Consider the following 57671-nt stretch of genomic DNA (forward strand, 5'->3'; position numbering starts at 1 on the left):
AGCAAAATCAGAGTTTCCCTAAGCGCAAGAGTGGCCGAAATTGATATCAGCCCGATTTCCGTTAGCACCCACAAAATATGGACGTCGTACTTAGTTGCCATGAGAGCCAAGGCAAGGCAGACGCAAATATTGGACATGTACGTGGCATTTACTCCTGGAAGCCTCGAATACCTTATGAGAGATAGGACCGACATTGTAAGTCCCAATAAGTAGCTGGCTGCCACGGCCGAACCAATCGCCAGCAGGCTCATATCTCTCCCGAATATTATTAGAACGCCTACCAGAAAAATGGTGGAAACCAAGGTATTGCGCAGCACCGCGGCGGCCCGACCTCTAAGAAGGAGAAACGAATCGAAATGAAATGTACGAACGCGATTTGCCACGATGCCAATTCCGACAGCGGTTAGAAGCATCGCGAATTCCTCTAGGTCGCCTCTTATGTTTAGATGACTGATCCAATAGCGCATGCTACCCGCCAGTAGAGCGAGCAGCCAGAGACTGGGAACAGTTAGAAGAAGTATATTTTCCTGAGCCGCAATTCCTAGTTCCTTGACGCGCCCCTCGTCCCAATACTTTCTCATCATAGGGAAGGCCGCAGTATTTACGACCTGCATGTATGCGACGATAGACCGCTGAACGATGTCGTATAGTGCCGAGTAGATCCCGAGCATGTGGTCCCCGTGCCATCTGCCGATAAATATCCTGACTCCTGAAAAGGCTATTTGTCCCACTCCTCCAGACCACGCCAGCGCAAAAGAGTAGGACAGCACGTGTTTCATCGCGGGCGTCTCCCTCGCAGGGAGAGCGTTCCTAATCCACAACGGCAGAGTCACTAACAAGCCCGAGATCGCATATCCGAGAAATACGGCCTTAATCCCCCCTCCAAAGTAGACCACGGCTGCACAACTGAACAATTGAGCTATCGAGCTTAGGTTAGATACCCTTCCATAGCGAACACGATCCTGATTAGCGCGAGACATTTCCAGAGTACATTCTTTCGTGGCGTCTGAGGCGCAAACTAATGCAACTAGTACATATGTGCTGCTATCGGTAGCAAGGGTTAGAGCGCCCGCTATAGCTATGCAGAGCAGCGATACTGCCGTTTGGATTCTAGCTAGAACTGTCAGATACCGCTTTCCAATTTCTTCTGCGCCAAACCTGGCGACTGCCTTAGGAATCCACTGGAAGGCGATAACATTAACTACGGCTGCAAGTGCGACCACGTATGCGTACTGGCCATAACCTGTCGCACCAAACGCTTTCGTCAGTATCGCGATCTGAGCGAAGCCACATACGGCAGGGATCACGCGATACATCGCGTAGGCCAAAGAGGTTTTCAGAATCATTCGAGCGGAGACGAAGTTCTGGGGTAGTAGGATAGATACCATTCCACGAAATTTGCTACTCCTTCCTCTACTGAGGTTTTTGGACTGTAGCCAATAGCGCCGATTAGTTCTGAGACATCGGCCTCCGTGTCTGGCACATCCCCAGCTTGCAGCGGCAACATTTCTTTATTCGCCTTTCGGCCCAAACATTGTTCCAGCACCTCAATGTATTTCATTAGCGGCACCGCCTGCTCGTTGCCGATGTTGTAGATCCGGTACGGCGCCACACCGCTGCTCGCCGGATCAGGCGCATAGCCATCCCAGTCCGCATTCTTGCCCGGTACTTCGCCCAGAGTACGAATCACACCTTCGACGATGTCATCGACGTAGGTAAAGCTCCGCTTGTGCTGGCCGTGATTGAATACCTTGATCGGCTCATCGGCCAGGATGGCCTTGGTAAACAAGAACAACGCCATGTCCGGTCGACCCCATGGACCATAGACGGTAAAGAAGCGCAGACCTGTCGCCGGGATCCCATACAGATGTGCATAGCTATGGGCCATCTGTTCATTGGCTTTCTTGGTGGCTGCGTACAGCGTCAACGGATGTTCGGTCGGCTGGTGCTCGGAAAAGGGCATTGCTAGATCAGCGCCATATACGGAACTGGTCGAAGCGAACACCAGATGCTCCACGCCGTGATGACGACACCCTTCCAGAATGTGCAGGAAGCCGGTGACGTTGCTATCAACATAGATGTGCGGGTTTTCGGCGGCATAACGCACGCCTGCCTGTGCCGCCAGGTTGATCACGCGCTGCGGCCTGTGTGTGGCGAAAACACTTTCCACCAGCGCCCGATCAGCCAAATCACCATGCACGTGCGTGTAATTCGGATGATCTATGAAGCGCGCGAGACGCGCCCTCTTCAGATTCACGTCGTAATAGTCGTTGAGACTGTCCAGTCCGACGATTTCGTCGCCCCGCTCAAGCAGTTTCAACGCGACGTGCGAACCGATAAAACCGGCGGTACCGGTGACGAGGACTTTCATTGATTTGATACCTTGGATGAGGCAACGGCGGTGATCGAACGACCACGACCAATACCGTAATAAGAAATACCCGCTCGCTCTACTTCAGTCGGCTCATAAAGATTGCGGCCATCGAATATGACTTTACCGCTCAATGCCAATTTCAAGTCGGTGAAATCCGGACTACGGAATTGCTTCCACTCCGTAACGACTATCAATGCGTCAGCGCCCTGTAGCGCTTCAAACGCAGAGTCGCACAAGACTAATTCGCGGCGTTCGCCGAAGATGCGTTCGGCTTCGTGGCGGGCTTCGGGGTCATAGGCCCTGACCTCGACACCCGCTCCCCACAGTTGTTGTAGCAATGTCCGACTGGGAGCCGCTCGCATATCGTCGGTGTCGGGCTTGAATGCCAAGCCCCACATCGCAAACGTCTTTCCACTCAAGTCAGCACCGTAATGACGTTGGATCAGCTCGAACAAATGGCCCTTCTGCGACTCATTGACAGCTTCCACTGCATTGAGAAGACGTGCTTCGTAGTCGTACTGCCGTGCCGTGTGGGCCAATGCTTGTACGTCCTTGGGAAAACATGAGCCACCATAGCCCGCACCCGGATAGATGAAATGCCAACCGATGCGTGGATCGGAACCGATGCCCTTGCGGACATGCTCGATGTCCGCGCCAACGCGCTCGGCGATGTTTGCGAGCTCGTTCATGAAACTGATCTTGGTCGCCAGCATCGCGTTGGCTGCGTATTTGGTCAGCTCGGCCGAGCGCACGTCCATCGCCACAACCCGGTCGTGGTTCCGATTGAATGGTGCGTACAACCGCTTCAGCTGCTCGACAGCGCCATCGCTATTTGCACCAATCACGATGCGATCGGGACGCATGCAATCGTTGACTGCATCGCCTTCCTTCAGAAATTCTGGGTTGGATACCACCTCGAATTTGATATCGAGCGCACGAATAGCCAACTCAGCGGCGATGGTTGCACGCACTTTGTCCGCTGTACCAACGGGCACCGTCGACTTGTTGACGATTACCGTGGATTGAGTTAGGTGCCGGCCAATCGTATTGGCAACGGCCAATACGTATTGAAGATCAGCACTTCCGTCCTCATCAGGCGGTGTTCCCACGGCGATGAAGATGGTTTCACCGTGTTCAATGGCCGTGGCTCCGTCGGTGGAAAAACGCAGGCGTCCGGCCGAATGATTGTCCCTGACCATGGACTCGAGGCCCGGCTCGTAGATCGGGATGATGCCAATGTTTAGCCCTTCTACCTTGGACACATCAATATCGACGCAAATCACATCATGGCCCACCTCGGCTAAACAGGTACCGGTGACAAGGCCAACGTAACCCGTTCCAAAAATTGTCACTTTCATCTGCTGTCAGAGCCTTCCGTCAACCGCGTCACGGGGCAGTACGTATTTCACGTCATAGATGATGGATTGTGGCTTGCCATAAGCCCTCACTCCGACGGCACCCATTTCGCGGAACTGGTCGTGGCCCACCGCTACGATCACGGCGTCGTAGTCCCCCTGGTCCGGCTGAATCGGGATCACACCGTACTCATGCTGGGCTTCGATTGCATCGACCCACGGATCACAGATATCAACTTGGGCGTTATAACCCTGTAGGGCCTCCATGATATCGACCACTCGCGTGTTGCGAAGATCCGGGCAGTTTTCCTTGAAGGCCAGGCCGAGCACCAAGATGCGTGCGCACACCGGGTTGATGCCTTTGCGCACCATCAGCCGGATAACCTCGCCGGCGATATACGAGCCCATGCTGTCGTTGGTTCGGCGCCCGGCCAGAATCACGTCCGGGTGATGACCCACTTCTTGCGCCTTGTGCGTGAGGTAGTACGGGTCTACGCTAATGCAATGGCCCCCAACCAGGCCCGGACGGAATGGCAGGAAGTTCCACTTGGTTCCAGCGGCTTCGAGCACTTCCAGCGTATCGATACCGAGCTTGTTGAACAGGATGGCGAGGTCGTTGACCAGGGCAATGTTGAGGTCACGCTGAGTGTTCTCGATGACCTTGGCGGCCTCGGCCACTTTCAGCGAGCTGGCCTTGTGCGTGCCGGCGGTGATAATCGAACCGTAGAGACGATCGACGAAGTCCGCCACTTCCGGTGTAGAGCCAGAGGTCACTTTCAAGATGGTGGTGACGCGATGCTGCTTGTCACCAGGGTTGATGCGCTCAGGACTGTAGCCGGCGAAGAAGTCTTTGTTGTAGACCAAACCGGAAACCCGCTCCAGGATAGGCACGCAGACCTCCTCAGTGCAGCCCGGGTAGACCGTGGATTCGTACACCACGATATCGCCCTGCTGGATGACCTTGCCCAAGGCTTCGCTGGCTTTTACCAGCGGCGTGAGATCGGGCCGCTTGGCGGAGTCGATCGGCGTGGGTACGGTAACGATGTAGACGTTGCACGACTCGATATCAGAGAGGTTCGCACTGAAGCCTAGACGCGGAGCTGCGGCCAGCTCCGCTGCATCGACTTCCAGCGTGTGGTCATGGCCGGAACGCAGCTGGTCGATGCGCGCGATATTGATATCGAAACCTATGGTGTCGTAGTGCTTGCCGAACTCCACAGCGAGCGGCAGGCCGACATAGCCCAGGCCGATGATGGCGATCTTCGTGTTGTCCAGTGAGTGCATGGGGCTTCCGTGGGGCGATTTGAATGGGGTTTGTCTGGTGTGGCGGGACGAACTAAGGGGAGCGGATGGGGCTGGCTCGACCGCTGATTGTGGGGTTTTCTTGTTGCAGGGGTGATGCGGGTTTGGAGCAGGAGCTTAGGGCAAGAGCTACCCCTCCTCGGTCCTCCCCTGCGGAGCAGGGGAGGAGGAAGAGCGCAGGGCGCTATTTGGCGGCTTTGTATTCGTAGTAGCCGTAGGAGTAGTAGCCGGCGGCGCGGCGTTCGACGGCGTTGAAGATGGCGCCCTTGATCTCCACACCGTTCTGCTGGAAGCGCTGCTTGGCCAGGGCGATTTCGCGCGCCTGGTTCAGGCCGAAGCGCACCACCAGCAGGCTGGTGCCGGCGTGGTGGCCGATCACCGCGGCGTCGGTCACCGCCAGGATCGGCGGGGTGTCGACGATGATCAGGTCGTAGATCGGCATCAGCTTGTTGAGCAACGCGGTGAAGTTGGCGTGCATCAGCAGTTCGGACGGGTTCGGCGGGACCTTGCCGCGAGCGATGAAGTGCAGGCTGTCGACGCCTTGGACGGGGCGGATCGCGGCGGGGAGTTCGAGTTGTCCGGTGATCAGCTCGGACAGGCCGTTTTCCGGCTTGCCACCCATCACCTTGTGCTGGCCGCCCTTGCGCATGTCGGCGTCGATCAGCAGCACGCGCTGGCCTGACTGGGCGATCACCGCGGCCAGGTTGGCCGAGACGAAGGTCTTGCCGGCGTTGGGGCTGGAGCCGGAGATCATCAGCAGGTTGTTCTTCGCCTCCAGCCGGGCGAAATGCAGGCTGGTGCGCAGGCTGCGCAACGCTTCGGTGGCAAGGTCCGCCGGCGCACTCACAGCCAGCAGGTGCTGCCTGCCGTTGGCGCCGTGGTGGTGCACATCCTTCACCGAGATGGCGATTTCCTGCTCGCTCAGCGGGATCGAGGCGTAGACCGGCAAACCCAGTTGCTCGATGGCTGCGGGATCTTCCACGCCGCGGTTGAGCATCTGGCGCAGGAAGATGAAGGCCACGGCGAGGAAGCCGCCGAGGAAGGTGCCGCCCAGCACGATGATGGCTTTCTTCGGCTTCACCGGGTGGCTGGTGTCCACCGCCGCCTTGTCGATGATGCGCACGTTGCCGACGGTGCCGGCGCGGGCGATGTCCAGTTGCTGGGCCTGATTAAGCAGACTGGTGTAGGTCTCGTTGCTGACCTGCACGTCGCGGGTCAGCCGCAGCAGTTCCTGCTGGGTGTCGGGCAGTTCGCCGACCTGCTTCTCCATCGCGTCCTTCTGCGCCTGCAGCTGGCCGATCTGCTGCATCAGGGCCTTGTAGGCGGGGTGCTCGGGAGTAAAGCGGCGCTCGATGTCGGCCTGCTGCATGCGCAGCTGCTGGATGCTGGTTTCGATGGCGACGGTCTGGTCCAGCAGGCCCTTGGTCTGCATGGTGATGTCGACCGAGTGCGCCTGGGTCTGGAACGCGTTGAGCGCGGCGGTGGCCTTTTCCAGGTCGCGGCGCACGTTGGGCAGCTGTTCCTTGACGAACTTCAGGCTGTTGGCCGCCTCGGCGGAGTTGCGGTCCACGTTCTGCTTGACGTAGATCTCGCTAACCTGGTCCAGCAGGTTGGCGGCCAGCACCGGATCGGCGTTGTTGTAGGTCAGCGCCAGGATGCCGGAGTCCTTGCCCTGCTCGCTGGCGTTGACATCCTGCTGCAGCTTGGTGATCACGGCCAGATCGCGCTGGCGCACCACGTCGAAGCGGGTACCGGGGTTGGCGGCCAGCGCCTTCACCTGGATGGTGACCCCGTGGCCGCTGGCCGGCTGGCCGACCTGGCCGTTGAGCAAGACGTTGCCGTCGTCATCGCCCAGGCTGAAGGCGCCGCTGTTGCCTGCGACCAGGGTGAGCGTCTTGCCTTGCAGGCGGGCGGGCACGTCGAGCTGGAAGATGTCCAGCGCGGCGCCGCCCCAGTCGTAGCTGTTCATGCCGAACTTGGGTGCGGCCACGGCTCCGGGCTTGTCCGGCGAATAGCGACGGGCGATGAAGTTGCCGAACAGCGGAAAGCGGTGCGGCGTGACGCTGATCGCCAGGTGCAGGTTGTCGGCGGCCCCGCCGATCACCGTGCGCGAGGTGATCAGCGCGATCTCGGTGGTGGCTTCGGAGCTGGAGGCGCCCAGCGTCTGGGTGAGGTCGCTGAGGCCCGGCAGGCTGGGCACCTTCTGCTCCACTTGCACGATCGCATTGGCCTGGTAGATCGGCGTGGCCAGCAGCGCGTAGGCCACGCTGACCACGAAGAACACGCCGGTGACGATGAGGATCAGCCACTTGTGGTCGATCAGGGTGCCGAGCAGTTCGCCCAGATCGATTTCGTCGTCGCTGGACGACGGGGTTTGCGTAGCAGCCATGCAGGGGCTTTCCTATCTATATATATGGTGGGTTACAGGTAGCGCAGCCAGCTATCAACACCTTGTGTGATCAAACCGTATACATGATCGAACGCAGGGCGCTGCTGGCGGTACGGGTCGGGGATGTCCCGCGCCTGCACCCATTTGTCGAGTACAAAAATCTTGCCGCTGGCCTCGGGAGCCAGCCGCACCATGGCGTCGACATGGCTTTTCTCCATGCCCAGCACCAGATCGGCTTCGCGCAGCATGGCGGGCGTCAGCTGGCGCGCGCGATGGGCCGCGCCGTCGATACCGTGTTCTGCCATGACCTGCATCGCCGTCGCATCCATCGGGTAGCTCGTCATGGCATGCAGGCCGGCACTGCTCACCTGGATGTCACGCGCTGCCAGCCGCTCGCGCAACAGGTATTCGGCGGTCGGGCTGCGGCAGATGTTGCCAATACAGACGGTCAATATCCGTTTGAACAACTCGATGACTCCTCGATTACCCGGCAAGGTCGCCCGTCGTGCCGGCGCCCCGCGCTCCTCTGGATTGTTGAACACTCCCCCCTGGAGCTGCTGATTGGGCATTGCGCAACGTTCCGTGGACATCTCCACAACCGCGACGTATGCACGTTCCCTGACCAGCCCGGCATGATAACCGAAGCCCGGCCAGCTTGGCGGCCTCAGCCTGACTGGTTCATGTATGTACCCCTGCGAAATTGTGGTTATACTCGCCGAGCACGGAATTCACGTCCGCTTGACGCCATATCTCCCGGGGAAATATTCATGAAGAAGATGATCGTTGCGCTTCTGGCGACGGGCCTGATGGGTTCCGCGCTGGCCCAGTCGGCTGATCAGCAGCAGCCCGCCACCCCGCCGCCGGCACCCGCGGTTGCCGGCGCGAAGACCGCCACGACGCAGTCGCTGGGTGAGATGACCCCGTTCTATGTGATCGGTGGCGTGGTTGTCGCAGGCGCCATCGTGGCTGCCTCCAGTGGCGGCAACGACCACAAGACCAGCACACCGCCGCCGACCGGCACCACCGGTACGAACTGAGCGAACGCACCACCTCATTGAAGCCGCGCCCGTTCTGGCGCGGCTTTTTTGTGCGCGCGCCGCGAGGCCTGGGACGCAAGCTTGGGGTTCACTCTTCCCCATACATCTTTCCTTAACCTTGCTTTGGTATGGTTCGGTGACAGGCGGGATCCCGGTGCCGTGGGATAGCCCATGAAAATCATGCTTGCAAGTCTTTTGGCCGCTGGCCTGTTCGTTACGGGAATGGCCCAGGCCGCAGAACCGACGCCGTCAGGCGCCCAGAACCAGAGCCCCTCGCAGACCCCGGCCGTCGCCGGCGCAGCCGCCGCCGGTTCCGCCTCCACCGGCGGCATCACGACGGGCCAGGCCATCGCCGCGGGCATTGCCGTGACTGCCGTGGTCGCCGTCGCCGCAGGAGCGGGCAATGACGACAGCCATGGACATGTTCCCGGCACCGGAGGCACGGGGACGACCGGCACCACGGGAACGACCGGCACCACCGGCACGCATTGACACGTATTTAAGTCGGGCGGCCCTTCCCTCGACTTGTCCACTCCTCCTGCGAGCGGCTTTTCTCCCTCCCCTGCCTCGGCAGGGGAGGGCGGGGTGGGGGTGCTCCTGCTCTGCGTTGCTGCCCCTGTCGGCCTTCACCTTCACTACACCAGCCTCCGCGTACATGGTTCCTTCACGACCGCTGGTTATACTGACGGCGCTGTTTTTTCCCGAACACCGGTCACAAGGAGCAACACATGAAAATGATTCTTCCCGCACTTCTGACCGCTGGACTGATGGCTTCCGGCTTGGCCATGGCGGCGCAGCCGCAATCGGACAACGCCCAGAACCCGCCGGCCCAGCCAACGGTGGCAGGCGCCAACGCCGCCAGTGTCGCCTCCACGGGAGGCATTACCGCTGGCCAGGTGATCGCGGTGACCATCGCGGTGGTGGCAACCGTCGGCGTGGTGGCTGGCGTGGCTCGCGACGACTCGCATCCGGTGCCTGGTACCACCGGTACCCACTGATATCCTGTGACTGATCTCGAACAAACGTGCCGACTTCGTTCGGCACGTTTGTCGTGTCTGTCGTTCCCTCCGTCGCCTTGAGCCCCCTCCATCGTGAAAACATCACCTGCCCTTCTCCTCGTTGCCTGTGTCGCCCTGCTGAACGGCTGTGCGCTTGCGCCGGGCCAGCACATGTCGACCAGCGAACTCTCCCGCGGCGACACGGTCGACAACAGCCAGGTCGAACTGGTCCCGATCACGCCGAAGCTGATCGCCATGGATCGCGCCAGCGCCCAGGCCACGGCCGTGCCTCCAGCCTTGCTGGCGTACCAGCCGGAGTCGTACCGGATCGGTGCGGGCGACAGCCTGTTCATCACGGTGTGGGAACACCCGGAACTGACCTCACCAGCCGGCCCGCAGCAGGCCACGGTGGCGAATGGCCGTCTGGTGCGCTCGGATGGCACCTTGTTCTACCCCTATGTCGGCACATTGAAGGTGACCGGCATGACAATCGAGGAATTGCGCGAGGCCATCAGCAAGAAGCTGGCCGCTTATGTGGAGAAGCCGCAGGTTGACGTCAGCGTCGTCGGTTATGGCAGCCAGCGCGTGCTGTTGCAGGGTGCGTTCGTGAAGACCGATCCGCAGCCGATCACGGCGGTGCCGTTGACCCTGGCGCAGGTGCTGGGCACGGCCACCATCAATACCGATCAGGCCAACCTTTCCGGCCTGGTGCTGACCCGCGATGGCCAGGATTACCACCTGGATCTGGACGCACTGAACAGCGGCGGCAAGCTGGCGCAGGACATCTACCTGAAACCGGGCGACCGCCTGTTCCTGCCGTACAACGATCGCCAGGAAGCGTACGTGGTGGGTGAAGTGGTCAAGCCGATGGCGATCAACTTCAAGACGTCCGACCTGAGCCTGACCCAGGCACTGGGACGCGCGGGCGGGCTCAACCCGCTCAGCGCCAAGGGCAAGGCGGTGTACGTGATCCGTGGCGTCAAGGATCTGGAGCAGGCGCCGTCGAAGGTGTTCAGCCTGGACGCGCGCTCGCCGGCGGCCTTCGCGCTGGCCGACCAGTTCATGGTGAAGCCTGGCGACGTGGTGTTCGTGGGACCGGCCGGCGTGACCCGCTGGAACCGCTTCTTCAGCCAGTTGCTGCCGTTCTCGGGCCTGATCAATTCGGCGGCCAACGCGAACAAGGATTTCTGAGCGCGGCCGGTTGCGGGATTGCGTAGGGGGGCAATGCCCGCCGTCTTTTCGATACATTGCGATGGGCGGGTGCGGCGGGCAGTACCCGCCCTACGAAGCCATGCCACCCGATCAGGATGAGGACTTTGGCTTGCCACCAGACCAGTTGACGAACAGCGAACGCACCGGCGTGTCGACAGCACATGCCGCTGCCGCGCGTACGTTGCCCGCGTGGTTTTTGCTGCTGGCCTGCCCGCTGCTGCTCGGCCTGCACGGCTGCAGCGAGTTGTCACGATCCTCGATCAAGGCCATGCGGCTTGCCGTGAAGGGCCGGCCGCAGGTGCAGCCGACCGCGGCCGAGGTGGCGGCCAAGCCGTATTTCCAGCTGCAGGCCACCAGTCCGGAAGGCAGCGCGGTGCTGATCCTGGGCAACGTCGACGGCGGACGCCAGGCGTGGTACGGCAATCATGGCGTGGTTGTCTTCATCGAGCACGGCCGTGTGGTGCAGACCACCGGACTGGGACAGGACCTCGACGGCGTGCAGTTGCCTGCCGACGATCCGTTCGCGCGCGGTCTGCAGACGCTCACCGCGCCGGTCAGTTATCGCATGGGCAAGGACTGGTCGCCGGGCTATCGCTACGGCGTGCCGGTCGACGCCACGCTGACACCGGCGGGTCGCGAGCAGATCACGATTCTCGATCAGACCCACGACGTGCTGCGGGTGGACGAGCAGCTCGACGTGCCGTCGCTGCATTACCGCGTCACCAACCACTACTGGGTGGACCCACGCGACGGTTTCATCTGGAAGAGTGACCAGCAGGTGGCGCCCGGCCTGAGTCTGCAACTGGTGCAATTGCGCCCCTACCGAGAGCCGCAGCCATGAACCGCGCATGCTTCGTGCTGCTGATGCTGGCCTGGTCGACGGCGGCCGCCGCCGTGCAGGTCCAGGTGAGCGGCGCCGTGGCGCATTCGGGTCACACGGAACTGAACGACCCTGCCCGCCTCAGCGATGCCGCGATCGCCGCGCAGCCGCTGCCGCAGGCCTACATGAAAGGCGCGGCCTGGTTGCGGCCAGGCTTGCTGGTCACCCAGCAGCGCATGAAAGCCGGCGTGCTGTTCGACCTGGCCAGCCTGCAACAGCGGGCGCTGGCAGGCGACGACCAGGCACTGGCCGCGAGCAGCGCGGCGCTGCGCAGCTGGATCAGCTCGCTGCCGGTGACCGGACGTGAGTCGCCGGCGCTGCTCGATCCACGCGCGGTGGAAGTGAATGCACCGGAAAATCACCTGCTGGCCGCTGGCGACGAATTGTTCTATCCGCTGCGTCCCGAGGGCATCCGCGTGGTCGGCGCCGTGCAGCAACCCTGCACCCTGCCGCTGGTGCCATTGCAGGATGCGCGGCTTTACGTGGACGCGTGTGCGCTCGGCGACGCCGCGGATCGCGACAACATCTACGTGATCGAGCCGGACGGCCACGTGTTCGTGCAGGGCGTGGCCCTGTGGAATCGCAGCGAGGCGCAGGCATTGGCGCCAGGCGCGGTGATCTACGTGCCGCTGCGTGAAAGCGCCGCCCGCAAGGTGGACGCCACGATGAACCGCGACATCGCCGCTTTCCTGGCGACGCAGGTGTTGCCGGGGCCGGGGAAGCCGTGATGAACGTGGTTCGCGAAGAGCACCCACCCCGTAGGGCGGCACGGCCCGCCGCCTCCTGCATCCACTTCGCAGCAAAAGGGGCGGGCCATGCCCGCCCTACGAAAAGCCGCCCCACGATAAGCCGGCACAGGAATCCGCAGGTTTGAACAGCTCCGAATCCCTCCGCCGTCAATGCACCTGCCTGCTGCCGCTGGCCGGCTGGTTGCTGACCTGTTCGGTGCACGCACAGAATGCCCCGACGCAAAGTGACTTCGGCGGCGCCGGCTTGCTGCAGACGCCTACCGCGCGCATGGCCGATGAGGGCGAAGTGGGTTTCACCGCCAGCCGCACCTCGCCGTATACGCGCTACAACTTCACCCTGCAGCCGCTGCCGTGGCTGGAAGGCAGTTTTCGCTACATCAACATCGCCAACCGTCTATACGGGCCGTCAAGCCTGAGCGGCGACCAGAGTCTCAAGGACAAGTCGATCGACGCCAAGGTCCGACTGTGGCGCGAAAGCCATTACCTGCCGGCCGTGTCCGTAGGCATTCGCGACCTCGGCGGCACCGGGCTGTTCTCCAGCGAATACGTGGTGGCCAGCAAGCGCTTCGGACCGATCGACGCCAGCCTGGGCATGGCCTGGGGCTACATGGGCAATCGCGGCGACATCGGCAATCCGTTCTCGATCCTCAGCGACAAGTTCGATACGCGACCCGGACGCGGCAACAATCCCGGCGGCCAGTTCAACAGCCACAATTATTTCCGCGGGCGCACAGCGCTGTTCGGCGGCATCAGCTACCAGACGCCATGGCAGCCGCTGATCCTGAAGCTCGAGTACGAAGGTAACGACTACAAGCACGAACCATCCAGCAACAACCAGCCGCAACGCACGCCGATCAATATCGGCGCGGTCTACCGGTTGAACCGCAATGTCGACTTCAGCCTGGCGCTGGAGCGCGGGCGCGTGGCGATGTTCGGTTTCACCCTGCACACCAACCTCGCCCAGAGCAGCGGCCCCACCAAGCTGCTCGATCCGCCTTTACCCGATCGCGCCGACAAGCCGCCCACGCAGACCCCGCAGCAGGTCGACTGGACGGCCGTGAGCAAGCAGCTGCGCGACAACGCCGGCATCGAGGTGTCGAAGATCAGCCGGCGTGGCCGCGAAGTGGTGGTGACCGGCGAACAGCAGCGCTACTTCTATCCGGCCAAGGCGCTGGGTCGCACCGCTCGCGTGCTGGACAACCAGTTGGCGCCGGGCACCGACTGGTACACCGTGGTGTCCACCCGCGAAGGCCTGCCGATCGTGGCAACCAGCGTGCATCGGCAGCGCTTCGACGAACTGCTCAACTACGACATCGACCTGCGCGACTTCCGCCGCAGCGTCGAGCAGAACCCGCCGCTGCCGCAGCGCGAGGACGTGCTGTACCGTGCCGAGCCGAAGAAGTTCAGCGGCAACCTCGCGGTGGGTTACGCGCAGTCGCTGGGCGGCCCCGACGCCTTCATCCTGTACCAGGTGTACGCGAACTACGACGCGAACTTCCACTTCACCCCGAACCTGTGGTGGAGCGGCAACTTCAGCGCGAACCTGCTGAACAACTACGACCACTTCAAGTACGACGCACCCAGCAACCTGCCCCGCGTGCGCACCTACGTGCGCGAGTACCTGACCAGCTCGCGGCTGACCATGCCGGTGTTCCAGCTGACCGCCAGCCGTCGCCTGGGCACCGATCTGTATGGCCTTCTATACGGCGGCATGCTGGAAAGCATGTACGGCGGCGTGGGCGGCGAAGTGCTGTACCGCCCTATGGGCGAGCGCTGGGCGATCGGCGTCGATGCGAACTGGGTGAAGCAGCGCGGCTTCGACCAGGACTTCTCGTTCCGGCGCTACCACGTCGCCACCGGCCACGTGACCGGCTACTTCGACCTGGGCTACAAGGATGTCACCCTGGCGCTCAGCTACGGCCGCTACCTGGCCGGTGACCGGGGCGCCACCATCGACGTGTCGCGCCAGTTCCACAACGGCGTGCGCATGGGTGCCTACGCCACGTTCACCAATGTCTCGGCGAAGCAGTTCGGCGAAGGCAGTTTCGACAAGGGCATCTACCTGTCGATCCCGTTCGACCTGATGCTGCCCAGCTCGCACACCAGCAGCGCCAACATCCTGTGGCAGCCCCTGCTGCGCGACGGCGGCGCCCGCCTGGCCAAGCGCTACAACCTCTACGACCTGACCAGCGACCGCGACAGCGACCCCCTGCAGGACAACCTGCAGAAGATCACCGAGTAACCCCACCCCAGCCCTCCCCCGCATGCAGGGGAGAGGCGAAGCGGCGCGGCTCCCTCCCCTGCTCGCAGGGGAGGGCTGGGGTGGGGTCGCTCTTGATCTTGCTTCCTCGCCACCCGGAGCTACCCCCTCCCAACCTCCCCCTGCAAGCAGGGGGAGGAGCCAAAGCCGCCGCGCTACGCCAGCCTCACCTCGCCCTCGTCCACCTGCACCGCCACCGTGCGCAGGTGCTCGCCCCGGCAAGGCCCGGCGATGCACAAGCCATCGCCCTGGTTGAAGGTGGCGCCGTGCACGGCGCAGATCAGGGTGTCGTTCTTCAGCAGGAATTTGCCGGGAGCGTAGTCGAGGCGGCGGCCGGCGTGGGGGCAGACATTGAGATAGCCGTGCACCTGCTCGCCACGGCGCAGCAGGATCAGGCTTTCCTCGCCGTCGACCAGGCTGGCGTCCACCGCGGTGGCGCCGCCGTCGGGGATGTCGTCGAGCCGGCACAGTGCCGGGGGTTGCGACAATTCGGCGGGGGTGGGTATATCCATCGGCACTTGCCTCGGGGGGCGGTTGGCCCCATGGTGGTCGCGTAAGTCGTTGATTTTACCACACGGATTTTTAACACATGCACTTCTCCCTGCCTCCCCTTCGTCGTCCTCGCCATCCGCTGGCGCGCGCCCTCTCGCTGGTATTGGGCGTGGCCGTGCTGGGTGTGCTGCTGGTGTTCGGGCTGGTGGTGGCTGGCGTGCTGCTGGTTGGCGGCATCGTGCTGCTGGCCGTGCGCCAGTGGAAGCAGGGACGTTCGCCGGTGCAGCGGAAGGCGACCGGCAATGGCCAGCCGGCCGTGCTGGAAGGCGAATTCGTGGTGATCCGCCAGGGTCGCCCCGTCGCGCATTGAGAGGTCGTGGGTTTTTCAACCTCGCGCAGACTCTGAGTCGTCCGGCAGGGGCGCACGCCGCCGCAGGGATGGATAATGCGCCGTCCCCACACGATCCGCCCCCATGCACGACACCTCTGCCTCCGCCGCGGCCACAAGGCCGCGCAGCCTGACTGATCCCCGCGTCCTGATTCCGCTGTCGCTGCTGGCGCTGTACGTGATCTGGGGGTCGACCTACCTGGGCATCCGGTTCGCGCTGGAAAGCTATCCGCCATTCCTGCTGGCGGGCATCCGCTTCCTGGGGGCTGGCATCGCGCTTTATGGCTTCCTGCGCTGGCGCGGCATGGCGGCGCCGACGCCGCTGCAATGGCGCAACGCCACGTTCACCGGCCTGCTGCTGCTCGGCATGGGCAACGGCCTGGTGTGCTTTGCCGAGGAGCGGGTCAGCTCGGGCATCGCCGCGGTGGCGGTGGCCAGCATGCCGCTGTTCGCCGCGCTGTTCACCGGCATGTACGGGCAATGGCCGAACCGGCGCGAGAGCATCGGCCTGGTGATCGGCTTCGTCGGCGTGATCGTGCTGAACCTGGGCAGCAGCCTGTCCGGTTCGCGGCTCGGCGCGATCGCGCTGCTGGTGGCGGCGATGTGCTGGGCGTTCGGCTCGGCCTGGAGCCGTCGACGCGACATGCCGCAAGGCCCGATGAACACCGCCGCGCAGATGCTGACCGCCAGCGTCGCGCTGCTGCTGTTCGGCTTCCTCAGCGGCGAACGCCTGCCGGCGCATCCCACGATGCATGCCACGCTGGCCCTGATCTATCTGGCGGTGTTCGGTTCGATCGTGGCGTTCAGCGCCTACCTGTACGTGCTCAAGCACGCGCGTCCCGCGCTGGCTACCAGCTATGCCTACGTGAATCCGCCGGTCGCCGTGCTGCTGGGCATCCTGCTGGCCGGCGAGCAGCTCGGACCGTACGATCTGCTGGGCATGGCGGTGATCCTGGGCGGCCTGGTGGTGATCACGCTGGCGAAACAGAGACGTTGAGGGTGTCGGGCAGCCAGGGGAAGGACTTCGGTTGAGGGGGGCTCTTCTTCCGAGCTCAAATCAAAAGCTTACCCCCTTCCAACTTCCCCCTGCCTTGCAGGGGGAAGGGCGAACGTAACGCCGCGGGGCGGCGTTGGCGTGGGTTTATTGAAGCGGGGGCGGCGTTGGCATGGTTTTATTGAAGCGGGGGAGCGGACATGAATGCAGGACGGGATGGCTGGATGGCGCGCGTCGCGCTGCGCAGCGCGGCGTGGGCGGAGCGCTGGTTTCCCGATGCATGGGTGTTTGCCGCGCTGGGCGTGGTGCTGGTGGCGCTGGCCGCGTTCGCGCTCGGCGCCACGCCGATGGCTACGGTCGGGGCGTTCGGCGACGGCTTCTGGAGCCTGATACCGTTCACCATGCAGATGGCCTTCGTGGTGATCGGCGGCTACGTGCTGGCCACCGCACCGGTGGTGGCGCGCTTCATTGATGTGCTGGCGCAGGCACCACGCACGGGACGTGGGGCGGTCGTCTACATCGCCCTGGTCAGCATGCTGGCGTCGCTGCTGAGCTGGGGCTTCTCGCTGGTGTTCGGCGGCCTGCTGGTGCGCGCGCTGGCGCGGCGCAGCGACCTGCGCATGGATTACCGCGCCGCCGGTGCGGCGGCGTATCTGGGCCTGGGTGCGATCTGGGCGATGGGGCTGTCGTCGTCCGCCGCGCAATTGCAGGCGAACCCGGCCAGCATGCCGCCGGGCCTGCTGGCGATCACCGGCGTGCTGCCCTTCAGCCAGACGATCTTCCTGTGGCAGTCGATCGTGCTGACCGCGATGCTGATCGTGGTGTCGCTGCTGGTCTGCTGGTTCACCGCGCCGTCGGATGCGAACGCGCGCACCGCGCAGGATTTCGACATCGGCGAAAGCTCGACCCCGGCGCTGCCGCCGCGCACGCGCCCGGGCGAATGGCTGGAATACAGCCCGCTGCTGTCGCTGGCGATCGGCCTGCTGGGCCTGGGCTGGCTCGGCCACGAGTTCGCCAGCAAGCCGGCGATCAGTGCGATCGCCAACCTCAACACCTACAACTTCCTGTTCCTCACCCTGGGCATCCTGCTGCACTGGCGCCCGCGCAGCTTTCTCGATGCGGTGCATCGCGCGGTGCCCGGCACCGCCGGCGTGCTGATCCAGTTCCCGCTGTACGGCGGAATCGCCGCCCTGCTGACCCACGTACCCGGCGCCGACGGTTCCACCCTGGCGCACCGCTTGTCGAACCTGTTCGTGCACATCGCCGGCACCGAGAGCTTCCCCGCGGTGATGGGCGCGTACTCGGCGATCCTCGGTTTCTTCGTGCCCTCCGGTGGAGGCAAGTGGCTGGTCGAGGCGCCGTACGTGATGCAGGCGGCGAACGACCTGCACGTGCACCTGGGCTGGGCGGTGCAGGTCTACAACGCGGCCGAGGCGCTGCCGAACCTGATCAACCCGTTCTGGATGCTGCCGCTGCTGGGCGTGCTGGGACTGAAAGCCCGCGACGTGGTCGGCTACACCTTCGTGCAACTGGTGGTGCACGTGCCACTGGTGCTGGGCCTGCTGTGGCTGCTGGGGATGACGCTGGATTATGTGCCGCCGGTGATGCACTGAAACACCCGCAGGAGCGCACAGGGTGCGCTCCTGCGGTTTGCGTTTACAGCTCGCGCAGCGCCGTGGTCACCGGCAAGCGCGCGGCGCGCACGGCGGGGAACAGGCCGCCGATGAAGCCGATCGCCAGTGCCCATTTCAGGCCGCTCCACAGCAGCGCGGGGGTAACGCTGAACTCGAAGCTGAGCTTGCCCACCGAACCGGCCGCCAGCGTGGAGGCGGTGTAGCCGTTGAAGATCAGCCACGCCAGGGCGCCGCCGAGCAGGCCGCCGATCAGCGCCAGCAGCATCGTTTCCAGCATGATCGCCACCACCACCGGCGTGCCGCGGAAACCGATCGCGCGCAGCGTGGCGATTTCGCGGGCGCGGGCGGCGACGGCGGCGAACATGCAGTTGAGCGCGCCGAAGATCGCGCCGATCGCCATGATCACGCCGACGGTGATGCCGATGCCCTGGATCATCTTGCTGGTGCCTTCGGACTGCTTGCTGAAGTAGTCGAGGGTGGTGTCGACGTCGACCTTCAGCCGCGGGTCGGCTTCGAGCGAAGCCTTGAATGCGTCGAAGCCGTTCGGGTCGGCCAGCTTCAGCGTCACCGAGTTGCGGCTGCCGCCGCGGCGATAGGCATCGGCGACCACGTTGGCGTCGGCCCACAACTCCGAATCCAGCGCATCGCCGGAGGCAAACTGGCCGACCACGGTCCACAGCTGGTTGCCCAGCTTCACCTGGCGGCCGACTTCGAGGCCGGCGAATTCGCGCTGCGCGCCCTGCCCCACCATCAGTTCATGCATGCCGGGCTTGAACTTGCGCCCGGCGACGACCTTGACGTTCGGCCGCACCGTCCATGCCTCGTCGCCGATGCCGCGCAGCTGCACACTGCCGACGTCGTCCTCGGTGCCGCCCTTCAGCTGCAGGTTCGCGGCGACCACGATCTCCGGCGAGGCGATCGGCTTGCCCTGGGCGTCGCGGGCGATGCCGGCGACCTGCGGAATCACCACCACGTTGTCGCGCTCCAGCACCGACATCACTTCCGACGCGGAGGCGCCGCGCATCACGATGGCGGTGTCGGTGCTGCCGGTCCTGCGCAGCGTTTCGCTGTAGCCCTCGCCCATCGCCAGCAAGGCCACCAGCACGCCGACCACGCCGGCAATGCCGATCACGATCACCGAGGAGGAACCCAGCCGCTGGCGCAAGGTGCTGACGCCGACCGCCGTGACCGAGGATGCCTGGCGGCCCAGTCGGGTCAGCGCCATCCACAGTGCGAACAGCACGGCCAGGCCCAGCACCCCCGGCCATGGCAGGCGCACCCATATGCCCAGCGTCACCACCAGCGCAACGACCAGGCCCAGGCCGATCATGAAATTTCCGAACTTGTTCATGGTGATCTCCTCAGCGGCCGGCCAGTGCATCGACAATGTTCAGGCGCATCGCGCGCACCGCGGGTATCACCCCCACCACCAGGCCGATGACGGCCATCAGCACGATGCCGAGCACCCAGTTGCCCGCGCCGACCGGTGGCAGGCCGAGCCCGCTGCCGGCCGCCACCGCGGGAATCAGCGCGGTGGCAATGCCCAGCCCGATCACCCCGCCGATCAGCAACAGCAGCACGGATTCGGCCAGGACCATGCCGAGCACGCTGGCGCTGGAGAAGCCGATCGTCTTCAGCACCGCCAGCTCGGACGTCCGTTCGCGCACGGCCATCATCATGGTGTTGCCCGACAGCAGCATCAGGGTGAAGAACACCGCGCCCATGATCGAGCTGACGATCAGGCCGATGTCGGCCAGCTGCTTGATCCAGTTGGCCGTGGCGGCCTGTTCGGTCTGCGTGCGGGTCTCGTGGTCGGAGTTGGCCGAGATCGCATCGATCGCCTTGGCCACGCGGTCGGCCTGGTTCACGTCGCTGACGCGGCTGACGTACCAGCCCACCGAGCCGCGGTTGTAGGGCGTGCTGTCGTCGAAGTATTTCCAGTGCAGCAGGATCAGCTGCTTGAACATGCCGCCGGCGTTCTTGTCCTTCGGATGCAGGATGCCCACGATGTCGAACGACCAGTTCTTGCTGCCGTCATGGGTGGGGAAGATGGTGGACTGCAGCGGCAGCTTGTCGCCGACCTTCCAGTGATACTTCGCCGCGAGATCCTCGCCGACCAGCACGCCGGTGCGGGTCTCGTCGAACGCCTTGCGCTGCGCCGCCGGCACCTCGACCTCGGGGAACAGGTCGATGTAGTTCGGACTCACCGCGAAGCTGAAGATCTGGTTGTGCGGGTCCTGGTAGGCCCCGCCGAACCAGTTCGCGTAGGCCACCGCCTTGACCCCGGGCACCTTGCCGATCGGCAGCTCCAGCGACGACGGCAGGGTCTGGATGAAGGACAGCTTCGAGCCGGTCTGCAGGCGTTCGGCGCCATTGGCGCTCTTGCCCGCCTGGTCGAACGAGGTGCGCACCGCGTCGAGCATGCCGAACAGCAGGAACGCGGCGATGATCGAGACCAGGGTGAGGATGGTGCGGGTCTTGCGCCGGAACAGCGCGGCCCAGATCAGGTGGAGATATTTCATGAGAAATGCTCCTCAGCAAAACCTCTTCTCCCCGCCGGGGAGAAGGTGGCCCGAAGGGACGGATGAGGGGTTCGGGCTTGCGATGAGCCCACATTGAGATGCACGTTTTTCACGCCGTGGCCTGCTCGACCAACGTGCCCTTGTCCAGATGCAGCGTCTGGCTGGCGTATTCGGCCGCCTTCGGATCATGGGTGACCATCACGATGGTCTTGCCGTGCTCGCGGTTGAGCTGCTGCAGCAGGCCGAGCACGTCTTCGGCGGACTGGCGGTCGAGGTCGCCGGTGGGCTCGTCGCAGACCAGCAACTCGGGATCGGAGACGATCGCGCGGGCGATCGCCACGCGCTGCTGCTGGCCGCCGGAGAGTTCGCTCGGCTTGTGGCTGGCGCGATCGGCGAGGCCGACCAGTTGCAACGCGATCGCCGCGTTCTTCCGGCGCTGCGACGCCGACAGCTTGGTCAGCAGCAGCGGCAGTTCGACATTGCGCTGCGCCGACAGCATCGGCATCAGGTTGTAGAACTGGAAGATGAAGCCCACGTTCGACGCACGCCACTTGGCCAGCGCGCCGCCACCGAGCTGATCGATGCGCTGGCCGCCCACGCTGATGCTGCCCGCGCTGGGCGTATCGAGCCCACCGATCAGGTTGAGCAAGGTGGTCTTGCCGGAACCCGACGGGCCCATCAGGGCCAGGAAGTCGCCCTCGGCGATCGCCAGGTTGACGTGGTGCAACACCTCGACCTTCTGCTTGCCACGCTCATAGGTCTTGGCCAGGTTCTGGATATCGATCAGGGTGCCCATGCTGTTTCTCCGAAGGCTTCGTGACGGTCGCGGCGGAGGCCGCCGCAAGAGGACATCTGTTCATGACTCATGGCGTGGCCGTTTTCGTCTGCACGGCCGAACCGTCGTGCAGGTCGGCTGGCGGGGCCAGCACCACGCTGTCGCCCGGCTTCACCGCGGCCGGCAGCAGGCGCAACTCGCCCCGGGTCTGCGACGCGGGACTGACGCTGCGCTGGCGCACTGCGCCGCCGTCCACCACGAACACCACGCTGCGGCCGTCGCGCTGCACGATCGCCGTGGCCGGCACCAGCACGCCTTGCGGGACCGGCGCGGCGGCATCGGGCCGCTCTTCCAGGAAGGACACCCGCACGCCCATGTCGGGAACCACGCGTGCATCCTTCTGTTCCAGCGCCACGCGCACCTTGATGGTGGCCTTGCCGCGGTCGGCGGTGGGCACGATGGCGACCACGCGGGCGGGAATCTTCCAGTCCGGGTAGGCATCCAGCACGGCTTCGGCCGACATGCCCGGCTTGACCCGGCCGATATAGGCCTCGTTGACGTCCACGTCCACTTCCAGCGAACTCATGTCGACGATGGTGCCCACGCCGGTGCGGGTGAAGCCGCCACCGGCGGACAGCGGCGAGATGATCTCGCCCACCTGCGCGTCCTTGGTGGTGACCACGCCGCTGAACGGCGCGCGCACCACGCAGTAGTCGAAATTGACCTGGGCCACGGCGGCCTGCGCATCGGCGGACTTCGCCTGCTGGCGCTGCGCGCCGAGCTGGGCACGCAGGCTGTCCACCTGGGTCTGCGCCTGCTCGGCACTCTGCTTCGAGACCAGCCCGCGACCGACCAGCGACTGCAGCCGCCGCGCATCGGCCACGCCCTGGGCCAGTTGTGCCTGGTACTGGGCGACCTGGGCATGCGCCGCATCGGCCTGGGCCCGGGCCGCGGCGAGGTTGGCCCGGTAGCCGCTGTCGTCCAGCCGGGCCAGCACCTGGCCCTGCTTCACGTGGTCGCCTTCCTCGATCAGCACCGCGGTCAGCGTGCCGGTGATCTGGGCGGACACGGTGGCCTGGCGACGGGCGGTGACGTAACCGGTCGCCTGCAGCACGGCGCCGGCGTCGCTGTCCGCACTGGCCGCCACCGCCGTGGCGGTCTGCACCGGCACGGCGCGATGACCCAGCCAGAGCCAGCCGCCGCCGCCGAGCAGCACGACCAGGACCAGCCCGGCGGCCACGATCCACGGCCAGCGGGCGCCGCCACCGCCGTGTTCCTCGCGTTGATGGCGCTCGATGCGCAGTTCCTTCAGCAGCTCGGTGTTGTCCACATCCACTCCCGCGTTCCAGGCCATGTTCCCCATGGGACGAAGCATGAACGACGCGCCGGGTCGTCGCCATGATCCGGCATCAATCATCGGGCATGACAGCTGTCATCCACCCCACCCCACTGTCTGTCGACGAACGGTGCCGCCACGGATCGACAGGCCCGGTGCCCCCTGCTCCGCCGCCTGCGCCGACGGGCCTGCCTTTGCTACGCTTGCCGCATGACCTACGCCATCGCCACTCCCGCCGTCCCGAGCCTGCCGATCATCGGCAGCGACCAGCGTTTTCCGATCCGCCGCGTGTTCTGCATCGGCCGCAACTACGCCGAGCACGCCCGCGAGATGGGCGCGGTGGTGGACAAGTCCGCCCCGATGTTTTTCTGCAAGCCGGCCGACGCGGTGGTCAGCGACGGCGCGGACGTGCCGTATCCCTCGATGACGACGGAGTTGCACCACGAAGTGGAAATGGTGGTGGCGCTGGCCGGCGGCGGCCGCGACATCGCCCCGGCACAGGCTGCCGCACTGATCTTCGGCTACGGCGTGGGGCTGGACCTGACCCGTCGCGACCTGCAGGCACAGGCCAAGGCCAAGGGTCATCCGTGGGACGTGGCCAAGGCCTTCGATCATTCCGCGCCGGTGTCCGCGCTGCGCCCCGCGCACGAGGCGGCACTGGATGACGACAGCGTGCTGCGGCTCAGCGTCAACGGCGAGCTGCGCCAGCAGAGCCGGCTGGGCGAGATGGTGCACGGCGTGCCGCAGATCATCGCGGCGCTGTCCACCCTGTTCGAACTGAAGCCCGGCGACCTGATCTTCACCGGCACGCCCGCCGGCGTCGCCGCCCTGCAGCGGGGCGACCGCTTTCACGCCGAACTGGTCGGCGTGGCGGCACTCGACGGGTGCATCGCGTGATCGGCGACAGCCCCTGAGCCCGGCGGGTTGCGCTACATTCGGCCCGCCAACCGGGCAAACCAAGGGAGTACCAGACAATGAGCATGCTCAGCGAGTTCAAGGCCTTTGCCATGCGCGGCAACGTCATCGACCTGGCGGTCGGCGTGGTCATCGGCGGCGCGTTCGGCAAGATCGTCAGCTCCCTGGTCGACCAGATCATCATGCCGCCGATCGGCTGGCTCACCGGCGGCATCGATTTCAGCGACAAGAAGTGGGTGCTCAAGCCGGCCGACGCCAGCGACCCGGCGCACAAGGTGGCCGAGGTGGCGATCCAGTACGGCGCCTTCATCAACACCCTGATCCAGTTCATCATCATCGCGTTCGCGATCTTCATGGTGATCAAGGCGATCAACCGGCTCAGCCGCAAGCAGGAAGAAGCGCCGGCCGCCCCGCCCGCCGACGTGGCGCTGCTGACCGAGATCCGCGACCTGTTGAAGAATCGGCCGGGTTGACGGAACAAGCGGGAACGGCGAACGGGGAACAAAGAGCGGAAGCCGAAGCCGCATCGCTCTCCCCGTTCCCCGTCCCCCACCCATGACTTCTGGCCTAAGCGCCGCCTGACCTGAGCGCCATAATCGGGGTTTCCTCCGCGGAGTCTCCCGATGCGCCGTCTCCCCCTCACCCTGCTCGCCGCCAGCCTGCTGCTGGCCAGCGGCATCGCCAGCGCCGCCAACACCACGATTCCCGCCACGGCCGTAAAGACGGCCGAACAGTTGCGCGACAAGGCGATGCGCGACGACACCGGCTACCGCATCGTCACGTCGCTGACCACCGAGGTCGGCCCGCGCCTGGCCGGCAGCGAAGCCGACCAGCGCGGCGTGGACTGGGCGGTGGCCAAGTTCAAGGCGCTGGGCTTCGACAAGGTCTACACCGAGCCGGTGACCTACCCGAAGTGGGTGCGCCGCAGCGAACACGGCGCGATCGTCTCGCCGTTCCCGCAGTCGATGGTGCTGACCGCGCTGGGCTATTCGCCGGGCACGCCCAGGGGCGGGCTCACCGCGCAGGTCGTGAAGTTCGACAGCCTCGACGCGCTCAAGGCGGCCGACCCGGCCACGGTCAAGGGCAGGATCGTCTTCGTCGACTACCGCATGCAGCGCTACCGGGACGGCCACGATTACGGCGTCGGCTCACCGATCCGCGTGCAGGGCCCGGTGGTGGCGCAGGCCAAGGGCGCCGTCGGCTACCTGCTGCGCACCGCCGGCACCGACCCGCACAGCCGCACGCCGAACACCGGCGTGACCGGTTTCCGCGATCCGGCCAAGGCGATCCCCGCCGCCGCGATATCCAACCCCGACGCCGACCAGCTCGGACGGGTACTGGCCTACGGCAAGCCGGTGACGGTCAGGCTCGACCTCGACTGCGGCATCGAGGGTGAATACACCGGCGCCAACGTGATCGGCGAGGTCACCGGCGCGAAGCATCCCGACCAGGTGGTCGCCATCGGCGGCCATCTGGATTCGTGGGACCCGGGCACCGGCGCGATCGACGACGCCGCCGGCGTGGCCATCGCGATGGCTGCCGGCAAGCTGATCCGCGACCTGCCGCAGCGTCCCGACCGCACCATCCGGGTGATCGCCTTCGCCAACGAGGAAATGGGCCTGTGGGGCGGCCGCGCCTATGCCGGAAAGCACGCGGACGAGGTGGCGAAATTCCAGCTCGGCACCGAATCGGACTTCGGCGCGGGCAAGGTCTGGCGGATGAGCGCCAGCGTCAAGCCCGAGGCGCGCGGAGCGATCGAACAGATCGCCCGGGTGCTTGCGCCGCTCGGCGTGGCGTACGACGCCGGGCGTCCCGGTGGCGGTGGCTCCGACCTGTCGCAGATGCACGGCAAGGGCATGGCCGCGCTGTCGCTGACCCAGGACGGCACGAAGTATTTCGACTGGCACCACACTGCCGCCGACACGCTGGACAAGATCGACCCGGAGGAACTGGCCCAGAACGTGGCGGTATACGCCGCGTTCTCGTACATGGCCGCCCAGGCGGACGGCGACTTCGGTTCCGCGCCCGGCGCATTCGCCAAGGACGGCGCCGGCGAGTAGCTCTTGGCTCCCTCCCCTGCTTGCAGGGGAGGGAGCAAGCGCGTCGCCTACTTCGCGTAATACGCCCCCGAAGCCACCAGCGGTTCGGGCACGCAGAACGTCTTCGGCCGCACGGTGATCGCGATCGGCACCAGCACCTGTTTCTCCACGCCGCCCACGCTGGCGCAGGATGCATCCGCCGGCAGCTGGTAGTGGATGATCCGCACGGTGTACTGCGGGCAGACGTCCGAACAGGGATGCTCGGCCACCACCGGCACGCCGCGATAGCTGCCCAGAACCACGGTCGTGTGCATCAGGCTGGCCTTGTCCCACGGCTTGGCGGCCTGTGCCTGCAGCGCCGCGGCGTCCAGCTGGCCCGGCTCGCTGGCGCGAACGGCACAACCGGCGTTCAGCAGGGCGACGAAGGCGGCGGATACGAGGATGCTGTTGCGTGACATGGCATGACTCCCGTTGAAGGTCGCGGTGACCCTAGCGCAACCCGGGCGACGTTGTCGTGTAGATGCCGCCGCGCCCCCTTCACGGACGAGCGGGCGTGCGGGCCATATTCGTCGCGTCAGCGCGATCCGTTCGGCAAGGCGGCCGCATCGACGTGCGGCTTGCGCCCGAAGCGCTGCTGCAGGTGATCCATGGCGATGTAGATCACCGGCGTCAGGTACAGCGTCAGCACCTGCGAGAAGATCAGCCCGCCGACCACCGCCAGGCCCAGCGAACGACGCACTTCGGCGCCGGCGCCGATGCTCAGCGCGATCGGCAGGGTGCCGGCCATCGCCGCCATGCTGGTCATCATGATCGGGCGGAAACGCACGCGGCAGGCCTCGAAGATCGCCTGCGCCGGCAGCATGCCCTCCTCGCGCTGCCGCTCCAGCGCGAAGTCGATCAGCATGATCGCGTTCTTCTTGACGATGCCGATCAGCATCACGATGCCGACGAAGGCGAACAGGTCGAGCGAGGCGTGGAAGATCACCAGGGTCAGCAGCGCACCGACCGCCGCCGCCGGCAGGCCGGACAGGATGGTCAGCGGGTGGATGAAGCTTTCGTACAGGATGCCCAGCACCAGGTAGATCACGAACACCGCCAGCAGCAACAGCATGCCCATGCCCTGCAGGGATTGCTGGAACGCCTGCGCAGTGCCCTGCACGCTGCCGCTGATGGTGGCCGGCATGCCCATCGTCTGGACGGCGCCATCAATGCGGGCCACCGCGTCGCTGAGGCTGACGCCCTGGGCCAGGTTGAACGATACCGTGACCGCCGGCAGCTGGCCCTGGTGATTGACGGTCAGCGCCTGCGGTTCGCGGCTGAAGCTGGCCACTGCGCTGAGCGGCACCAGCGCGCCGCTGGCCGAGGTGACATAGAGCTGCGACAGCACCGAGGGATCGTCCTGCAGCTTGCGCTCGACCTGCAGGATCACCCAGTACTGGGTGGCCGAACCATAGATGGTGGAGATCTGGTTTTCGCCGAAGCCGATGCCCAGCGCGGTCTGCACCTGGGCCATGGTGAGACCGAGCGGCGCCAGCTTGGCGCGGTCGACCTTGACCACGATCGAGGGGCTGTTGAGGTCCAGGTCGTTGGTGACGTCCTCGAAGCCCGGCAAGGCGGCGAACGCACGGGTGACCCGGCCACTCCAGTCGTACAGCGCCGGCATGTCGATCGACTGCAAGGTGTACTGGTACTGCGCCTTGGACTGGCGCCCGCCGATGCGGATCGCCGGCGTGTTCTGGATATAGGCGCGGATGCCGGTGACCGCTGCCAGCTTCCGGCGCAACTCGGCGGTGATCCCGTCCACGTCCAGCTTGCGCTGATTCGCCGGTTTCAGCAGCAGCAGGATCGAGCCGTTGTTGACCGTGCTGCGCGAGCCGCCGGCGCCGATACTGGACATGTAGCCGGCGATGTTCGGGTCCGCCGCCACAATGTCGACCAGCTTCTGCTGTCGCGCCAGCATGCCGTCGAAGGACACGTCTTCCGGACCCTCGGTGTTAACGTGCAGGGTGCCGTTGTCGCCGGCCGGAATGAAGTCCTTCGGCGTCACGTAGAACAGCAGCGCGGTGGCCAGCAGGCTGAGGCCGAACGCGGCCAGCACCAGCCGCGGCCGGTCCATGCACCAGCGCAGGCTGTCGCCGTAGCCGCGCTGCACCGCGTTGAAGCCGCGGTCGAAGCCGCCGACCAGCCAGCTCTTCCTGCTCCTGTCGACATCGCCATGGTCATGCGCCTTGACGAAACGACTGCACAGCATCGGCGTCAGCGTGATCGCCACGACGCCGGAAATCAGGATCGCCACGCTGATCACGATCGCGAATTCGTGGAACAGCCGACCCACGATGCCGCCCATGAACATCACCGGGATGAACACGGCGATCAGCGAAAGCGTCATCGAGAAGATGGTGAAGCCGATCTCGCCGGCGCCCTGCAACGCCGCTTCGTACGGCGGCATGCCGGCCTCCATGTGGCGCACGATGTTCTCCAGCATCACGATCGCGTCGTCGACCACGAAGCCGACCGCCAGGGTCAACGCCAGCAGCGAGAGATTGTCCAGGCTGTAGCCCAGTGCGTGCATCACGCCGAACGTGCCCAGTACCGAGATCGGCAAGGCCACCGCGGGGATCAGCGTGGCCGACAGGCTGCCCAGGAACAGGTAGATCACGAAGACCACCAGCGCGCCGGCCAGCAGCAGGGTGAACTGCACGTCGTCGACCGAGGCGCGGATCGACTGCGAGCGGTCGTACAGCGTCTCCAGTTTCACCGACGGCGGCAGGCTGGCACGGAAGCTCGGCAGCACGGCCTTGATCCGGTCCACCGTGGCCACCGTGTTCGCGCCGGGCTGGCGCTGGATCGCCAGCACGATCGCGCGGGTGCCGTTGTACGAGCTGGACTTCTGGTCGTCCTGCACGCTGTCGCGCGCCACGCCGATGTCGCCCACGTGCACCGGCGCGCCGTTGCGATACGCGACCACCACGTCGTTGTACGCGGCGGCGCGCTGCAGCTGGCCGTCGCTGCGGATCGGCAGCTGCTGGCGCGAGCCATACAGCGAGCCGGTGGACTGGTTGACGTTGGCGTCGGCGATCGCGTTCTGCACCTGGTCGATGCCGATGCCGGCGGCGGCGAGCCGGTCCGGGTCCACGCTGATCCGCACCGCGTACTTCTGCGAACCGTACACGCTGACCTGGGCCACGCCGTCGACCATCGACAACTGCTGCGCCAGTTCCGTCTCGGCGTATTCGTCGACCTGGGTCAACGGCATCGTCGACGAGCTCATCGCCAGGTACAGGATCGCCGCATCGGCCGGGTTGACCTTGCGGAACGTGGGCGGCGTGGTCATCTCCTTCGGCAACTGGCGCAGTGCCGAGGAAATGGCCGACTGCACGTCCTGGGCCGCCGCGTCGATGTTGCGGTCGAGCTCGAAGGTCAGCGTGATCGAGGTGGAACCCAGCGCGCTGGTCGAGCTCATCGAGCTGATCCCGGCGATCGTCGACAGCTTGCCTTCCAGCGGCGTGGCCACCGCCGAGGCCATCGTCTCCGGCGACGCCCCGGGCAGGCTGGCGCTGATGCTGATGGTGGGGAAGTCGACGTTCGGCAGCTCGTTCACCGGCAGTTGCGGATAGGCGACCAGGCCGAACACCAGCAGCGCCGTCATCAGCAGCGTGGTCATCACCGGGCGGCGGATGCAGAGCTCCGGGATATTCATGGTAGAGCCTGCTTATGGTCTCCAAGCACCCCGCGCCGGGAACTGTTTGCGCGCAGGCCAAGGAAGAATGAGGGAGTGGACGTCAGTCCACGACTGAGCGATGACGCCGGCATGTGGGCAAACAGACCCAGCCCTTCGGGTTGCCATCGAGTGGCCGCCATGCGGCAGCGCGCAGCTTGACCTGACGGCCAGTCAGGCGCTGCGCCACGCACTACCACCTGGCGGCCACTCGATGACAACGCGGGATGCTTGAAGACCATAAGCAGGCTCTCAGCCCTGCTTGACGGTGGCGGCGCTGCCGTCGACCAGCAGCATCTGGCCTTCGGTCACCACCTTCTCGCCGGCCTTCAGGCCCTTGTCGATCACCGTGCGCCCCGCGCTGGTCGGCCCGGTGGTGACGGTGCGCTGCTGCACCTTGCCGTCGGCGCCGAGCACGAACACGAAGCTGCCGTTGGTCGAACTCTGCAGCGCATGCACCGGCACGCTGACCACGTTGGTCAGCCGCGTGGTCGGCAGCATCACCTGCACGAACTGGCCCGGCGTGAGCCGGTGCTCGGCGTTGTCGAAGCGCGCCTTCAGCACGATGGTGCCGGTGCTGGTATCGACCGCGTTGTCGATGAAGTCCAGTGCGCCGGTCAGCGGCGCGGCGCGATCGCCGGAGATCGCCACCTGCACGTCGAGCGCACCACTCTGCCGCGCGGCGCGCACGGCCGGCAGGCTGTCCTGGGGAATGTTGAACGCGACACGCACCGGCTCGACCTGGTTGAGCCGCACGATGTCGGTGCCGTCGGCGCTGATCTGCGCGCCGGGATAGACCAGCGGCGCGCCGGCGATGCCGTCGAACGGCGCCACGATCCGCGCATAGTCCAGCTGGGTCTGCGCCAGTTCCTGCGCGGCGCGATCGCTTTGCAGGTTGGCCCTGGCCACGGCGAGGTTGGCCTGGTACAGGTCGTAGTCGGCCCTGGAGACGAAGCCTTTGCCGAGCATGTCGGCATAGCGCCGCTGGTCGGCCTCGGCCTTCTGCAACAGCGCCTGGTCGCGCGACACGTTGCCACGCGCCTGGTCCAGCTGCGCCTTCAGCAGGGCAGGGTCGATCTGCGCCAGCACGCTGCCCTTGCGCACCAGCGCGCCGGGCGTGAACGACAGCGACTGCAGCTGGCCCGACACCCGTGCGCGCAAGGTCACCGTCGACCATGGCTCGACGCGACCGACCAGTTTCAACGACAACTCGATGTCGCCCTGGGTGGCCGTCGCCACTTCCACCGGCACCGCCGCGGGCGCCCGAACCGGGCCGGTCCCGCCTCCGCCGCCGCGCCCGAAGTGGACGGCGACAGCGACCGCCAGCAGGGCGGCCAGCGCGAGGACGATTTTTTTCCAGGACATGCGGGGTGGATTCTCGGTCTTCTTGCCTGATGCGACGACGACGGATCGCCCGATGGCGAAGCGGGTCTCTGGCCGTGCTGGCGCAGCCACGTTTCAACGCGGCAGCGCGCCTCCGGTTGACCCGCGGCGGCGGGACATCGCCCACTATGCCCCGCATGGCGCAAGTCATGACCGCGACTGATGGCACTGGTCAGCCGCGGGATGATCAATCGTCGGCGCCGGCGCCCTGCTCCAGCGCCTGCAGGTTTTCCTTGATCTGGTTGATCACCGCCAGCGCGTTCTTCAGGGCGTCGTGGTCGATGCCGCGGGTGGCGTCCCGGCGCAGCTCCCGCGCGATCACCTCCATGTCGCCCACGATCACCTTGGCCTGGTCGGTGACGTACAGGCGCCAGGCGCGGCGGTCCTTGGGGTCGGGCCGGCGCTCGACGAAGCCGGCGGCCTGCAGGCGATCGATGACGCGGCCCACCGCGATCGGTTCCATTTCCAGAAACTCGGCCAGCTCGTTTTGCCGCAGGCCCTCGCGGTGGTACAACATCTTGGTGGCACGCCACTGGGCGCGGGTCAGCCCGAATTTCACCGCGCGACGATCGAAGTGCTTGCGGAACAGCAGGGTCACGTCGCTGAGCAGGTAACCAAAGGAAATGTCTTCCGTTTTCGCCATGATGCGTTGCTACCCCAGCGCGCCAGAATGCCTGCCTGAAGCATAGGGCAAGCCGTCCATTGCGCGAAGCCATGCCGATCAGCACCCTCCACGACGACATCACCCGCCTCGACGTCGACGCCATCGTCAACGCGGCCAACCCCGGCCTGCTCGGTGGCGGCGGTGTCGACGGTGCGATCCATCGCGCCGCCGGCCCCGGCCTGCTGGCCGCCTGTCGCGCGCTCCCCGAGTCCGCTCCCGGCGTGCGCTGCCCCACCGGCGAGGCACGCATCACCCCGGGCTTCGCCCTGCCCGCGCGGCACGTGATCCACACGGTGGGGCCGGTCTGGCATGGCGGCCACCATGACGAAGCGCGCTTGCTGGGCCAGTGCCATCGCAATGCGCTGCGCCTGCTGCGCGGGCAATCCCTGCGGACGATCGCCTTTCCCGCGATCAGCTGCGGCGTCTACGGCTACCCGCCCGAACTTGCCGCCGCGGTGGCGGTGCGCGCGCTGCGCGAGGAGCTGGCCGACGACGAGGTCATCGAGGTCACGCTGTGCTGCTTCAGCGAGGCGATGCGCGCGGTGTTCGCACAGGCACTGGCCAGTTAGGGATGCTGTCGCCATCGCCACGCGGCGACGCAACGGTCAGTCCAGCTTGAACGGATACAACGGCGCCAGGCCGGAGTCCCTGCCCGCCGCGCTTGCCGCACGCCACGCGAAGCCGCGCCTGAATGCCTCGGGCAGATTCGCGTCAGCCTCCGGCATGGCGGTGCCGGCGTAGTGTCGCCGCTGCAGCGCGGCGATCGCCGCATGCTGGCGCGGATCATCCAGAGCCGCCGACAGCTCGCCCAGATGCTGGATCGCGGGACGTTCCGCCCGCGCCCACGCCAACAGGCTGCGCGCCTGCGCCGCCGCATCGCTGCCGCGCGCGGCGGCCAGGAACGCCAGCTGGGCATTTCGTGCGGACGACCGCGCGGGCGCGGCTGGTGTCGCCGGCTCAGCGGAACGGCGACGCCACCACCACCATGCCGCCAGGCTGAGCAGCCACAGGCCGAGGCTGGCCAGCGCGATCCAGCGCCACGGCGTGCTTGCCGCCCCGTTCGTCGAGCCAGTGGCCACAGTGTGGTCGCCCGTCACCGCCGCGGTGGAAGCCGATGCTGCCGGCGGCGTGGCTGGCGCACCCACGGCGGGCAGCACCTCGATCGTATGGGCGGGTATCCGCGCCACTTCCATCTTGTCGCTGACCACGTTCCACCACTTCAGCGTGGTGGCGGGAATGGTCAGCGGGCCGGCGCGTTCGGGCACGATCGCGAACGACTGCTGGCGCCGGCCGGTGACCCATTCGCCGTCCTGGCGGTTGCCGCTCACCGGCTTGTCCGGGTAGACGGTGGCGCCATCCAGCGGCGGCAGGCTCAGCGCCGGCAGCGCTTCCTGCGACAGTCCGGTGGCCTGCAGATTCATCGTGAGGTTGAACGGCTGGCCGACCCGCGGCGCGGCATCCTGCGCCGTGGGCCAGCCATCCAGGCTCAGGCTCAGTTCGCGCGCGGGCAGCCATGTGCTGCCGCCGAAGTCCGCTGGCGCCGCCTTCACGTCGAGGGTCTGCGCCGGGGCGCTGGCGCTGACCGGCACGGTGGCGCCGAAGAAACTGTCCGGGTCGCTCGGATCGGCCGCCTGGCCTTCGAAATCGACCGGCGGAATTTCCACCTTGCCCGCATGTTGCGGCGTCACCGCGTAGCGCTGTTCGAGCACGTGATAGCTGCGGCCGCCGCGCTCGGTGTCGTAGTTGAGGCCCTTGCCCAGCGGCACGATTTCCACACCGGCGACCTGCGGCGGCTGCGGCGCGTCGCCGCCGATGCGGGCGGCGTAGTACAGCCGCGTCACGTAGGTGAACTGCTGGCCGACATAGCCTTGCGCCGGGTTGATCTGCGATTCCATGAACACGTCTTTCGACGAGGCGCTGGCCGCATTCGGGTCGGGCGCGGTCACCGTGAGTTGCAGCGGCGTGGTCTGGCTGCCGGCCACGCTCAACGCGGGAATCTGCAGCACGCCGGTGTGCCGCGGGCGCAGCGCGATGCCGAAGGTCAGCTCGGCGCTGGCCTTGCCGTTGACCACGTTGTAGCTGCTGTTCTGCGAGCTGCCGAGGATCTGGAAATCCCGGTTCAACGCACCCAGGTCGGGCGCCGGGACACCCATGCCCTGGCCGCTGACGCGCACGTTGAGGGTCACTGTTTCGCCGAGCTGGACCGTGTTCCGATCCAGCGTGGCGGAGACGTCGCCCGCCAGTGCCAGCGCCGGCAGCAAGACCAGCGCCAGCAGGCATCCGCCGATGAACTTTCGTACGGTCACGGCTCTCCATCCTCGTTCGTGGCGCCACCGTGGCGCTGCTGGTACTCGAGCTGGAACTTGCGCCGCAACAGCGCGCCGGGATCGTCCGGCACGCGCTGCAGCGCGTGGCGCAGATCCGCCGGCAGCTTCGCCTGCGGGTCATCCTTGGCCAGCGCGCCGAGCTGGTGGCCGTCCCTGCTCTTGTCCCCGGCCTGCCGCGCCAGCGCCTCGTCCACCTGCTGTTTCAACGCCTGCTGCGCACGTTCGGCCTGCGCCTTCTGCTCGGCCTGTTCCTGCGCGGTCTGCGGTTTGGCCTGATTCTCGCCTTCCTTGCCGGACGGGTCCTGCGACGAATCGCGCTTGCCGTTCTCGTCCTGCGGCTGGTCGCCCTTGCCGGCTTGTCCGGACGGCTGATCCTGGCCCTCGCCTTGTTTCTGCTGGCCCTGCGAACCTTGCTGCCCAGCCTTGCCCTGCTCGCCCGCCGACGACTGGTTCTTCTTGCCGTCGTGGCCTTCGTGCTCCTTCTGGTCCTGCGGAGACTGCGGCTGTTGCTGGCGCAGCCAGTCCTCGACCGCCTGCCGGTTCGCCTTGGCATCGGCGTTGGCCGGATTGCGCTTCAGGGCTTCGTCATAGGCGGCAATCGCCTGCCTGTATTGGCCCTGCTTCGCCAGCGCATTGCCCAGGTTGTAAGCACCGTCGCTGCCGGGAACCTCGTGCAGGGATTGCGCCGCCGCCTGGTAGTCGCCGGCACGATAAGCGGCGGCGCCGCGCCAGGCCGGATCGCGGGCCAGCTGCAGGGCGCGCTTCGCGTCGCCCTGGCGCAGGGCCTGCGCCGCCTGCTGGTCGGGGCGCTGCCACAGGTCCTTCCAGCTGGTGGCCGAGGCGGTGCCGGGCAACAGCGGCAGCACCAGCAGCGGCACGGCCAGCAACCAGCCGCGACGGAATGCCATCGCGGCGATCAGCAGCAACGGCAGCAGCAACCACGGTCCGCGATCCTGCCACTCGTCGCCGACCTGGCCTTCGGCCAGGGTCGCGCGGGTGTGGCGCAGCTCGCCGTGCAAGGCTTCGATGTCCGCCTGGTCGGCGCTCATCACCACGTAGCGTCCGCCACCGGCGGCGGCCAGTGCGCCGAGCGCGGCGTCATCGCGGCGCGACAGCACCATGTTGCCGCCCGCGTCGCGCAGGAAGCCGCCATCCGGCGAGGGCACCGGACCGCCGGCGGGCGTGCCCACGCCGAGCACCGACACGTGCACACCCGCGGCGTTTGCCTTGCGCGCCGCCGCCTGCGCCGCGGCATCGGCCTGGTCGGTGATCAGCACCAGCGAACCACCGCCGGCCTTGCCATCGTGGATCAGCGTCACGCTCCGTTCGATCGCGGCGGCGGCGTCGTCGCCATCCACCGGCATGGTGTCGGGCGCCATCGCGTCGAGCAGGTCATCCAGGCTGTGTGCGTCGGCGGTCAGCGGCGCCACCACGAAGGCTTCGCCCGCGTAACCCACCAGCGCGTTGAGGCCGTCCCGGTTCGCGTGCAGCAGGTCGCGCGCCTTGTAGCGCGCGCGATCCAGCCGGCTGGGCGCGACGTCGCGGGCCAGCATCTGCTGCGACAGCGAGATCGCCACCACCTGCGCCGGGCGGCTGGCATACAGCGGTTGTTCGATGCGGCTCCAGGTCGGCCCGGCCAGCGCCAGCGCAGCCAGCATCCAGGCCAGCGCGAACAGCCACACCGGCAGATGCGCGTGGCGGGCACGCCCGCGCAAAAGATGCGGCAGCAGGGCTGCATCGACCAGGTGCGACAACGCAACCTGTCCGCCATCGCGGCGCGTGCCGAACCAGCCGATCAGCGGCAGCGCCAGCAGCCCGAGCAGCCAGCCCGGCCGGAGGAAATGGAACTGCTGCAGCAACTCGTTCATGCCGGCCGCTCCGGCACGCGTGCAAGGCGCTGCGGCAGCACCACCAGCAACAGCAGCACGATGGCCGCCAGCAACGGCCAGCGGAACAGTTCGTGGCGCGGGCGCAACGCCGGACCGTGCTGCGGCATCGGCTCCAGCGCATCGATCGCCCGATACGCCGAGGCCAGTTCGCTGCTGTCGGTGGCGCGGAAGAAGCGGCCGCCGGTCTGCGTGGCGATGTCGGTGAGCATGTCGGCGTCGAGGTCGGCCGAAGGATTGACCAGCTGGCTGCCGAAGAAGCCGGGGATGCGCAGCTGCGTGGCGCCGATGCCGATGGTGTAGATCCGAACGCCGGCCGCCTTCGCGGCGCGGGCCGCGTCGCGGGGCGCAATGTTGCCCGCGTTGTTGACGCCGTCGGTGAGCAGTACCAGCACGCGAGCCTGCTCGGGCAAGGCCGACAGGCGCTTGACGGCCACCGCGATGGCATCGCCGATGGCCGTTTCGGTGCCGGCGAGCCCCACCGCCGCGCCCTGCAGTTGCGCGCGCACGGCGGAAAGATCGTAGGTTAGCGGCGTCACCAGGAAGGCCTGGCTGCCGAACAGGATCAGCCCCATCTCGTCGCCGTTGCGGCGGGCGATGAAGTCGCCGGCAATCGCCTCGACCGCCGCGAAGCGATTGACCTGCTGCCCGGCCAGCTGCATGTCGCCGGTGCGCATGCTGCCGGACAGGTCCACCGCCAGCATCAGCGCTCGTCCGCTGCGCTGCTGCGCCTGCGGCGGGCCCACCCATTGCGGTCGCGCCGCGGCCGCCAGCAGGCACAGCCAGGCCAGCGCCAGAAGCCACGGCGTCAGTCCACTCGCTCGCTGGCCGGCCACGCTGGCCAGGCGCACGCCGGGTTGCGGCAGATGCAATGCCTGGCCGGGCGCGACGGGACGCAGCCAGCGCCGCAGCAGCCACGGCAGCGGCAACAACACGATCACCCAGGGCCAGGCGAACTCAGCCATCGGACTGCTCCGGGGACAGCGGCTTCCAGCGGCGCGGCTGCAGCGCCTGCTGCAGCCAGCGGCGCACAGCGCCAATTGTCGCGACGGGGTCGAACGCCGTCAGCGGTCGATAGAGGTGTTGCTCCAGCTCCGCCAGTTGCGCCATCGTCGCCGCATCCAGCGGCACCCGCGCGAGCGTGCGTTGCCAGTCCTCTTCGCGCTGCCGGGTGGAACGCGCATCGTGACGACGCGCGACCCGGCGCAGCAGCTGATGCAACCCGCTGACCAGTCGCGCCGCGTCGGCATCCCGCGCGTATTGCGCGGCCATCCGCTCCAGCTCGCTCATCACCTCGCGCCGCCGGCGCAGCACATCCCGATACTTGCGGGCGTACGCAATCGCCACCCCGATGAGCAGCAGCGCGATGACCGCGAGCGCCCACCATCCCGGCGCAGGCGGCCACCACGCCGGCTCGACGGGCAGATGGATGTCGCGCAGTTGCGGGCCGCCGGGCGCGATCATCGAGCGCCTCTCCGCGTGCCGAGCAGGCCGTTCACCGCGTCGAAGGCATCCGCCGTGGTGTCGATGCTGCTGCAGCGCAGCCCCAGTGAACGGGCCAGTTCACCCAGCCGCGCCTGCCCGGCCCCCAGCACGCGCTGGAAATCGCCACGCTGGCGCTCGGACTGCAGCATCACCTCGCAGCGTTCGCCGGCGTGCTCCAGCGGGTAACGGCCCGGCGGCGGCGGCACCAGTTCCAGCACGTCGGCCACCACCAGCATGCTGACCTGGGCATGGCGGCCCAGATCGAGCAGCCGCTTGCGTGCCGCATCGTCGCAACTGAAACCGTCGCTGATCAGCAGCACGCGGCTGGCGCCGTGCAGGACGCGACCGGCACGCGCCAGCGCATCGGAAAGCGGTTCGAGTCGATCCGGTGCAGCGTGCGCATCCCACTCGGCCATGGCGCCGCACACCGCCAGCGCACCGCGCGGGCCAGCCTGGGGGCGTACCAGCTGGTCGGCGTGCCCGAACGCCATCACGCCGACGCGTTCGCCGGCGCGCATCGCGCACCAGGCCGCCGCCGCCGCCGCGCGCGCGGCCTGCACCGACTTGAAGCGCACGCGGGTGCCGAAACGCATGCTGGCATGCGTGTCGAGCAGGATCAGCAGGCAGCCTTCGCGGTCCTCCTGGAACAGCTTGGTATGCAGCTTGCCGCTGCGCGCGGTCAGCCGCCAGTCGAGCCGACGCACGTCATCGCCGGCCTGGTAGACCCGCGATTCCGCATAGTCCATGCCGCGGCCGTATAGACGGCTGGACTGCTGGCCGCTGCGGGCGGCACGGCTAAGCAAGGGAGCCAGCCGCACCTTGCCGACCCTGGCGCGCAAGGCGATCAGTTCGGACAGCGATACCCGGCTGAGTCCATCGCCGTCGGCGGCTCGAGAGACGACGGCGTTCACGGCAGCGGCACGAGATCCAGCAGGCGACCGATCACCTGGTCGGGCCGCACGCCTTCGGCCTCGGCCTCGTAGCTGAGCAGCACGCGATGGCGCAGCACTTCGTGGGCAACCGCGTGCACATCCTCGGGCAGCACGTAGTCGCGCCCCGACAGCCACGCCTGGGCCCGCGAACAGCGATCCAGCGCGATGGTGGCGCGGGGGCTGCCGCCCCAGGCGATCCAGCGCTTCAGTTCCGGCCCGTAGTGCCCGGCATCGCGGGTGGCCAGCACCAGCTGGGTCAGGTACTCCTCCAGCGCCGGCGCCATGTGCACCGCCATCGCCGCATCGCGTGCGGCGAACACGTCGGCCTGGCTCAACAGCGCAGGAGCGGCGGCCACCGGATGGGCCCGGCGACTGGCCTGTTCACGGGCGAGCTTGAGGATCGCCAGCTCGGCGGTGGCATCGGGGTAGCCGATCGTCACGTGCATCAGGAAGCGGTCAAGCTGGGCCTCGGGCAAGGTGAACGTGCCTTCCTGCTCGATGGGATTCTGCGTCGCCATCACCATGAACAGCTCGGGCAGCTGCCAGGTGCGACGACCGACGGTGATCTGCTGCTCGGCCATCGCCTCGAGCAGGGCCGATTGCACCTTCGCCGGCGCCCGGTTGATCTCGTCGGCGAGGATGATGTTGTGGAACAGCGGTCCGCGCTCGAATTCGAAGCTTCCCGATTGCGGACGGAAGACGTCGGTGCCGGTGAGGTCGGCCGGCAACAGGTCGGGGGTGAACTGAACGCGGTGGAAGTCCGCCTCGATCCGCGCCGCGAGCGCCTTGACCGCGGTGGTCTTGGCCAGCCCGGGTGCGCCCTCGACCAGCAGGTGGCCGTCCGCCAGCAACGCCACCAGCAGGCACTGGACCAGGTGCGGCTGACCGATGATGCATTGCTGCAGATCGTCGCGCAGCTGCGCAAAGGAGGTTTGCAGGTGGCTCGAAGGCCCGGTTTCGGGTGTATCCATGAGGCGTTCCGTGGTTTGAGGCGAAGGCGGTCTGATCAATGGGTCGACCTGACCGCAAGTTCGCTCGGCGTGCTACAGACCATCAACCATGCCGGAAATTCCATCGCCGGGCACATGCCAGCCGTCACGCATAAAAAAAGAGGCGGCCGAAGCCGCCTCTTTTCCTGGTGCTGCCAGAACTTACTGCAAGGTGTCGCTGAGAATCCGCGGCGTCACGAAGATCAGCAGCTCGGCCTTGGTGTTGACCCGCGACGTGCTGCGGAACAGGGCACCGATGCCGGGGATGTCGCCCAGACCGGGCACCTTGGTGATGGTGTTGGACTTGTTGACCTCGTAGATGCCACCGAGGACGACGGTCTGGCCGTTGTCGACCAGGGCCGAGGTGTTCACTTCACGCGTGTCGATGGTCGGGATCTTGCCGCTTCCCGGGGCGTCGACGTAACCGGCCAGCGCATCCTTCTTGACGTTGATCATCAGGTAGACGCGGTTGTCGGCGGTGATCGTCGGGGTGACCTTCAGTTCGAGCACGGCGTCCTTGAACTGGACCGTGGCGGTACCGCTGCCGGCTCCGCCGCCGGCGCTGTTCTGGAACGTCACGTAGCCGATTTCCTGGCCCTGGCGGATGACCGCTTCCTGCTGGTTGGCGGTGATCACGCGGGGGCTGGAGATCACCTCGCCACGACCTTCGGTCTGGGCGGCGGAGAGTTCCAGGTCCAGCGCGTAGTTGGCGCCGAGGATGGCCAGGCCGAAACTGCCGCCCTTCAGAGTGGTGGGCAGGTTCACGTTGAGGCCGCCGGAGCCGACCGTGCCCGGAGCACTGTTGTCGCCGATCGCGCTGGGCACGCCGCTGCCCAACTGCAGCACCTGGCCGCTCGGATTGGTCTGCTTGCCGCTGATGCCGAACTTCGCGCCCAGTTCACGGGTGAAGTCGTCGGTGGCGACCACGATGCGCGATTCGATCAGCACCTGCTGCACCGGCTTGTCCAGCACCGCGATCAGCTCGCGCAACTGGCGGATCTTCTCCGGCGTGTCGTTGAGCAGCAGGGTATTGGTACGCACGTCGAAGGAGACGCTTCCGCGGGGCGAGAGGAAGCCGCGCTGGGTGTTGCTGCCGCTGGTGCTGCCGCCACCACCCTGGCCCTGCTTGCTGCCGGTGGTGAGCAAGGTGGCGATGTCCGACGCCTTGCCATAGCTGATCGGCACGTAGTCGGTCACCAGCTCGGCGGTGTCCTGCGCCTTCAGCTTGGCATCGGCCAGATCCTGTTCGTACTTGGCCAGCTCGGCCTGCGGAGCGACCCAGACCACGTTGCCGTTGCGGCGCTTGTCGAGGCTCTTGGCGCGCAGGATCACGTCCAGTGCCTGATCCCACGGCACGTTGACCAGACGCAGGGTGACGCTGCCGCCGACACTGTCCGAAGCGACCAGGTTGAGGCCGGAGATGTCAGCGATCAGCTGCAGCGCCGAACGCACCGGGATGTCCTGGAAGTTGAAGGTGACGCGCTTGCCGTTGTAGTTCGGCTCCTGGTCGAGCTTGCCCAGCTGCGTCTGCTTGGCGTCGGCCTTCTTCGGCGCCACTTCGACCACGTACTGGTCGGCGGTCTGGTAGGCGGACGTTTCCACGTTGCCCTTGACCGCGATCTCCATGCGCGCGCCGCCACCGTTGCCGGTACGGGTGACGATCGACTGCACCGGCGTGGCGAAGTCGAGCGTGTCCAGACGCTGGGCCAGGTTGGCCGGCAGGTTGGCATGATCGATGGTGACCAGCACCTTGTCGCCGCTGCGGGTCATTTCGGCATTGGCGCCGCTGCCGCTGAAGTTGATCAGCACGCGACCTTCGCCGTTGGGGCCACGACGGAAGTCGATGTTGGAGATGGCCGGACCGTTCGACGAGGACGGCAGGGCCTTGGTCGGGTCGATCGTGGCGGCCGTGGTCACCGCCTGGTCGGCGCTGCCGTTGTTCACGGTCAGGATCAGGCTGCTGCCGTCGATCCGCGAGCGGTAGCTCGACTCACGCATCAGTTCCACGACGACGCGGGTGCGACCGCCAGCGGAGACAGCGGACACGCCCGAGGTCGAGCCCTTGCCGATGTCCAGGTGGCGCGGCGCCGCGTTGTCGGTGTCGGCGAAGTCCACCGCGATGCGCGGCGGGTTGCCGGTCGTGAAGATTTTCGGATCCGGCACCGGGCCATTGCCGAAGTCCATGTGCAACTCCACGCTGCCACCGGGCAGTGCGTCGTAGCTGATGTTCTTCAGCGTGGTGGTGGCTGCCATCGCAGCGCTGGTCCAGGTGGCGCCAGCGATCAGCAGGCCCATCAGCATGTAACGGCTTGCATGGCGCATGACACGGCCCCGCACGGATTGGATTTGGTTGCTCATTGCATCAGCCCCTGTCTACCTATTTCGCGTCGAGCGCGATGCTGGCAGGACGTTCCATCCAGCCACCATTACCGTTGGATACCAGTTCGACCAGATCAATATGGTCTTCGCTGATCGCCGTGATATGCCCGTAGTTCTGACCCATGTACTCGTTGACATGGACGCGGTGGATCACCCCGCCCGGGTCCTTGACCAGCACTTCCATGCTGCCGCCGGCACCGACCGTGCCGACCATCTTCAGGCTGTCCAGCGCGAACAGCTCAAGCGGCTGCTTGGCGCGGTTGGCGTCCGGCCTGGGACCGCTGGTAGCGGCGGTGTTGTTGTCCAGCTCGGCCGTGCTCGGGCTGAACGGGTCACGGCGATCCTGGTCGTCGTACTTGAATGTCTCGAAAGTCTTGATCACCGGCAGCGGCTGGATCGGCGCGCCCTTCTTGGCCTTTTCCTGCGCAACCCAGCTGCGCAGGTCGGACATGCCGCGGGTGCAGCCGCCGAGGATCAGCACGGCGCCCAGCATCAGTGCGAAGCGTGCAGCGTGTGCCGGCTTGATGAATGTCTGCTTGTTCATTTCCGGCCCCCCGCCCTGTTCTTGCCCGCGGGTTTGCTTGATGCCGCGCTCTCATCGTCATCGAGGTAGCGATAGGTCTTGACGGTGCCCTGCAGGACCAGTTGCCCGTTCGCGCCCTTGTCGCCCGCCGCCTTCGGTGTCAGCGACACGTCGTGCAGGGTCAGGATCACCACCCGCGGCAACGAAGCCACGCCGCTGATGAAGGTGCCGAACTGGTGGTAGGTGCCGCTGAATTTCAGGGCGATCGGCCGCTCTGCGTAGAAGTCCTTGGGCGTCTCCGGACCGGGCTGGAACAGGTCGGTCTCCAGGCCGGCCGACTGCGCGGTCTGCGAAATGTCGGTGAGCAGCTCCGGCATCTCGGTCTTGCTGGGCAGCTGGCGCAGCAACTGGCGCAGCATGTCCTGCATCTCGTCGAGCTGCTGTTGCAGCGCCTCGAGATTGACCGACTTGGCCTGCTTGGTGGCGAATTCCTGCTTGAGCGAACCTTCCTTGCCGACCAGCGAATTCAGGCTGTCCTGCTGGTCGCTGATGACGAAGTACCAGCCGGCCAGCAAGACCAGGCCGAACAGGAGCGTGGTGAAGAAGATCTTTACCGACTGCGGCCAGCCACCAACGTTGTTGCGATCGAGGTTCTGGATATCACTGAGGAAACTCATGATCAGACACCTCCCTTCGCAGCGGGCGCACCGACCGGCTTGGCTTCCGGCGTCACCGGGGCCGCGGGCGTGGTCACTGCCTTGGCCGCCGCACCCAGCGGTGCCGGCACCGCCGGCGTGGCGCTGGAGCTGCTGCCCGCGGGCAGCAGCGGTGTCTTGGTGGAGTCGACTTCGTCGGTTTTCGGCTTGCTCAGTTGCACGTTCAGGCCAAACGAGTAGGGCATGCGGGAGGCGTCATGCGTGTTCTGCGTCTGACGCAGGTCGGCATGGCCCATCCACGGCGAGACTTCGATGTTGCGCATGTATTCGGCCACGCTGGCGTTGGACTGCGCCACGCCGTCGAGCGACATCGACTGGCCGCTCTGCTTGAGTCCGGTCAGGCGAGCGCTGGTCGGGATCGTCTTCACCAGTTCGTCGAACAGATGCACCATCTGCGAGCGGTCGGCCTGCAACTGCTCGATGATCTGCTTGCGGGCCAGCAGGTGCTCGCGCACATTCTCCAGCTCCTTGATCTTGGCGATGCGCACGTCGAGCTGCTTGATCTCGGTCTGCAGGTAGGCGTTGCGGTCATTCTGGTTGTCGATGCGCTGGTCCATCCAGAACATCCACACCAGCAACGCGCCAAGGCCGACCACGAAGGCCGCGACCAGCTGCATGTAGAACTCGCGCTCGCGTTGCTTGCGTCGCTCGGCGCGCCACGGAAGTAGATTGACGTGTGCCATCAGTCGAAGCTCCTCAAGGCGAGGCCCACCGCAATCATCAACGCGGGGGCATCCTGCGCCAGCGACTGCGCCTGGACCCGAGGCGACAGCGACATGCGGGCCAGCGGATTGGCGACGACGCAGGGCACGCCGAGCTGCTCTTCGAGCATCGGACCAAGGCCTTCGATCGACGCGCAGCCACCGGCCAGCACGACCTGGTCGACCTTGCTGTACTCACTGCCGGCAAAGAAGAACTGCAGCAGACGGCTGATTTGCTGGATCAGCGATTCCTTGAACGGCTCCAGCGCCTCGGTCTCGTAGGACTCGGGCAGGCCGCCCTTGCGCTTGGCGCGGCCGGCTTCCTCGTAGGAAAGGCCGAAGCGCCGCATGATCTCGTCGGTCAGCTGCTTGCCACCGAAGACCTGCTCACGCGAATAGATGGTGCGCTGGTTGCGCAGCACCGACAGCGTGGTCATGGTGGCGCCGATGTCGACCACGGCCACCAGGGCTTCGCGGCTGACATTGAGCTGGTCGGCGATCATCGCGAAGGCGTTCTCCATCGCGAACGCCTCCACGTCGATCACCGCGGCGGTGAGTCCGCCCAGGTCCAGCGCGGCCACCCGCATGTCGACGTTCTCGGTGCGCGAGGCCGCCAGCAGCACGTTGTTCATGTCGGGGTTGTCGCGGACCGGACCAAGCACCTCGTAGTCGAGACTGACTTCGTCGATCGGATACGGGATGTACTGGTTCGCCTCGACCTGGATCTGGCCTTCCAGGTCATCGTCGGACAGCTCGCTGGTCATCGGGATGATGCGGGTGATCACGGCAGAGCCGGCCGCCGCCGCCGCCGCGTGCTTGAGCTTGGAGCCCGAGCGCGCCAGCGCGCGACGAATCGCGTCACCCACCGCCTCGACCTCGACGATGTTCTTCTCGACCACGGCGTTCGGCGGCAGCGGCTCGACCGCGTAGTGCTCCACGCGATAACGGCCACCCGCCTGACTTAGCTGCAGCAGCTTGACGGCAGTCGAACTGATGTCGACACCAATCAGCGCCGGCTTCTTCGGTGTAAAGAGCCCCACGGTGTTTCCCCCTTGCCGCTGACGCCCGTAGCCAGAAACCTGGCGGGGTGCGCAGTGGCATTAAATCGAAAAATTAATGCAATGGCAACGGTCTACGGAAACTTTCTCAAGTGATTGGCGTGATCCGGGCCACATTTGGGCCAAACCCCTTCTTGGCTCGACCCTTGCTTCGGCGGGCCGGTTCCAGCTTTGGCAAACCACGCCTCATGCGACGAATACTGCTACATCTATACTCTGCCATGTTTTGACTCAGGTCTCGCTATCTCCACACCATGCAAATTTTCAAACGCTTGTTGCGCTGGGCTCTGCTCCTGGCCTTTTCCGGTTTGCTCCTGACAGTTATCGCGGTTGGTGTGGCGTATTGGCTGATCTCTCCCCGGCTGCCCTCGGTGGCCGAGCTGAAGAATTACCCCATGCAGGTCCCGCTGCGGGTGGTCAGCGCCGACGGCAAGCTGATCGCCAGTTTCGGCGAGACACGGCGCATCCCGGTGGACATCGAGAAGGTGCCCGACCGGCTCAAGCATGCGGTGCTTTCGGCCGAAGATGCCGACTTCTACCACCACCCCGGCGTGGACTGGCATGGCATCGCGCGAGCCGGCTGGCATGTGGTGGTGACTGGCGGCGACAAGGGCCCGGGTGGCTCGACGATCACCCAGCAGGTGGCACGCAACTTCTTCCTGAGCCCCGAGAAGCTGTATTCGCGCAAGCTCACCGAAATCTTCATCGCGCTGCGCATCGAGCACGAGCTCAGCAAGGACCAGATCCTCGAGCTGTACCTCAACAAGATGTTCCTCGGCCACCGTTCCTACGGCGTGGCCGCCGCAGCGGAGTATTACTACGGCAAGACCCTGGACCAGCTCAGCGTGGCCGAGTGCGCGCTGATCGCCTCGACCTTCCAGCTGCCCTCGGTGGTCAATCCGATCAACGGGCAGAAGCGGGCGATTGCGCGGCGCAACTGGGTGCTGGGCGAGATGCTGCGCCACGGCTACATCACCAAGCCCGTCTACGAGCAGGCGATCGCCGAGCCGAACCACGCCTTTCCGCATGAGCAGCCGATCGAGGTGGACGCCCCCTACCTGGCCGAGATGGTGCGCCGGCAGGTGCTCGACCGTTTCGGCAACGACGCCTTGACCGAAGGCTACGTGGTGAAGACGACGCTGCAGAGCGGCCGGCAGCAGGCCGCGGTGGATTCGGTGCGCGAAGGGCTGATCGCCTACGACCGCCGCCACGGCTGGCGCGGCCCGGAAGCCCACCAGGATCTGCCGGCAAGCGCGGGCGAAGCCGATTTCGACAACCTGCTGGGCAGCTACGGCAGCATCTCGGGCATGCAGCCGGGCATCGTCACCGCCAGCGACGCCCGGCAGGCGACCGTCTACCTGTCCAGTCACGAAAGCGCGATCCTCGATCTGGCCGCCCTCGCCTGGGCGCGTCCGCACATCAGCGACGACCGGGTCGGAGCCACGCCGACCCGGGTCGACGCCGTGCTCAAGCGCGGCGACATCATTCGCCTGGCCCGCGACGACAAGGGTGAATGGCAGCTGGCGCAGATCCCCGCCGCGCAGGCCGCGCTGACCTCGGTGAATCCCGAGGACGGTTCGATCCAGGCGCTGGTCGGCGGCTTCAGCTTCGTACGCAGCAAGTTCAACCGCGCGGTCATGGCCGCCCGTCAGCCCGGCTCCAGTTTCAAGCCATACCTCTACTCGGCGGCGTTCGAGCGTGGCTTTACCCCGGCCTCGATCATCAACGACGCGCCACTGGCCCTGCCCGACCCGTCACGCCCGAACGGTATCTGGACGCCCTCCAACGACGACGGCAAGTTCGCCGGCCCGATGCGCCTACGCGAGGCGCTGGTGCAGTCGAAGAACCTGGTCTCGGTGCGTCTGCTCGACGCCATCGGCGTGCGCTTCATGCGCGAGTACGCGACCCGCTTCGGCTTCTCGCAGGACGCGATCCCGGCCAACCTGTCGATGGCGCTGGGCACCGCCTCGGTGTCGCCGATGAGCATGGCCCGCGGCTACGCCGTGTTCGCCAATGGCGGCTACCTGGTCACGCCGTATTTCATCCACGAGATCGATGACCGCAACGGCACGCCGGTCTACGTGGCGAACCCTGCCCGTGCCTGCCGCAACTGCCAGGAGCGCCTGCTGGACACCAATCCGCCCGGCCCGCCGCCAGCCGACATGAATCCGACGCCAGCCAACAACCTGGCCAGCCAGGCCGGCGAGCCGGCCAGTTCGAGCAGCGTCGACGGCGTGGGCGAAGCCGTGCTTCCGGCCGATGCGCACGGCGCCGGCGCGCATGCTCCGGTGCTGGCACCACACGTGATCGAGGTGCGCAACGATTACCTGATGGTGTCGCTGATGAAGGATGTGATCCTGCGTGGCACCGGTTCGGCCGCCCGCGCCCTGGGGCGCGACGACCTGGCCGGCAAGACCGGCTCCACCAACGACCACCGCGACGCCTGGTTCGTCGGCTTCGACGGCGAGCTGTCGACCGCCGTGTGGGTGGGCTTCGACGACTACAGCTCGCTCGGCCGGGGCGAATTCGGCGCCAAGGCGGCGCTGCCGATCTGGATGTCCTACATGGGCAGCGCGCTCAAGGACCAGCCATCCAGCACGTTGCCGATGCCGCCGGGAATCAGTACGGTAATGATCAACCGTTACAGCGGACTGCCTTCCGGCGCGGGTGATCCCGATGCCATGAACGAGATGTTCAAGGTGGAGGACGTCGACCGGTTGCGCAGCCAGGCCGCCCAGCAGAAGGAGCAGGACCAGCAACACGCCTACGACATCTTCTGAACCCTCGCCGGCAGCGGCCCGTCCGATGGAAGCTGCCGGTTACCGCACGATGAGGAGCGCCCTGTCCATGTCACGAGGCGAGCACCACCGCATCCACACGCACGACCGCCTGCAACGCAACCGCGTCCGCATCGCCCAGGAAGCGGCACGGCTGATGAGCGAGCACGGCATCCGCGATTTCCACCACGCCAAGCTGAAGGCGGCGGAACGCCTGGGCATCCTCGACACCCAGGCGCTGCCGCGCAACCAGGAGATCGAGCAGGCCCTGCGCGAACACCAGCGCCTGTTCCTCGGCGACAGCCAGCCGCAACTGCTACGGCAACGCCGGGAGGCGGCGCTCGACGCGATGCGTTTCCTGGCGGCCTTCGAACCACGCCTGGTCGGCGCGGTGCTGGAAGGCACGGCGGACGCCCACTCGGCCGTGTGCCTGCACGTCTACAGCGACGATCCTGAAGCCGTGATGCTCTACCTGCGCGAACACGGCGTGCCGTTCGATACCCAGGTGCGCCGGCTGCGCTACGGCCGCGACGAGGATCAGCCGGAATATCAGGTGCTGCTGTTCGCCGCCGACGAGCTGCCGTTCGACCTCACGGTGTTGCCGCGCGACGCGCTGCGCCAGGCGCCACTGGATCGTGCCGACGACCGGCCGATGCGGCGCGCATCATTGACCCAGGTGGAACTGCTGCTGGCGGAAGATCCCGCCGAGGGTTTCGAGCAGCAGTTGAGCGCCGCCCTGCGCTGAAGCGATCCGTCCCGCATGAAAAAGCCCCGGCCATGGCCGGGGCTTTCCTTCAACCGGAGATGCTCAGCGCTTCGTCGTCGGCACGAAGTCGCGCACATCGGCGCCGGTATAGACCTGGCGCGGACGACCGATCCGCGACCCCGGCGTTTCATGCTGCTCGATCCAGTGCGCGATCCATCCGGCGGTGCGGGCGATGGCGAACATCACGGTGAACATCTCGGTGGGGATGCCCAGCGCCTTGTAGATGATGCCCGAGTAGAAATCGACGTTCGGGTACAGCTTGCGCTCGATGAAGTATTCGTCCTTCAGCGCCGCCTCTTCCAGCTTCATCGCCACGTCCAGCAGCGGATCCTTCACGCCCAGCTCGGCCAGCACCTTGTGGCACATCTCGCGGATGATCTTCGCGCGCGGATCGAAGTTCTTGTACACGCGATGGCCGAAGCCCATCAGGCGGAAGCTGTCGTTCTTGTCCTTGGCCCGCAGGATCGCCGACTCGACGTTGTCCGGGCTGCCGATCTCCTCCAACTGCTTGAGCACGGCCTCGTTCGCCCCACCGTGAGCCGGACCCCACAGCGCGGTGATGCCGGCGGCAATCGACGCGTACGGGTTGGCGCCGGTGGAACCGACCAGGCGCACCGTCGAGGTCGACGCGTTCTGCTCGTGGTCGGCATGCAGGATGAACAGCAGGTCCAGCGCCTTGGCCGCGACCGGGTTCATCTGCAGCGGCTCGCTCGGCACCTCGAACATCATGTGCAGGAAGCGATCGACATACTCTAGATTGTTGCGCGGATAACGCGACGGCCAGCCGATCGAATAGCGGTAGCAGGCAGCGGCGATCGTCGGCATCTTGGCGATCAGGCGGATCGCGGCGAGCTTGCGGTCGGCCGGGTCGTCGACGTTGAGGTCGTCATGGTAGAACGCCGACAACGAGGCGACGGCGGCGGCCAGCATCGCCATCGGGTGTGCGTCGTGGTGGAAGCCCTGGAAGAAGTTCTTCAGCGACTCGTGCAGCATCGTGTGATGCGAGACATCGTGCTCGAACGCAGCGAACTCGTCCGCCTTGGGCAGCTCGCCGTTCAGCAGCAGGTAGGCCACTTCGAGGAAGCTGGACTTCTCGGCCAGCTGCTCGATCGGGTAACCGCGATACAGCAGCACTCCCTTGTCGCCATCGATGTAGGTGATCGCGCTCTTGGTGCTGGCGGTGCTGCCGAAACCCGGGTCGTAGGTGAAGTGGCCGGTGTCCTTGTACAGGGTGGCAATGTCGATGCACGCCGGTCCCAGCGTGCCGCTGACCAGGGGCAGCTCGCTGCTGCGACTGGTCGACTCATCCACCAACTTGACGATCTTGGGATCGGACACGGAAATCTCCTTGCATGTGGGTCATCACCGGCGGCCATCGCCAGGGGCGACGCCGTCCGGTGCGGAATGCCTGGCTTCGACGGCCGGGGAAAACAGCCGAAGCAACGAACGCCTTGGCGTCAGCTCACCGGCCATTATCGCACAAGGCCACGTGCACATTCGATGGCGAATGGTCGAATGCCGGACGCAAAAAGACACGGGGCAGGCCTGCGCCTGCCCCGTGTCTTCGAACCGCTTCGGCGATCACCGGCGCCAGGCGCCTGCAGCGACCGGCCCGCAGCGACCGGCGATTACTCCTTGACGGAGCCCGCGTAACGGCGACGGAACTTGTCGACGCGACCGCCCACGTCAAGCGTCTTCTGCTTGCCGGTGTAGAACGGGTGCGAATGGCTGGAGATATCCACCTTGATCAGCGGGTACTCGTTGCCGTCTTCCCACTTGATGGTTTCCTTGCTGGACATGGTCGACTTGGTCAGGAACGAGAAGTCGGACGACAGGTCCTGGAACACCACCGGGACGTAATTCGGATGGATATCAGGCTTCATGGCTGGCTCTAAAGCGGTGGTGAAAAGAGCGGCATTGTAACGAGGATGCGCCTGGCTGTGCAAGTCGCCCTAGCCCCCGGATCAGTCCGGCACGCCCAGCGCACGCTTCACCATCGCGGCAAAGCGCGCCTGGTCCACCTCCAGCACGATGTTCGCCTGGGCCGGCCGGCCCAGCCGCGCCGCCCAGTCGACCACCGTCGCGCCGCGGGTCAGGCGGCCATCCAGTTCCACCGCCACCGCCCGCTTTTCACTGCGGGTGACGATCGAGGGGTCCAGCGCGACGGCCATCGCCAGGGCGTCCGCGGCGACCAGCCCCGTGCGTTCGTGCAGGGCGTTGTAGCAGCGCGCCGTGGCCACGATCCGCCCGAAGAAATCCGCGCGATGGTCACCGGCGGCCAGCCAGCCGTCGAACTCGGCATCGTCGAAGGCGTGCCGCAGGGTGGCTTCCCAGTCGACCAGGTCGAATGCCGGGAACGCCTCGAACACCACGTGGGCCGCCTCGGGGTCGAAGCCGATGTTGAATTCCGCCGGCACCTTGCCGGTGTTGCCGTGGCCGGTGACCGCACCACCCATCACCACCAGTCGCGCCACCCGTTCGGGCAGGCTCGGGTCCAGCCGCAGCGCCAGCGCCAGGTTGGTCAGCGGGCCCAGCGCCACCAGGGTCAGCTCGCCGGGCCGCTCGCGGGTCAGTCGCAACAGCGCCAGCGCCGCCGACTCGGCCGACACCGCGGCGGCAGGCTCGGCGAAACCCACGTCGCCGAAGCCGTCCTGGCCATGCACGAAGGCGGCGTCTTCTTCCGGTGCGCGCACCAGCGGCATGGCGCACCCGGCGAAGACTGGCGTCGTCATGCCCACCAGGTCGACCAGGGTGCGCGCATTGCGCACGGTGTGGCCCAGGCCCACGTTGCCCGCGGCGATGCTGAGGCCGGCCAGATCGGCATGGGCGTAAGCCATCAGGATGGCGAGGGCGTCGTCGACACCGGGATCGGTATCGATCAGGAGTTGCGGCTTGGTCATGTGGACGGGTCGGGTGAGATCAGCTGAGTAGCTTAAAGGGAACAGGGAACGGGGAACAGGGAACAAGGGCCAGAGCGGCGACTATCCCGGTCCATCCCCGTTCCCCGTTCCCCGTTCCCGCTCCACCCTTCACGCATGCGCGTAACGGGCGGCGCCGCCGATCCAGCGCTCGATCAACTGGACGGTCTGCTGCGGATGCTCCGCCAGCATCCGTTCGCCGACCTGCTGCACGGCCGGCAACAGGTGTGCGTCGCGGGTGAGGTCGGCGATGCGGAAACTGAGCTGCCCGGTCTGGCGGGTACCCAGCACTTCGCCGGGCCCGCGCAGTTCGAGATCCTTTTCGGCGATGCGGAAGCCGTCGCTGGTTTCACGCATCACCTGCAGGCGCTCGCGTGCCAGCTGACCCAGCGGCGGCTGGTACAGCAGCACGCAGTTGGAGGCCACCGCGCCTCGGCCGACGCGGCCGCGCAGCTGGTGCAACTGGGCCAGCCCCAGCCGCTCGCTGTTCTCGATCACCATCAGGCTGGCGTTCGGCACGTCCACGCCGACCTCGATCACCGTGGTGGCCACCAGCACGGCGAGTTCGCCAGCCTTGAACGAATCCATCACCGCCTGCTTTTCCTTCGGCTTCATGCGGCCGTGGATCAGGCCGATGCGGAAGCCCGCCAGGGCGGCCGACAGTTCCGCGTGCGCCACTTCAGCCGCCTGCGCACGCAGCTGTTCGGATTCCTCGATCAGGGTGCAGACCCAGTAGGCCTGGCGACCTTCGCCGCAGGCCGCGTGGATGCGCTCGATCACCTCGACCCGTCGCGCGTTGGAGATCGCGATGGTCTGCACCGGCGTGCGACCGGGCGGCAGTTCGTCGATCGACGACACATCCAGGTCGGCATACGCACTCATCGCCAGCGTGCGCGGGATCGGCGTCGCGGTCAGCACCAGCTGGTGCGGCACCAGTTGTCCGTCCCTGCCCTTGTCGCGCAAGGCCAGTCGCTGCTGCACGCCGAAGCGGTGCTGTTCGTCGACGATCACCAGACCGAGCCGCTCAAACGCCACGCCCTCCTGCATCAGGGCGTGCGTGCCGATTACCACCGGTGCACCGCCAGCGACCCGGGCCAGCGCCTGCTGGCGCGCCTTGCCGGTGACCTTGCCGGCCAGCCACTCCACCTCGATGCCGAGCGGCTGCAGCCAGTGCCGGAAATTGTGCAGGTGCTGTTCGGCCAGCAGCTCGGTCGGCGCCATCAACGCCACCTGGTGGCCGGCCTCGACCGCCGCCAGCGCGGCCAGCGCCGCCACCACGGTCTTGCCGCTGCCGACATCGCCCTGCACCAGTCGCAGCATCGGATGGTTGCGTGCCAAGTCGCCAGCCACTTCGTCGGTGACCCGCTGCTGCGCCGCCGTCAGCCGGAACGACAGGCTGGCCAGCAACTGCCGGCGCAGCTCGCCGTCACCACCGAGCTTCGGCGCACGGCGGCGGCGCACTGCCTCGCGCATGCGGCGCAGGCTCAGGTGCTGGGTCAGCAACTCCTCGAACGCCAGTCGCTGCTGCGCCGGGTGCCGGCCCAGCACCAGCTGGTCCAGGCGCGCATCCGGGGGCGGCCGATGCACGTACAGCAGCGCGTCGCGCAGCGACGTAAGACCATGTTCGGCGCACAGCGCCGACGGAATCAGCTCCAGCCGGGCCGCAGGCGGCAGCAGCGCCAACGCCTTGCCGATCACCCCGGCCAGCCGCTTCGGCCCCAGCCCCTCGGTGGTCGGATAGACCGGGCTGAGCAGGTCGTCGACGGCCGCCACGGCCTCGCCGGTCAGACGCTGGTAAGTCGGATGCACCATTTCCAGGCCCTGCGCGCCATGACGAACCTCGCCATAGCAAAGCAGTCGCGCACCCGGCGGCAACTGCTCGGCCTGGGCGCGATTGAAATGGAAGAAGCGCAGCAGCAGGGTCTGCCGGCTGTCGTCGCCGATCGCCACTTTCAACTGGGGTCGATGGCGAAAACCCCGCTCGACCGCCTCGACCACGCCTTCGACCTGGGCCCGTTCACCCGGGCGCAGGTCGGCGATCGGGGTGACCCGGGTCTTGTCTTCGTAGCGCAAGGGCAGGTGGAACCACAGGTCCTGCACCCGCTCCAGGCCCAGCCGGGCCAGCGACGCGACCAGCGCCGGCCCCACTCCCGGCAGCTTGCCGACCGGCGTGAGGCCGGGATCGGTGTCGACGGGGACTGCGGGGCGGGCGGGACGTGTGGCCATGAACGACAAGCCTACCCGAGCATCCGCATCCGTCGTAAGCCGGACGGCGACGCACGCTGTCGGCGCCGGCCTCGCACTGGATCAGCCGATGTCGCTCAGGGCAGCACCATCACCGCATCCACCTCGACCTGGGCCGCCTTCGGCAGCGCGGATACCTCGATCGTGGAGCGCGCCGGATACGGCTGCTGGAAGTACTCGGCCATCACCGCGTTGACCGCGGCGAAGTTCGCCAGGTCGGTTACATAGATGCCCACCCGCACGATCTGCGCCAGCGAGCCACCGGCGGCCGTGGCCACCGCCGTGAGGTTGTCGAACACGCGCCGTGTCTGCGCGGTGACATCGCCATCGACCAGCGCGCCGGTGGCCGGGTCCAGCGGAATCTGCCCGGAGAAGTAGACGGTGTTGCCTGCTCGTACCGCCTGCGAATACGGACCGATCGCGGCCGGCGCCTGTTCGGTGGTGATGATGCTGCGGGACATGGGGTTTCCTCAGGGAATCGGGAATCGGGAATCGGGAATCGGGAATCGGGAATCGGGAAAGTTATCGCGTCGTCGTGGCCATGCAAACCCCGGAGCATCGAAACGGCGAACCATTCCCGATTCTCCATTCCCGATTCCCGGCTTACAGCGGATACCGATACGCCCCGCTGACCACGCCGGTGCGGCGCACGCGACGGATCACGTCGGCCAGGTGCTTGCGGCTTTTCACTTCCATCGCGAACAGCAGGGTGGCTGCCGCGGAGTCGCGTTCGACGTACTCCACGTTCTCGATGTTCGAGTCGGCGGCGGCGATCGCGGCGGCCACGGTGGCCAGCACGCCGGGGCGATTGATCACCTCGATGCGCAGCTCGGCCCGATAGTCGCCCTGCACGTCGCGATCCCATTCGATCGCCACGCGGCGTTCGGGCGACTTGCTCAGCTCGAACACGTTCGGGCATTCCTCGCGATGCACCACGATGCCCTTGCCCGAGGACAGGTAACCGATGATGTCGTCGCCCGGCAGCGGGTGGCAGCAGTTGGCGAAGCTGAGCACGCCGCGCTCGGCGCCGGTGATGCGGATCTTCTCGTGCGTGTGCGCCGGCAGTTGCGGCTTGCCGGCCTTCTTGCCGCGCGAGGCGAGCAACTGGCTGGCCACCACGTCGGGCATGCGGTTGCCCAGCGCGATGTCGGACAGCAATTCTTCCAGCCGCTTGAGCTTGGAGGTCTCCAGGAAGCGGTCGAGCACCGCCGGCGGGACGCCATCGAGGCTGCTGCCCAGGGCGTCCAGCGCGCGATCGAGCATGCGATGGCCGAAATCCACCGCGTCCTCGTGCTGCAGGTGCTTCAGGTACTGGCGGATGGCGGCACGCGCCTTGCCGGTCACCACCACTTCCAGCCACGCCGGGTTCGGCACCGCCGACGGCGCGGTGATGATCTCCACCAGTTGCCCGGATTCCAGCCTGGTGCGCAGCGGCAGCAGCCGCTTGTCGACCCGCGCGGCCACCGCGTGGTCGCCCACGTCGGTGTGCACGGCGTAGGCGAAATCCAGAGCGGTGGCATTGCGTGGCAGCGACAGGATGTCGCCGCGCGGCGTGAACAGGTAGACCTCGTCGGGGAACAGGTCGATCTTGACGTTCTCGATGAACTCCGACGACGACACCGTGTTGGCCGAACTGTCGACCAGCGATGACAGCCATTCCCGCGCACGCGCCTGCGCGCTGTTGGCCGGGCCGCTCTCGGTCTTGTAGGCCCAGTGCGCCGCCACGCCGCTCTCGGCCACCGAATCCATCTCGGCAGTGCGGATCTGCACCTCGATCGGCGCGCCGAACGGCCCCAGCAGCACGGTGTGCAGGGACTGGTAGCCGTTGGCCTTGGGAATCGCGATGAAGTCCTTGAAGCGCTTGTCGACCGGCTTGTACAGCGCGTGCACCATGCCGAGCGCCATGTAGCAGCTCATCGCGCTGTCGACCACCACGCGGAAACCGTAGACGTCCATCAGCTGGGCGAAGCTCTTGTGCTCGCCACGCATCTTCGAATAGATGCTCCATGGCGACTTGATCCGCCCCACCACCAGGGCCGGCAAGTGGTCGGCCTGCAGGCGCGCAGTCAGCGCCGCCTCGATCTTGCCCATCGCCTCGCGTCGGTTGCCCAGCGCCGCGCGGATGCGCTCGCTGATCACCCGATAGCGGTCCGGATACAGGGCGTGGAAGCCCAGGTCCTGCAACTCGGCCTTGAACTTGTTCATGCCCAGGCGCTGCGCGATCGGCGCGAAGATCTCCAGCGTTTCGCGGGCGATGCGCCGGCGCGAGGAGCCGTCCTTGGCGCCCAGCGTGCGCATGTTATGCAGCCGGTCGGACAGCTTGATCAGGATCACCCGGATGTCGCGCGCCATCGCCAGCAGCATCTTGCGAAAGCTTTCCGCATCGGCTTCCTGGCGGGTGCCGAAGCGCATCTTGTCCAGCTTGGTGACACCGTCGACCAGTTCGGCCACGACCTCGCCGAACTCGGCGGCGATGTCCTCGCGGCTGAGCTCGGTGTCTTCCAGGGTGTCGTGCAGGATCGCCGCGATGATCGTCTCGGCGTCCAGCCCCAGTTCGGCCAGGATGCCGGCCACCGCCACCGGATGGGTGATGTACGGCTCGCCGCTCTTGCGCTCCTGCCCGGCGTGCGCCTGCGCGCCGATCTGGAACGCGCGCATGACCCGCGTCACCTGCGCTTCGGGCAGGTAGTTGATGCGTTCCTTCAGGGCCAGCGCATACGGTGGCAGCGCGGACAGGTCGACCGTGGCGGGATGGGTGGCCGCAGTCATCGTTGCCGGCGCCTGTTCAGGCGCCTACCTCGAGCCGGATGGCGCGTGCGACTGCCGGACGTGCGCGCTGGATGACACCGGTCATGCCGATGTCGCGCGAGCACGTGCTACAGCAGCCGCCATCCATCAGTCGTCGCCACCCTTGGAGAGATCGTCGTCCACTTCCGCTGCCGCCCACTCCAGCGCCTCACGCTCGGCGCGCTCGCGCTCGGCCTTGTCGATCTGGTCGATCGTGGCCTGATCGATGCGGCGCGCAGCGATCTCGCGCAGGGCCAGCACGGTGGGCTTGTCGTGATCCGGATTGACGGCCGGTTCGGCGCCCTTTTCCAGCTGGCGCGCGCGCTTGGTCGCCATCAGGACCAGTTCAAAACGGTTGTCGACCACCTCAAGGCAGTCCTCCACGGTAATACGGGCCATGCGAATTCCTTAGGGAATAGAGACTTATATGGTCTGACAGTGTAGTTGAGCGGATGCTTTGCTGGCAATGCGCACGGCGCGTATCATGGCCGGCTGGCCACGGATGGACGCGCTGGACAAAAACCTGCCGAAAACCGTGCAAGATACAAAACCAGACAGTACACTTAACTGTCCCCCGACGCGAACCCTGCACTGATGCCTTCTTCGCTTCGCTCCTCCCTGCTTGGCCGCTGGTTGCCCGTGCTGGCGATCGCGTTGCTGGCTGGCTGCACGATTGCCAAGCCGCGCACCGACGATCCGCTGGAGAAGTTCAACCGCGGCGCCTACAAGTTCAACGACGCCGTGGACAAGGCGGTGATCCGTCCCGTCGCGCTGGGCTACCGCAAGGTGACCAATCCGCCGGTGCGCCGCTCGTTCAGCGACTTCTTCACCAACATCCGGATGCCGATCACGGTCGCCAACGACCTGCTGCAGGCGCGGCCGAAGCAGGCGCTGCAGAGCACCGGCCGGTTCCTGGTCAACCTGACCCTGGGCATCGGCGGCTTCTTCGATCCGGCCAGCCAGCTGGGCCTGCCGCTGGAAGACAACGATTTCGGCGTCACCCTGGCGCGCTGGGGCGCGCCGGAAGGCGATTACCTGATGCTGCCCCTGCTCGGCCCCAGCACGGTCCGCGACATCTGGCAGCGCCCGGTGGACAGCTACTTCTTCGATCCGCTGACCCTGTTCGCCAACAACCATCACTACAACGGCCTGCAGTACATGCCGCAGATGATGTACCTGGTGACCATCCGCTCGCGCGCGATCGACGCGGAGGGCTTCCTGCAGTCCGCCTATGATCCGTACGTGTTCATCCGCGACGCGTACCGGCAGCAGCGCCTGTACAAGATCTACGACGGCAATCCGCCGGTGGAGATCATCCAGCAGATGCAGGGCCTGGACGAGCAGAACTTCGATCCCGAGGAATTGCTCGACCAGCAGCATCAGTGGGAAAACAGCCATCCGGGCCAATCGAGCCAGCGCTGACCGGGCCGGCCTCGCCGAGGCGGTGCCGATGCGCTCCCCAGGGAACGATCGGATGACCACGAAAAAGGGGCCGCGAGGCCCCTTTTCATTTTGCCGCTCCGTCGGGTCAGCCGATCATCCGGTCGACTTCGCAGACCTGGGCCAGCGCCTGCATCCCCGCAGGCATGCGGGTGACCTCCAGCGATCGGCCACGGCCACGCACATCGGCCACCACGGCAAGCACGCAGGCCAGCCCGGCGCTGTCGCTGCGGGTCACCCCGGCCAGGTCGAGGCGGTTGATGCGAACGTCGGCCGCCAGCGCAGACTGCATCGCCTGCAGGGCGTCCTTCGCCGTGTCAAAACCGA

Annotated in this window: 51 protein-coding genes (1 of these 51 running past the window's edge); 17 read left to right on the forward strand and 34 right to left on the reverse strand. The window is 66.3% G+C overall.

Going from position 1 to position 57671, the window contains the following annotated elements; translation table 11 throughout:
* From UU7_RS18310 to UU7_RS08000, 6 genes are all read right to left on the reverse strand, one after another.
* A partial coding sequence (locus UU7_RS18310) for a lipopolysaccharide biosynthesis protein (protein ID WP_162098641.1) occupies positions 1 to 1307 on the reverse strand: 1307 nt, incomplete at its 3' end.
* A gap of 35 nt (positions 1308 to 1342) precedes the next feature.
* Positions 1343 to 2371 carry an NAD-dependent epimerase gene (locus UU7_RS07980; RefSeq protein ID WP_007807145.1) on the reverse strand — a complete coding sequence of 343 codons (1029 nt, stop codon included), beginning with the start codon at positions 2369 to 2371 and terminating at the stop codon, positions 1343 to 1345.
* Entirely contained in the window at positions 2368 to 3732 is a 1365-nt protein-coding gene (locus UU7_RS07985; protein WP_007807147.1) for a UDP-glucose dehydrogenase family protein, read from the reverse strand. Before UU7_RS07985 ends, UU7_RS07980 begins: the two co-directional genes overlap by 4 nt.
* A 6-nt stretch (positions 3733 to 3738) precedes the next feature.
* Positions 3739 to 5013: a Vi polysaccharide biosynthesis UDP-N-acetylglucosamine C-6 dehydrogenase TviB gene (gene tviB, locus UU7_RS07990; protein ID WP_007807149.1), complete on the reverse strand. Its 1275-nt coding sequence runs from the start codon at positions 5011 to 5013 to the stop codon at positions 3739 to 3741.
* Between the two features lie 202 nt (positions 5014 to 5215).
* Positions 5216 to 7420 carry a polysaccharide biosynthesis tyrosine autokinase gene (locus UU7_RS07995; protein WP_007807151.1) on the reverse strand — a complete coding sequence of 735 codons (2205 nt, stop codon included), beginning with the start codon at positions 7418 to 7420 and terminating at the stop codon, positions 5216 to 5218.
* A 32-nt stretch (positions 7421 to 7452) separates the two neighbouring features.
* A complete protein-coding gene (locus UU7_RS08000) occupies positions 7453 to 7887 on the reverse strand; it encodes a low molecular weight protein-tyrosine-phosphatase (protein ID WP_007807153.1) in 435 nt (144 codons plus the stop codon).
* Positions 7888 to 8187: 300 nt separating this feature from the next.
* Between UU7_RS08000 and UU7_RS08005 the strand changes: the two genes are divergently transcribed.
* The 7 genes from UU7_RS08005 (at position 8188) to UU7_RS08035 (ending at position 14538) form a co-directional block, all read left to right on the forward strand.
* Complete coding sequence (locus UU7_RS08005; RefSeq protein ID WP_007807155.1) at positions 8188 to 8457, forward strand: hypothetical protein; 270 nt, start codon at positions 8188 to 8190, stop codon at positions 8455 to 8457.
* 171 nt (positions 8458 to 8628) lie between these two features.
* Positions 8629 to 8949, forward strand: coding sequence for a hypothetical protein (locus UU7_RS08010; protein ID WP_007807157.1), 321 nt, complete (start codon positions 8629 to 8631; stop codon positions 8947 to 8949).
* A 236-nt stretch (positions 8950 to 9185) separates the two neighbouring features.
* Positions 9186 to 9455 (forward strand): hypothetical protein, encoded by a 270-nt coding sequence (locus tag UU7_RS08015; protein WP_007807159.1) that lies wholly within the window; start codon positions 9186 to 9188, stop codon positions 9453 to 9455.
* A 171-nt stretch (positions 9456 to 9626) separates the two neighbouring features.
* Positions 9627 to 10646, forward strand: a complete 1020-nt coding sequence (locus tag UU7_RS08020) for a polysaccharide biosynthesis/export family protein (protein ID WP_007807161.1) — start codon at positions 9627 to 9629, stop codon at positions 10644 to 10646.
* A 169-nt stretch (positions 10647 to 10815) separates the two neighbouring features.
* Positions 10816 to 11508, forward strand: a complete 693-nt coding sequence (locus tag UU7_RS08025) for a YjbF family lipoprotein (RefSeq protein WP_238530907.1) — start codon at positions 10816 to 10818, stop codon at positions 11506 to 11508.
* Positions 11505 to 12275 (forward strand): capsule biosynthesis GfcC family protein, encoded by a 771-nt coding sequence (locus UU7_RS08030; RefSeq protein WP_007807165.1) that lies wholly within the window; start codon positions 11505 to 11507, stop codon positions 12273 to 12275. The genes UU7_RS08025 and UU7_RS08030 overlap by 4 nt, the downstream gene beginning before the upstream one ends.
* Positions 12276 to 12417: 142 nt before the next feature.
* A complete protein-coding gene (locus UU7_RS08035; protein ID WP_007807166.1) occupies positions 12418 to 14538 on the forward strand; it encodes a YjbH domain-containing protein in 2121 nt (706 codons plus the stop codon).
* A 173-nt stretch (positions 14539 to 14711) separates the two neighbouring features.
* Here UU7_RS08035 and UU7_RS08040 read toward each other — a convergent pair whose 3' ends face one another.
* On the reverse strand, positions 14712 to 15068 hold the full coding sequence (locus UU7_RS08040; RefSeq protein WP_040673098.1) for a Rieske (2Fe-2S) protein: 357 nt from the start codon (positions 15066 to 15068) through the stop codon (positions 14712 to 14714).
* 77 nt (positions 15069 to 15145) lie between these two features.
* Between UU7_RS08040 and UU7_RS08045 the strand changes: the two genes are divergently transcribed.
* The 3 genes from UU7_RS08045 to UU7_RS08055 all read left to right on the forward strand — a co-directional run bounded on the left by UU7_RS08045 (position 15146) and on the right by UU7_RS08055 (position 18043).
* Positions 15146 to 15418 (forward strand): hypothetical protein, encoded by a 273-nt coding sequence (locus UU7_RS08045; RefSeq protein ID WP_007807171.1) that lies wholly within the window; start codon positions 15146 to 15148, stop codon positions 15416 to 15418.
* A 103-nt stretch (positions 15419 to 15521) separates the two neighbouring features.
* Positions 15522 to 16433, forward strand: coding sequence for a drug/metabolite exporter YedA (yedA, locus tag UU7_RS08050; protein WP_007807173.1), 912 nt, complete (start codon positions 15522 to 15524; stop codon positions 16431 to 16433).
* A 221-nt stretch (positions 16434 to 16654) separates the two neighbouring features.
* The gene (locus tag UU7_RS08055) at positions 16655 to 18043 is read left to right on the forward strand and encodes a short-chain fatty acid transporter (RefSeq protein WP_007807174.1); all 1389 of its coding nucleotides are present in this window, start codon (positions 16655 to 16657) and stop codon (positions 18041 to 18043) included.
* A 43-nt stretch (positions 18044 to 18086) separates the two neighbouring features.
* On the opposite strand, the gene UU7_RS08060 is transcribed toward UU7_RS08055, so the two are convergent.
* The 4 genes from UU7_RS08060 to UU7_RS08075 form a co-directional block, all read right to left on the reverse strand.
* Positions 18087 to 19415, reverse strand: a complete 1329-nt coding sequence (locus UU7_RS08060; protein ID WP_040673110.1) for an ABC transporter permease — start codon at positions 19413 to 19415, stop codon at positions 18087 to 18089.
* Positions 19416 to 19425: 10 nt separating this feature from the next.
* Entirely contained in the window at positions 19426 to 20586 is a 1161-nt protein-coding gene (locus UU7_RS08065) for an ABC transporter permease (RefSeq protein WP_007807178.1), read from the reverse strand.
* A gap of 109 nt (positions 20587 to 20695) precedes the next feature.
* The gene (locus UU7_RS08070) at positions 20696 to 21382 is read right to left on the reverse strand and encodes an ABC transporter ATP-binding protein (RefSeq protein WP_007807179.1); all 687 of its coding nucleotides are present in this window, start codon (positions 21380 to 21382) and stop codon (positions 20696 to 20698) included.
* 67 nt (positions 21383 to 21449) lie between these two features.
* Positions 21450 to 22736: an efflux RND transporter periplasmic adaptor subunit gene (locus tag UU7_RS08075; RefSeq protein ID WP_238530908.1), complete on the reverse strand. Its 1287-nt coding sequence runs from the start codon at positions 22734 to 22736 to the stop codon at positions 21450 to 21452.
* A 171-nt stretch (positions 22737 to 22907) separates the two neighbouring features.
* Here UU7_RS08075 and UU7_RS08080 point away from each other — a divergent pair, with 171 nt between their 5' ends.
* The 3 genes from UU7_RS08080 (at position 22908) to UU7_RS08090 (ending at position 25672) form a co-directional block, all read left to right on the forward strand.
* Entirely contained in the window at positions 22908 to 23594 is a 687-nt protein-coding gene (locus tag UU7_RS08080) for a fumarylacetoacetate hydrolase family protein (protein WP_007807182.1), read from the forward strand.
* Between the two features lie 77 nt (positions 23595 to 23671).
* Complete coding sequence (mscL, locus tag UU7_RS08085; protein ID WP_007807183.1) at positions 23672 to 24085, forward strand: large-conductance mechanosensitive channel protein MscL; 414 nt, start codon at positions 23672 to 23674, stop codon at positions 24083 to 24085.
* A 150-nt stretch (positions 24086 to 24235) separates the two neighbouring features.
* Positions 24236 to 25672 carry a M20/M25/M40 family metallo-hydrolase gene (locus UU7_RS08090; protein ID WP_007807185.1) on the forward strand — a complete coding sequence of 479 codons (1437 nt, stop codon included), beginning with the start codon at positions 24236 to 24238 and terminating at the stop codon, positions 25670 to 25672.
* Between the two features lie 47 nt (positions 25673 to 25719).
* Here the strand turns inward: UU7_RS08090 and UU7_RS08095 are convergent, their stop codons facing one another.
* From UU7_RS08095 to UU7_RS08110, 4 genes are all read right to left on the reverse strand, one after another.
* Positions 25720 to 26109 carry a hypothetical protein gene (locus tag UU7_RS08095; protein WP_007807187.1) on the reverse strand — a complete coding sequence of 130 codons (390 nt, stop codon included), beginning with the start codon at positions 26107 to 26109 and terminating at the stop codon, positions 25720 to 25722.
* A gap of 116 nt (positions 26110 to 26225) precedes the next feature.
* Complete coding sequence (locus tag UU7_RS08100) at positions 26226 to 29351, reverse strand: efflux RND transporter permease subunit (protein WP_007807189.1); 3126 nt, start codon at positions 29349 to 29351, stop codon at positions 26226 to 26228.
* 270 nt (positions 29352 to 29621) lie between these two features.
* A complete protein-coding gene (locus UU7_RS08105; protein WP_007807190.1) occupies positions 29622 to 30734 on the reverse strand; it encodes an efflux RND transporter periplasmic adaptor subunit in 1113 nt (370 codons plus the stop codon).
* A gap of 205 nt (positions 30735 to 30939) precedes the next feature.
* On the reverse strand, positions 30940 to 31395 hold the full coding sequence (locus UU7_RS08110) for a MarR family winged helix-turn-helix transcriptional regulator (RefSeq protein ID WP_007807192.1): 456 nt from the start codon (positions 31393 to 31395) through the stop codon (positions 30940 to 30942).
* 71 nt (positions 31396 to 31466) lie between these two features.
* Here UU7_RS08110 and UU7_RS08115 point away from each other — a divergent pair, with 71 nt between their 5' ends.
* The gene (locus UU7_RS08115) at positions 31467 to 31985 is read left to right on the forward strand and encodes an O-acetyl-ADP-ribose deacetylase (RefSeq protein ID WP_040673100.1); all 519 of its coding nucleotides are present in this window, start codon (positions 31467 to 31469) and stop codon (positions 31983 to 31985) included.
* Between the two features lie 36 nt (positions 31986 to 32021).
* On the opposite strand, the gene UU7_RS08120 is transcribed toward UU7_RS08115, so the two are convergent.
* The 11 genes from UU7_RS08120 to UU7_RS08170 form a co-directional block, all read right to left on the reverse strand.
* Positions 32022 to 33722 carry a BatD family protein gene (locus tag UU7_RS08120; protein WP_007807195.1) on the reverse strand — a complete coding sequence of 567 codons (1701 nt, stop codon included), beginning with the start codon at positions 33720 to 33722 and terminating at the stop codon, positions 32022 to 32024.
* The gene (locus UU7_RS08125; protein WP_007807199.1) at positions 33719 to 35611 is read right to left on the reverse strand and encodes a tetratricopeptide repeat protein; all 1893 of its coding nucleotides are present in this window, start codon (positions 35609 to 35611) and stop codon (positions 33719 to 33721) included. The genes UU7_RS08120 and UU7_RS08125 overlap by 4 nt, the downstream gene beginning before the upstream one ends.
* Positions 35608 to 36594, reverse strand: a complete 987-nt coding sequence (locus UU7_RS08130) for a VWA domain-containing protein (RefSeq protein ID WP_007807202.1) — start codon at positions 36592 to 36594, stop codon at positions 35608 to 35610. Before UU7_RS08130 ends, UU7_RS08125 begins: the two co-directional genes overlap by 4 nt.
* Positions 36587 to 37093, reverse strand: a complete 507-nt coding sequence (locus UU7_RS17380) for a DUF4381 domain-containing protein (RefSeq protein WP_007807204.1) — start codon at positions 37091 to 37093, stop codon at positions 36587 to 36589. The genes UU7_RS08130 and UU7_RS17380 overlap by 8 nt, the downstream gene beginning before the upstream one ends.
* A complete protein-coding gene (locus tag UU7_RS08140) occupies positions 37090 to 38025 on the reverse strand; it encodes a DUF58 domain-containing protein (RefSeq protein ID WP_007807206.1) in 936 nt (311 codons plus the stop codon). Before UU7_RS08140 ends, UU7_RS17380 begins: the two co-directional genes overlap by 4 nt.
* Positions 38022 to 39017 (reverse strand): AAA family ATPase, encoded by a 996-nt coding sequence (locus tag UU7_RS08145; protein WP_007807207.1) that lies wholly within the window; start codon positions 39015 to 39017, stop codon positions 38022 to 38024. Before UU7_RS08145 ends, UU7_RS08140 begins: the two co-directional genes overlap by 4 nt.
* A 180-nt stretch (positions 39018 to 39197) precedes the next feature.
* Complete coding sequence (locus UU7_RS08150) at positions 39198 to 41357, reverse strand: type IV pilus secretin PilQ (RefSeq protein WP_040673101.1); 2160 nt, start codon at positions 41355 to 41357, stop codon at positions 39198 to 39200.
* 55 nt (positions 41358 to 41412) lie between these two features.
* Complete coding sequence (locus UU7_RS08155; RefSeq protein ID WP_007807211.1) at positions 41413 to 41958, reverse strand: pilus assembly protein PilP; 546 nt, start codon at positions 41956 to 41958, stop codon at positions 41413 to 41415.
* The gene (locus UU7_RS08160; protein WP_007807213.1) at positions 41955 to 42614 is read right to left on the reverse strand and encodes a type IV pilus inner membrane component PilO; all 660 of its coding nucleotides are present in this window, start codon (positions 42612 to 42614) and stop codon (positions 41955 to 41957) included. The genes UU7_RS08155 and UU7_RS08160 overlap by 4 nt, the downstream gene beginning before the upstream one ends.
* Positions 42615 to 42616: 2 nt before the next feature.
* Positions 42617 to 43336 (reverse strand): PilN domain-containing protein, encoded by a 720-nt coding sequence (locus tag UU7_RS08165; protein WP_007807216.1) that lies wholly within the window; start codon positions 43334 to 43336, stop codon positions 42617 to 42619.
* On the reverse strand, positions 43336 to 44394 hold the full coding sequence (locus UU7_RS08170; RefSeq protein WP_007807218.1) for a pilus assembly protein PilM: 1059 nt from the start codon (positions 44392 to 44394) through the stop codon (positions 43336 to 43338). The genes UU7_RS08165 and UU7_RS08170 overlap by 1 nt, the downstream gene beginning before the upstream one ends.
* Positions 44395 to 44666: 272 nt before the next feature.
* Between UU7_RS08170 and UU7_RS08175 the strand changes: the two genes are divergently transcribed.
* Together UU7_RS08175 and UU7_RS08180 are read left to right on the forward strand one after the other, a co-directional pair.
* A complete protein-coding gene (locus tag UU7_RS08175) occupies positions 44667 to 47192 on the forward strand; it encodes a penicillin-binding protein 1A (RefSeq protein WP_040673103.1) in 2526 nt (841 codons plus the stop codon).
* Positions 47193 to 47259: 67 nt separating this feature from the next.
* Positions 47260 to 47934: a hypothetical protein gene (locus UU7_RS08180; RefSeq protein WP_007807222.1), complete on the forward strand. Its 675-nt coding sequence runs from the start codon at positions 47260 to 47262 to the stop codon at positions 47932 to 47934.
* A gap of 63 nt (positions 47935 to 47997) precedes the next feature.
* On the opposite strand, the gene UU7_RS08185 is transcribed toward UU7_RS08180, so the two are convergent.
* The 7 genes from UU7_RS08185 to rpoZ all read right to left on the reverse strand — a co-directional run bounded on the left by UU7_RS08185 (position 47998) and on the right by rpoZ (position 56303).
* Positions 47998 to 49293, reverse strand: a complete 1296-nt coding sequence (locus tag UU7_RS08185) for a citrate synthase (protein WP_007807225.1) — start codon at positions 49291 to 49293, stop codon at positions 47998 to 48000.
* 290 nt (positions 49294 to 49583) lie between these two features.
* Complete coding sequence (locus UU7_RS08190; protein ID WP_007807226.1) at positions 49584 to 49838, reverse strand: type B 50S ribosomal protein L31; 255 nt, start codon at positions 49836 to 49838, stop codon at positions 49584 to 49586.
* Positions 49839 to 49919: 81 nt separating this feature from the next.
* Entirely contained in the window at positions 49920 to 50855 is a 936-nt protein-coding gene (locus UU7_RS08195) for a nucleoside hydrolase (protein ID WP_007807228.1), read from the reverse strand.
* Positions 50856 to 50984: 129 nt separating this feature from the next.
* Positions 50985 to 53099 (reverse strand): ATP-dependent DNA helicase RecG, encoded by a 2115-nt coding sequence (gene recG / locus UU7_RS08200; protein WP_007807230.1) that lies wholly within the window; start codon positions 53097 to 53099, stop codon positions 50985 to 50987.
* Positions 53100 to 53194: 95 nt separating this feature from the next.
* A complete protein-coding gene (locus tag UU7_RS08205) occupies positions 53195 to 53578 on the reverse strand; it encodes a RidA family protein (RefSeq protein WP_007807232.1) in 384 nt (127 codons plus the stop codon).
* A 142-nt stretch (positions 53579 to 53720) separates the two neighbouring features.
* Positions 53721 to 55886 carry a RelA/SpoT family protein gene (locus UU7_RS08210; RefSeq protein WP_007807234.1) on the reverse strand — a complete coding sequence of 722 codons (2166 nt, stop codon included), beginning with the start codon at positions 55884 to 55886 and terminating at the stop codon, positions 53721 to 53723.
* A gap of 126 nt (positions 55887 to 56012) precedes the next feature.
* The gene (rpoZ, locus tag UU7_RS08215; protein WP_007509529.1) at positions 56013 to 56303 is read right to left on the reverse strand and encodes a DNA-directed RNA polymerase subunit omega; all 291 of its coding nucleotides are present in this window, start codon (positions 56301 to 56303) and stop codon (positions 56013 to 56015) included.
* A gap of 195 nt (positions 56304 to 56498) precedes the next feature.
* Between rpoZ and UU7_RS08220 the strand changes: the two genes are divergently transcribed.
* Positions 56499 to 57326, forward strand: coding sequence for an MlaA family lipoprotein (locus UU7_RS08220; protein ID WP_007807236.1), 828 nt, complete (start codon positions 56499 to 56501; stop codon positions 57324 to 57326).
* Between the two features lie 106 nt (positions 57327 to 57432).
* Here the strand turns inward: UU7_RS08220 and UU7_RS08225 are convergent, their stop codons facing one another.
* A protein-coding gene (locus UU7_RS08225) for an STAS domain-containing protein (RefSeq protein WP_007807237.1) crosses the window boundary here: on the reverse strand, positions 57433 to 57671 show its 3' portion. The gene runs 76 nt beyond the window's last position; only the last 239 of its 315 coding nucleotides appear in the window; the start codon falls outside the window, past its right edge; its stop codon occupies positions 57433 to 57435.

It is taken from the genome of Rhodanobacter spathiphylli B39 (assembly GCF_000264295.1).
Taxonomy (GTDB): Bacteria; Pseudomonadota; Gammaproteobacteria; order Xanthomonadales; family Rhodanobacteraceae; genus Rhodanobacter; species Rhodanobacter spathiphylli.

Coding starts and splice junctions, on each gene's coding strand:
- UU7_RS07980 (WP_007807145.1), bottom strand. CDS start 2,371: ATGAAAGTCCTCGTCACCGGTACCGCCGGTTTTATCGGTTCGCACGTC.
- UU7_RS07985 (WP_007807147.1), bottom strand. CDS start 3,732: ATGAAAGTGACAATTTTTGGAACGGGTTACGTTGGCCTTGTCACCGGT.
- tviB (WP_007807149.1), bottom strand. CDS start 5,013: ATGCACTCACTGGACAACACGAAGATCGCCATCATCGGCCTGGGCTAT.
- UU7_RS07995 (WP_007807151.1), bottom strand. CDS start 7,420: ATGGCTGCTACGCAAACCCCGTCGTCCAGCGACGACGAAATCGATCTG.
- UU7_RS08005 (WP_007807155.1), top strand. CDS start 8,188: ATGAAGAAGATGATCGTTGCGCTTCTGGCGACGGGCCTGATGGGTTCC.
- UU7_RS08010 (WP_007807157.1), top strand. CDS start 8,629: ATGAAAATCATGCTTGCAAGTCTTTTGGCCGCTGGCCTGTTCGTTACG.
- UU7_RS08015 (WP_007807159.1), top strand. CDS start 9,186: ATGAAAATGATTCTTCCCGCACTTCTGACCGCTGGACTGATGGCTTCC.
- UU7_RS08020 (WP_007807161.1), top strand. CDS start 9,627: ATGTCGACCAGCGAACTCTCCCGCGGCGACACGGTCGACAACAGCCAG.
- UU7_RS08030 (WP_007807165.1), top strand. CDS start 11,505: ATGAACCGCGCATGCTTCGTGCTGCTGATGCTGGCCTGGTCGACGGCG.
- UU7_RS08040 (WP_040673098.1), bottom strand. CDS start 15,068: ATGGATATACCCACCCCCGCCGAATTGTCGCAACCCCCGGCACTGTGC.
- UU7_RS08045 (WP_007807171.1), top strand. CDS start 15,146: ATGCACTTCTCCCTGCCTCCCCTTCGTCGTCCTCGCCATCCGCTGGCG.
- yedA (WP_007807173.1), top strand. CDS start 15,522: ATGCACGACACCTCTGCCTCCGCCGCGGCCACAAGGCCGCGCAGCCTG.
- UU7_RS08055 (WP_007807174.1), top strand. CDS start 16,655: ATGGCGCGCGTCGCGCTGCGCAGCGCGGCGTGGGCGGAGCGCTGGTTT.
- UU7_RS08060 (WP_040673110.1), bottom strand. CDS start 19,415: ATGAACAAGTTCGGAAATTTCATGATCGGCCTGGGCCTGGTCGTTGCG.
- UU7_RS08065 (WP_007807178.1), bottom strand. CDS start 20,586: ATGAAATATCTCCACCTGATCTGGGCCGCGCTGTTCCGGCGCAAGACC.
- UU7_RS08070 (WP_007807179.1), bottom strand. CDS start 21,382: ATGGGCACCCTGATCGATATCCAGAACCTGGCCAAGACCTATGAGCGT.
- UU7_RS08075 (WP_238530908.1), bottom strand. CDS start 22,736: ATGCTTCGTCCCATGGGGAACATGGCCTGGAACGCGGGAGTGGATGTG.
- UU7_RS08080 (WP_007807182.1), top strand. CDS start 22,908: ATGACCTACGCCATCGCCACTCCCGCCGTCCCGAGCCTGCCGATCATC.
- mscL (WP_007807183.1), top strand. CDS start 23,672: ATGAGCATGCTCAGCGAGTTCAAGGCCTTTGCCATGCGCGGCAACGTC.
- UU7_RS08090 (WP_007807185.1), top strand. CDS start 24,236: ATGCGCCGTCTCCCCCTCACCCTGCTCGCCGCCAGCCTGCTGCTGGCC.
- UU7_RS08095 (WP_007807187.1), bottom strand. CDS start 26,109: ATGTCACGCAACAGCATCCTCGTATCCGCCGCCTTCGTCGCCCTGCTG.
- UU7_RS08100 (WP_007807189.1), bottom strand. CDS start 29,351: ATGAATATCCCGGAGCTCTGCATCCGCCGCCCGGTGATGACCACGCTG.
- UU7_RS08105 (WP_007807190.1), bottom strand. CDS start 30,734: ATGTCCTGGAAAAAAATCGTCCTCGCGCTGGCCGCCCTGCTGGCGGTC.
- UU7_RS08110 (WP_007807192.1), bottom strand. CDS start 31,395: ATGGCGAAAACGGAAGACATTTCCTTTGGTTACCTGCTCAGCGACGTG.
- UU7_RS08115 (WP_040673100.1), top strand. CDS start 31,467: ATGCCGATCAGCACCCTCCACGACGACATCACCCGCCTCGACGTCGAC.
- UU7_RS08125 (WP_007807199.1), bottom strand. CDS start 35,611: ATGAACGAGTTGCTGCAGCAGTTCCATTTCCTCCGGCCGGGCTGGCTG.
- UU7_RS08130 (WP_007807202.1), bottom strand. CDS start 36,594: ATGGCTGAGTTCGCCTGGCCCTGGGTGATCGTGTTGTTGCCGCTGCCG.
- UU7_RS17380 (WP_007807204.1), bottom strand. CDS start 37,093: ATGATCGCGCCCGGCGGCCCGCAACTGCGCGACATCCATCTGCCCGTC.
- UU7_RS08145 (WP_007807207.1), bottom strand. CDS start 39,017: ATGGATACACCCGAAACCGGGCCTTCGAGCCACCTGCAAACCTCCTTT.
- UU7_RS08150 (WP_040673101.1), bottom strand. CDS start 41,357: ATGCGCCATGCAAGCCGTTACATGCTGATGGGCCTGCTGATCGCTGGC.
- UU7_RS08155 (WP_007807211.1), bottom strand. CDS start 41,958: ATGAACAAGCAGACATTCATCAAGCCGGCACACGCTGCACGCTTCGCA.
- UU7_RS08160 (WP_007807213.1), bottom strand. CDS start 42,614: ATGAGTTTCCTCAGTGATATCCAGAACCTCGATCGCAACAACGTTGGT.
- UU7_RS08165 (WP_007807216.1), bottom strand. CDS start 43,336: ATGGCACACGTCAATCTACTTCCGTGGCGCGCCGAGCGACGCAAGCAA.
- UU7_RS08175 (WP_040673103.1), top strand. CDS start 44,667: ATGCAAATTTTCAAACGCTTGTTGCGCTGGGCTCTGCTCCTGGCCTTT.
- UU7_RS08180 (WP_007807222.1), top strand. CDS start 47,260: ATGTCACGAGGCGAGCACCACCGCATCCACACGCACGACCGCCTGCAA.
- UU7_RS08190 (WP_007807226.1), bottom strand. CDS start 49,838: ATGAAGCCTGATATCCATCCGAATTACGTCCCGGTGGTGTTCCAGGAC.
- UU7_RS08195 (WP_007807228.1), bottom strand. CDS start 50,855: ATGACCAAGCCGCAACTCCTGATCGATACCGATCCCGGTGTCGACGAC.
- recG (WP_007807230.1), bottom strand. CDS start 53,099: ATGGCCACACGTCCCGCCCGCCCCGCAGTCCCCGTCGACACCGATCCC.
- UU7_RS08205 (WP_007807232.1), bottom strand. CDS start 53,578: ATGTCCCGCAGCATCATCACCACCGAACAGGCGCCGGCCGCGATCGGT.
- UU7_RS08210 (WP_007807234.1), bottom strand. CDS start 55,886: ATGACTGCGGCCACCCATCCCGCCACGGTCGACCTGTCCGCGCTGCCA.
- rpoZ (WP_007509529.1), bottom strand. CDS start 56,303: ATGGCCCGTATTACCGTGGAGGACTGCCTTGAGGTGGTCGACAACCGT.
- UU7_RS08220 (WP_007807236.1), top strand. CDS start 56,499: ATGCCTTCTTCGCTTCGCTCCTCCCTGCTTGGCCGCTGGTTGCCCGTG.